This window comes from Allolucifera butyrica (genome assembly GCF_900476375.1).
GTDB classification, from domain to species: domain Bacteria; phylum Bacillota; class Negativicutes; order Sporomusales; family UPPP01; genus Lucifera; species Lucifera butyrica.
Genome location: NZ_UPPP01000086.1, coordinates 1 through 42523 on the forward strand (window position 1 = coordinate 1; position 42523 = coordinate 42523).

Here is a 42523-nt window from a genome sequence, read left to right on the forward strand (position 1 = left end):
CCGCCATAATAATTTGGGTAACAACAGAACCCAGCGCGGTATCAAGGCGGCTATACTTTATCGTGGAAGAACTTAATCCTTTATCGACAACCGCTCCCTGCTGGTAAAATATCATCCAGGGCATAATGACTGCCCCGATGTTGGCGGCGATAAGCAGCCAATAACCGGAATTTCCTAACGGCTGAGAACCTGTCAGTGCCTGTATTATTGCCGAAGGCTCCGGATGGGCATAGACCGCCGCAGGAATAAAGATAAGTTCAAATAGTCCAATCGCGATGGCTATTCTCTCGACCCGTAAATACCGCCCCGTAGTAGAAATGAAAATAAGCAACACTGCAGCAAGCCCAACACTTGCCCATTCCGGAATTCCAAAAAGTAACCCGGCGCCCGCTATACCGGAAAACTCGGTAACCAGCGCTCCTATGGCCGATACAAACAGAGTGATTACCGAAATCCAGGCCCATTTTGCGCCGAAATAGTCCTTGATTAATTGTCCATGTCCCCGTCCGGTAGTAATGCCAATCCGGGTCGTCAATTCTTGAATGAAGTACAAAATAGGAATCAGCAATAATTGCAGTACTAACAGCTTATAGCCCCATTGCGCTCCCGACTGGGCAGCGGTAATGATGGAGCCGGCATCCGTATCGGCCAGCATAACGGTAAGACCCGGTCCCATTGCGGCTAGAAAAGCCAGCCAGGCTTTTTTCTTCAAGGTAGTTTCTTTTTTCTCTTTCGGTAATGCCAATCTATTTTTGCTCACGGTTTTCTCCCCCGTTAATAAAATTGTTCTTAATTTTGTTCCTGCTGAGTTTATTACATGTCAACTGTCTTAATAAAATCACTGCCGTTACCGTATGATAATGAAAACCGTTATCAAATTATTGACAAAAAAATAAAGCTAAATACCTTTCTTGCACCCTCCTTTTAATTACTATTCTCCCGTAACAACCAGCGTTTGAAAAACAGAACTTTTTCCGTCTTAATGACAATACGCCGGTAAAGTGCGAACAGATTTCATGATAGTATATGGTACTCCCGCCACTGAAGTCTGGTAGCTATGCTCCGATTAAGAGTTCGATACTACTATAACAAAAGAATATGAATTTTTTATGAAGGCAAGCACTTTTATAAACCTTTCCTTTAGTCTGTAAGGGCCTACCAGACTTATTGAGCTATTTTCCCGGCCCCACAATGCTTCTTCACTCTTTTATTTTCTTTCACCATGCTTGGCTAATTCGTCAATTCGGTGTATGAGGTGATATAGCAAATAGCCGACAATCAAGGTTTGGACTATAATCAGTGGCAACATTTATCTTCCCTCCTTTCCAATGAACTTCCGCTAGCCTCATCATACCGTACTCATATGAATAACCGATTATGGCCTTGCTTCAATCAGCTTGACGATTTTTCCATCTACGTCCTGCACCTGCTGAATCTCAATTCCGGCAGCCCGTACATTCTCTACGGTCCGGCGGTTAATATTCGAACCAATCAACCGTAAGAATACCGGATTCAGAACATCCATCAGCCAGCCGAGCAGCGGCTGGTCACTTCGCACATGTTCCAGCAGGACAATCTTCCCGTTCGCCTTACAAACCCGCCGGACTTCTCTCAACCCTTGCACCGGATCCGGCACCGAACAAAATACACAGGTCGCTACCACGGTATCAAATGTCCCGTCCGGAAAGGACATATGCTGAGCATCCATCTCCATTAACGTAACAGGTACTTTCGCCAGATGAACTTTTTGCCGGGCTTTGGCAAGCATGGCCGGACTAAAGTCAATACCGGTTACTTCACAGTTTGGCCGGTATAGGGAAAGGTTCTTGCCTGTACCCACTCCTACTTCCAAAACTGAACCAACAGCTTGCGTTATGGCATTTTGTCGTACACTCTCCGGGATCATCCGGTCCATCCAGTCATAAAACCGTGCCCGCCGGTTATACCGGTTACGAATGATTTCCGTTTGCAACAGTATCTCTTCCTTATCCATTATGAAATCCCCCTGTTTAGACTATAAAGGTGTCTCACCGTCTAAATTTTACCAACCTAAATTATTACGGCTAACTTTAAATTATGACCGGCAGCCGTGTCTTACACAGAATGCCGATTTTCTCTGTCTACGGGCAGCATGACCTGAAATACACTTCCCTTACCCGGTTCACTGGTAACAGCTACTCGACCGCCATGAATTTCCACCAGTTGTTTGACAATAGCCAGACCTAGGCCGGAACCGCCGCTTTTTGGATCGCGGGATTTGTCGCCCCGGTAAAAATGATCGAAAATATGGGAACGTCCTCCGGTGCAATCCCAGTGCCGTTGTCCTGGATGGATGCGCAAAGCCAGCGCTGATTTACTGTTTGCGTCAGCGCTGTCGTTACCTGTACATGCCCCTGGACCGGCGAATACCGGATGGCATTGACTAAAATATTGTAGAATACCTGGTACCTGGCTTATCCGATCTCTGTCTACACTGACCTCCGGCAATTCAGCGGCCAGCAGGCAATCAATCTGAATCGCCTTTTCCTCAGTCAACGGTTTGAGCATAGTGACGACCCGGCTAATGATTTGATTGATATCCGCAGGATATTTTTCCAGTACCAGTTGCCGGACTTCAGCCAGCGATAAATCGCGTAAATCTCTAATCAAACGGTTTAAACGAATGGCTTCCTCATATAAGGAAGTGAGCTGTTCTTTGCTGGGCTCAATCACTCCGTCCACCATCCCTTCAAGATTCCCTTGAATTACCGCCAGCGGCGTCCGGAGTTCATGGGCGATATTGGCCAATAACTGGCGGCGCAGATTGGTGTTTGTCATCAAGCCTTCGGCCATCCGGTTGAAAATAGACGCTAAATGGCCGACTTCATCCCGGGTCTCTACCGGTACTTTTTGATTAAAGTTTCCCTTTTCGATTTGTTCCGCTGCCCGGCTTAAATTCCGCAGCGGTACGGTAATGCTGCGCGCCAGGGCATAGCTGGCCCCTAATCCCAGCAGCAGAATCGCTAATCCCACCCAAATGAGCGATTGATGGAATGACGACAGAAAGGTTTCTTCCATCGGCCCTATTACCAGAGTCTTAGTGGTATTACCGGCATTTATGTGTCCCAACATACCACTGTGATACATTTCCATTTGCTGCACTACCAGATATTCATTAAATTGCTCCGTCATTTGGAGATTAGCCAAATAAATCAGGAGAAAACTGGTCAAAACCACGGTCAAAAACGTCAGTCCCGTAATACGGTAAATAATACTATTCATTCGGCAGTCAAACCACCCTTTGCAGTACACGTAATGAAGCCTTCCTTTCCCATGATGAATCATCTATTCGATTCGCGATTGATTTTCTTTTCTCGTTTGATAAAACCTGGCTCAATCTAAAATTTCACTTGCGGCACTGATTTGATCCCCTCATCGGCTTTGAAATATTCCTTTTGACCAAACCCTAAAGGATCGGCGAATACACTGGTTGGCAGCGAACGAATCGCCGTGTTGGAGGCCTAGACACTTTCATTATAATCTTGCCGGGCTACGGCCAGCCGGTTCTCCGTTCCGGCCAGTTCCTCCATCAATGCCCGGAAATTTTTATCGGCCTTTAAATCGGGATAATTTTCGGCAATCACCAGCAGCCGGCTAAGCGCGGTGTTGAGTTCACCGTTAGCCTCCGCTTTTGCTGCCGGCCCTTGCGCGCCTGCCAGTTTGGCCCGGGCATCGGCTACCGCCTGAATTGTTTTCTGCTCGTGGACTGCATATCCTTTTACGGTATTCACTAAGTTAGGAATCAGGTCGGCCCGCCGTTGAAGCTGATTTTCCACCTGGCTCCATTTGCCGTTCACAGTTTCATTCATATTGACGAGATTGTTATAACTGACAATCCCGCCAAAAACTAAAACTACGATGATTGCTGCGCCAATCCATATGACTTTTGGCATCAGCCGTTCCTCCTTACGTATTCTTTCCTCTAGTATACAAAGCCGTTATACAAAAAACCAGGAATGACCTGGTTTTTTTCTAGAATCCACTTATTTTAAGTCCTATTTATTCCAGTTCACTTTTTATCCGTTGATATTCTTCACTGGTAATTTCTCCCTTGGCATATCTCATTCTCAATATTTCCAAGGCACCGCCCTCTATCATTCGTACAATGCCCACTACGAAAAACCGCCTTATACATCCAAATCACCGCCAGGTAACCAGCGCAGCAAAAGCAAGCTGGATAATCATTCCGAATCCCATTCCAACCCAGCTCAGCGAACCGTTGTAGCCATATCCCATCATTATCTGCCAGACCTCCCTTTACTTTATTTTTCTTGCCGATTATTTATTGTCTTAGCGTGATGCGCACTATGCCCCATTTGGTTGTTTCCGGGCATTGAACCAGACGACATCATTTTCATGGATTCAATACATTGCTGCGCCATATCGTTTTTGCCGTTCGCAGCTTGGCTATTGACAGCATCGGCAGACTGCATCATATGGGGAGTTGACGGTGTAACGTTTTTTTCCGCCGCCATAGCAGTACTAAAACTAGCAAAGAAAACCGACGCCGTAACCATACTGCCAATAAGCCAACCGGTCATTTTTCGATTCATCATTCAACCTCCATTGGATGTTTTATGGTCTTATTATAGTCATACATTGTGAAGATCCGATGAAAACATTGTGAAAAACTAATGGTTTTTTGACTCTGCGTAAAGGGCCGTTTTTTATTTAATGTTAAGTTGACAATGATACTGCTATGTGCTATAAATGTAAGTAATTGTTCCGCCGATTGGAAAAACCAAAGGCTGAGGCATTTTTGCCTATGCTTTTGGTTTTATTTTTTTGCTCAGGAGGGATAACAGGTGTAAAAAATTCAATTTGAGACTTAACCATTTGATAAATAAGGAGAGATGCTTTGTGTTAAAAAAATTTGCCCTTTTTATACTGATTATTGGCGTAGGTATCGTCGCCGGCTGCAGCACTGCCCCGTCCATCCGGGAACGTGCCACCGGGACATTATTAGACAAAATAAAAGCTCAGGGTTTTATCCGGATCGGGACGGAAGGCACTTATCCTCCCTTTACTTTCAAAAATGATCAGGGATATTTGACCGGCTTCGATATTGAAGTCATAAGTGAAGTGGCTAAACGCCTGGGAGTCAAACCCGTGTTTGTACCAACGGAATGGAAGGCCATGTTTGCCGGTCTTGATGCAAACCGTTTTGACCTGATTGCCAATCAGGTTGGCATTAATGACCAACGCCGGGAAAAATACGATTTTTCTGACCCGTATACCGTTTCGGGCGTAAGAATTATCGTACATAAGGATACGACAACAATCCATTCCATTGCTGACCTGAAAGGCAAGACCGTCGGCGTCAGTCAAGGCAGTAATTATGAAGCAATTGCCAAAAAAGCGGGCGCTACTGTCCGCTATTATACCGGCGCTAGTGAAATACTGGCTGACCTGGCAGCAAAGAGAATTGATGCTGCTTTAAATGACCGCCTGTTCGTTGCCGAATACTTAATGAAAAATCCCGACCGGAATTTAAAAGCAGTAGGCTCTACTTTTGACAGCTCCCGCACAGGCTTTGTATTCCGCAAGGGTTCCCCTGGACTGGTCGCAGCCGTTAATAAGGCGCTGCGAGACATGCAGACGGACGGAACCTTTAAAAAAATCTCGGAAAAGTGGTTTGGCGAAGATGTCATTAGATAAAGAATGGCTCATTATATTGCACTCTCTGCCGGTTTTGGCAGAGGGTGCCCTTGTTACACTTGTTTTGAGCTTCGCCGCCATGGCGGGCGCCTTATTCCTTGGTCTGGCAATCACAATAGTGCGCGTATTTAAGATCCGGTCTCTGGACCGGACCGTACGGCTGTATGTCTCCTTTTTCCGGGGGACGCCCTTATTGGTACAGTTGCTGATTCTTTACTTTGGCCTAACCACTTTTCATATTATCCTTACGCCATCCACCGCCGCCCTATTGGGTCTCTCACTGCATTTCAGCGCCTATATTTCGGAGATATTCCGCGCCACGGTCTTGTCGATCAATCGCGGGCAATGGGAAGCGGCTTTTTCTTTAGGTATGACCAAGGTTCAGACATTACGCCATATCATCCTTCCTCAGGCAATGCGAATATCTATTCCGCCTCTTTGGAACAGTTTTATTGATGTTTTGAAATCTTCCTCTCTGGCCTCGGTGATTACGGTCCCGGAATTGACCCGTCAAATTGAAGAACAAAGCGCAGCTCATTTTATCTTTATGCCTTATTTTATTACTCTGGCCCTATTTTACTGGGTCATGGTCGTCGGGATGAGCCAGATACAAAGCTGGCTGGAAGAAAAAATGCACATCCCCGGTATGTAGGGAAATATAAACAAAAAAGAGAAAAGTGCGTCCCTGATTCTAAGAACGGGGCGCACTTTTTTATAGAAAAAAGGATTACCGGGTCTTTCCGGATAAGCCAGCTATCTATCATCCAACTAGGCGTTTGTTTCTTGTTAACGGTGCCGGGTCCGTTTCAGGTGTCTTCCCGGTAGGAACTGCCGCCGGCCGGTTGCTATAATACCATAATATTGCGCCGGCAATCGCGGCGGTAAGCAGGGTCGTTAGTTGAGCCGCTTTAATTGGGCCGATCATTAAACTGTCCGTACGTAAAAACTCCAACCCAAAACGGGCCAGCGAATAAAGAACAAAGTACCATAATGCCACCTGTCCGTCATATTTTTTACGCTTTAACACATAGAGCAGAATAAACAGAATCACAATATCCAATGTGCCCTCAAACAGCTCCGCCGGTACCAGCGGCGTCGCCCCCCAAACCCGGTACGCCGGCGTACCGGGCTGATAAACAACCCCATACCAGGCACCGGTCGGTTTGCCGTAGGCATCGCCGTTTAGAAAGCAGCCGACCCGGCCAATGGCTTGTCCGAGAATCAAGCCGGGCGCTGCGAAATCAACAAACCGGCGGAGGGATAGCTTCTTTTTGCCCCAATACCACCAGGCTAAAAGGAGATTGGCTACGACCGCCCCTTGAATTGACAGGCCGCCTTGCCAAAACATCAAGGCATGCAGCGGATTGCCGGCAAAATTCTGCCAGGAAAAAATCACTTCCCAGATGCGTGCTCCCAGCAAGCCGGCAATCAAAGCATATAAAGCATAATCGGAAAGGAACTCTGCCGTAAATTCTGACCCTTTCGCCAAACGGACCGTAAGCAATAATCCGACGGTCAGTCCCAAGGCTACCATGACCCCCCAGGCATGGATTTTTAGACTGCCGATAGTAAATAATATGGGATGCATAACTTGCCTCCTTTTTAGCGCGGATTATATCCGGCATTCCGTATTGCTGCTTTTAATTCATTGACAGTTGTCATCTCCGGATCATAGGTCGCCTTCACGCTGTTTGTTTCTAATGAAACGTCGACGGAGACCACTCCTTTGATAGCGAAAAGCGCTTTTTCTACGCTTTGAACACAATGTCCGCACGTCATTCCCGCTACCGCCAGGGTAGCTTGCTGCGTATTGATGGTTTGTCCATTATGATTTTTCGGCTGTTCGCTCCTTTCACCGCCGCAACCACCGCCATTCATGCCGTGACCGGAATGTCCGCCATGGTCATGTCCATGACTGCCGCCACCGCAGCAGCCGCCGCCATTCCGGTGCATAAAAAACATAAATGCTCCAAATACAAGAAATATTCCAATATTGCCCCAGTCCATTCGAACATCTCCTTCATTACTTTTTGTCAGCTCACATGTTATCATAGCAAAGGGTTATGCATTTCCTATGAAGATACTGTGAAAAACTTATGAATTCTTGATTTTGTTATAAAATAGGCCCCAAATTCCTATTTAGAAACCCAAAGGCGCTCCTTTCGGGCTAAAAGGAGCGCCTTTGGGTTTTGGATTATTCTTAGTAGTCTAATAAACATACGCTTGAAGATGCATCGTCGGTATATCTAATTGCACGTAAATAAGTGCAAATCCGGGGTAAACCGGCTCAAATCATGAATTCCTAATGCCTCTTCTATTTGAGCTATGCAATTTACAATATTCTCAAAGCCATTTTCCCCGAACCTTTGTTCCTCTATTTCTTCGAATTTCTGTCCTAACTGATAAAACCGGTCTGGGTTGACTAATTTCCGAAAGGCTGGAAATAGAACCGTATCTTCTCGTGCGGAATGAGGTTCATACATACGGATATAGGCGGCCATTAGTTGACATAATTTGAAAGGACTTCGTATTCTGGCACAATGCATTATCATCTTAGTCAACGCGCGTGCTGTCATATGTTGTTCCAGTAATGTTGCCACTAATTTAGTATATTGCTGCTCTTGCAAAAACTTAGGGAAAAGATACGTCTCTTCGAGTTTTTGGTGATAGTTGTTGATAAATTCTTGAGCTATCACTGCTGTTTCCATAGTAAGGTCAAAAATATTACCCCAGCCATAGGAACACTCAGCTAGGAGGCGGTCTTTAATCTCACCGTAGATCAAAATAATGCGTATTAGCACACCGTGCTCTCGCATTAAATCTTCTGTGGGTGAAATTGTCTCTTGCTTCTGATAAAGCCCACAAGGCTCTTGCATCATTCTTTCCCACACCTTTGCAGATACATTGTAAGCCGAATAAATAGCTAATCGTTTACGTCATATTCTATGTCGTAAATTACATGAAAGTGCCAGAGGAGCCCAAATGTTACCACAACATTGGTCTCCAATCAAATTGGGCAAGTTATTTTATTGTCTTGTAGACATGCTCCCCTGAATTCCTTTTATAACGTCTGCTATCCTATAAAAATACCGGGAAAGCGGCCGGCTTTCAAAGTACAAAAAGGCAATGGGAACGATAAGCAATGTAAACACAGTGGAAGAAAGAAGTCCGCCGATAATAACCCAGGCCATACTAACCCTGGTTTCTGAGCCGGCTGTCATAGCTAAAGCTGTCGGCAGCATCCCTACAATCATGGTCAAGGTTGTCATAAAAATCGGTTTTAACCGTTTTTTCCCAGCTTCAATGACCGCCTCTTTAGCACTGAGCCCTTGTTTTTGAAGCGTCAGTGTATAATCAAGCAATAACGTACCGTTTTTGGCCACCACGCCATCCATAACCAATATTCCAATTAGCGAATACAAATTAATCGTATTATGGGTAATTGCCAGAAAAACCAAAGAACCAATCAAGCCCAAAGGCAGGGAAAACATCCGGATAACAGGAGTGGAAAAGGATTCATACAGTATCGCCAGCAGCATATAGACAAGCAACAAGGACAACCCTAAGGCTTGTGCCATTTCGGCAAAAGTGTCATGCATTCTATTCGCTTGTCCGGTGAATTCATAAGTTACATTTTTACCCAGGTCTGCCGCTTTTAGTTGCTTATCAATTTCATTGAGCACTTCTTGCAGCGGCCGGTTTGTTACATTGGCTTGAATCTCTGCGGATTCTTGTTTATCATACCGCCGCAGTCTGACCGGACCAACGGCGTCTTTGACCTCCGCCACACTGCCTAACCTGACTAAACCATTTGCCGTTTGTACGGGAATTGAACTAATATCCGAAGCCTTAAAACCGTCACTGCCTTTAAGACGCACATAAATTTTGGTATCTTGGCCATTGTTCATTGGATCATTAGTAAAATATCCTGCTTGGGCGCCGGCAATCGCCCCGGTAAATACATTATTTACATCATTGACTGAAGTCTTGTAGAATTTTAATTTCTCCCGATTAACAACTAGCCGCATTTCCGGCATACCTTCCGTATAGGAACTAACAATGTCCTTTACTCCATTAACTTTGGTCAATACCTGTTGTACTTGATAAGACGCTTTTACAAGGCTATTCAGATCCGATGAATAGAGTCCAATTTGTATTGGGTGGCCCCCACCTGAAATTCCGGGAATCGAATTGCTGGTTTCACTAACTTGGGCGTTAGCTTCCGGGATTTGCTGTTTGATAAATTGGCGGACTTGGTCGGTAATTTGCCATATGCTCCGCTTCCGGTTTCTTTGATTGGTCAATTGCACACTAAGACTCCCATTGTTTCCACCGCCGGAACCCACACTTGACAAATAGTGGATCACCTCGGGAATGGTGCTGATATAATCTTCTATTTGCTTGACTTTCTTATTCGTCAGGTCGATATCCGTACCTACGGGCATTTGAATGTTGATACGAAAACTTCCTTCATCGGTTTTGGGCATATACTCCAATCCAATGATGCCGGTAGGAATCAGCGAAATAGCCGCCAAAAAGAACAACAGCCCCATAGCTACTAATTTTTTCCCATTAGCCAAACTCCAGCGCAGCAGTTTTTCATATCGACCAATCGTCCCGGTTTCCAGCTTATTCATAAAATCCCAAATAGGGCCTTGCGGTTCATGAAGACCATTTTTAAACAAACGCGACGCCAGCATAGGCGTTAGGGTAAAAGAAACAAACATCGAAAATAACGTAGCAAACACAATAGTCAATCCAAATTGCCGGAAGAATTGCCCGGTCATACCGTTCATAAACGCAATCGGCATAAATACCACAACATCACAGAGCGTAATTGCAATAGCCGCCATACCAATTTCGGTCCGTCCCTCTTCTGCTGCCACGCTGGCCTCTTTGCCCATTTGCAAATGACGATGAATGTTTTCCAATACAACAATCGAATCATCCACCAGAATTCCAATGCACAGGGACATCCCCATTAACGACATCATGTTAAAAGTGAATCCGGCAAAATACATGGCAAAAAAAGTACTAATAAGCGATGTCGGTATCGCCACTAATACCGTTAGCATCGAACGCCAGCCCCGCAAAAAAAGATATAATACTAAACTGGTGGTGCACAAGCCTTCAATGAGCGCTTCTAACGTGTTGTTCAATGAATTTTTTACATACTGGGAGGCGTCAGTGATGACTAGGAATTGATAACCCGGATACTGAGCGCGCAGGTTATCCAACTGTCCCTTCACAGCCTGCGCGGTATCTACCAGATTGGCGTCACTGTTTTTGTAAATGCTCATGGAAATTACGTCTTGCCCGTTACTCCGTGCATACCGGCTTACCCGGGCATCTTGCTCCCTGATGGCAGCTAAGTTTTGCAACGGTATAGCATTCCCATTCATGCTGGTAACATAAATATTTCCCATATCAGCAGGTGAAGTATATTGTGCAGTTAACCGCACATTGGTTTCTTTATTATTGTGAAATACCGACCCCGCCGGAGTTAACATATTTTCTTGTTCAATACGATTTACAATCTGATTTAACGAAATATTATAATAAGACAGCTTGTTTTTATCAACTTCGACGGCTACTTCCCTATCCCGTCCCCCATCAAGTTGTACATCGGATACCCCGCTGGCACGCTGTAATTTTTCGATAAATACACTATTCGCCATAGTGTATACTTCCCCCAGCGGTTTATCTGCCAGAACGGAAACTTCCATAATCGGAGTCGCATTGATGTCACGTTTGATAACAACCGGTTCTTGCACCCCTGACGGCAGTTTGCTGCGTACGGCATTTACATATTTCGTCGCATCAATGGCGCACGTATCGGCATTAGCCCAGAACTCAAATTCCAGACTAATTTTGCCAACCTCCGGCATCGCATTAGAAGTCATATGTTTCAGATTGGATAAAGAAGATAAGGAATTTTCCAAAGGTTTAATAACATCTTGTTCGACCTGTTCACTGCTGGCTCCCGGATAATTTACCGTCACTGTTACATAGGGCGTATTTACTGCCGGCAGCAATTCGACGCCAATGCGGTAAAAGCTATACAGCCCCAGTACAACGAACAGCATGACAATCATAGTAATGCCAATTGGTTTCTGAATGGAAAAGCGCGTAATGTTCATTGATTGCCACCCCGGTTGATTACCATGCCTGAGGCTAACCGAGACAAATTACTGACTGCAATTTGTTCTCCTTCAGTGAGACCGCTGAGAATTTCTACATTTTGATCCCCGCTGACTCCTACCTGAACAACCCGCTTTTCCACCTTATTCTGAGAATCTATTACATACACATAAGTCTCGCCGCTTTTTTCTAATACAGCCTCTTTAGGAACTGCCAATGTGTTTTTACGTAAGACACTAGCAATATTTGCCTGCGCAAATATACCGCCTTTTACTTCCGGACCCGGATTATCCAAGGCAATGCGTAACGAAAATGTCTGTGTCTGGGAATCACTGGCCGGACTGATATAAATAACCTTGCCCGGCAGTGTTTTTCCTAATGCATCCAGTTGTACTTCTACATTCATGCCTGCTTTCAAAGCGGGTAAGTCTTCCGGAGCTACCTGACAGTCTACATAAATTTCACTATTGTCCACAATACTCAACAATTTTTGTCCTGCAGTCACCATCGAACCGACTTCTACCTGCCGATACCCAATCACTCCGGAACACGGTGCGCGTAAAATTAAATCGTCCCGTTGGGTTTGCATGGCGTTCACACTGTATTGTGCTTTCGCGGCCGCCGCTTGCGCGGAAGTAACAGAAGCTGCTGTGCCGGAATTCATCTGATTGGCTAAAATATCCAAGGCCGTTTTGGCAGCCGTCAACTGTTGTGAATTGGTATCTAACTGTTCTTTAGAAATTCCCCCTGCCGCATATAGCATCTTATAGCGTTGATAACTGTCCAGAGCACGTTGATAATCGGCTTGTGCTTTACTATAATTTGCATTTACCGATACCTCTGTTGTTACTGCATCGGCTGCAGCCTGTTGATACGCCGCCTGATTTTGCTGAATGGAATTATCAATATCCTTGGTATCCTGTACAATGAGAATTTGCCCTTCTGATACCGATTGCCCCAAATCAACCTTTACCGCAACTACTTTGCCTAAATATTTTGCAGCAATATCCACCTGTGATTTAGGCACTGTTTGGCCTGTAAGCGAGATATTTTTGATCAAGTTCCCCCGTTTTACCGTAAGTACATCAACTGTTGTTTGCTTATTCTTAGCGTTGCCAGCTCCAACTGCACTTTTTTGTTTTACCTGATTAAAAATTACAATTCCTAGGCAAAAAAATAAAACGAACCCGGAAATCAGCAGCAACTTATATTTATTGATGCTTTTTAAAGATCGATAATTCATTAATAATTCTCCTCACCTGTATGATTCAAAAACTACTACTTAACAGCTATCGCCAAGCCAATGATACGGCCACACGGCCCAACGATTTTTTACCGTTAACCATTCGTTAAGATCCTCTCTTCATTTAATAGTTTTAGTATAGATACTAAATTTAAACTTTTTCTAAACAGAATTAAAAAATTTTCGAGAATCACTTTGCCAAAGACTACATTCTGCTGTACAAAAAAAAGAAACTATCTGCCAACCAAAAGCTTTGGCAAAATAGCTCTTTCATTAATACCACTACGAAGCGCAAAACTTACGAAAGCGATAGCCTGTTCCCCAAACCGTCTCAATGTAAACCGGATGAACTGAATCCGGCTCAACTTTCTCGCGAATACGGTTAATATGAACCATTACCGTAGCGGTATCTCCTATGGCATCTATCCCCCAAACCCGATCAAAGAGCCTTTCTTTACTGAATACGATCCCCGGATTTTCCGCTAAAAATGCCAGCAGTTCAAATTCCCGATTCTTCAGCGTTGCTTCTTCGCCATTTACAAAAACACGGCGTGCATCCAATTGTATCTCCAAACCGGCGCAGCGCAATATCTTGCCGTCGGAATTTTCCCCGCAAGTCAACCGTTCATAGCGCGCAATATGCGCTTTTACCCTCGCCACCAATTCATTCGGACTGAACGGCTTCACAATATAATCATCCGCACCGAAGCCAAAGCCACAAATCTTGTCACAATCCTCCCGCCGCGCTGATATCATGAGAATCGGCGTGTTTTTGTGCTCACGCACCTGACGGCATACCTGAAAACCATCCTGTCCAGGCAGCATGATATCCAGCAGAATCAGCGCGTAATCTTCCGCCAACGCCTTTTGCAATCCCCGGCTCCCGTCAGCGGCAATTTCCACGGTGAAGCCATTTGCTTCCAGATAATCCCGTTCCAATTCTAAAATTCCGGTGTCATCTTCTACAATCAAAATCTTTTTCATGCTCGTTCCTCCCCGGCAATTGGCAACAAAATGCAGATGGTCAGGCCTCCGTTTTCGCCGTTTTCCGCCCAGATTTCCCCTTGCATGGTTGTAATAATTTGCTTTACGATTGCCAACCCCAAACCACTCCCCTTGCCGACATTTGTCCGCGCCTGGTCCGTACGGTAAAAACTGTCAAAAAGTTTTGATAGCTCCGGCGCCGCAACTCCTTTGCCGTCATCAGCAAACTCCAGACGTAGTTGACCCTCGGCCTCGTTTTTAAGCGAAATCGTCAAGTTGCCGACCTCGCCTCGCTTATATTTCAAGCTGTTTTCCACTAAATTTTCTACCACCCGCTGAAATTGGATACGATCAATTCGCACCTGAGAATTTACACTCTGACAGTTAAGCGTCAGCCGCAATCCTCTTGTCAGCAATCTGTCGGCATTCTCAGCCACATAATCCGTAAGATAATCTTGCAACCGCACTGCTTCCAGGCAAAATTCCACTCGTCCAAGATCAAGCTTAGAAAATAAAAACAGACTTTCCACAAGTTTTTCCATATTGCAAGTTGTCTGATAAATCATATTGAGATAATGCTCTTTTTTCTCAGCGGTTTTTGCAATACCATCTAAAAGACCGCTTGTGTACCCTTTGATGGAAGTCAGCGGCGTAGAAAGGTCATGCGAAATGCCGACTATAAGCTCCTTCCGGTTTTTCTCATATCTTTCCTGTACTTCCCTTGCTGCTTTAAGCTGCATACGCATTTGATCGAACTCACGGCAGGCAGCTCCCAGCTCATCTTTCCCCTCTGTGGGAATCGCATAATCCAAATTGCCGCGACTGATTTCACCGGCAGCATGGCTCAATTCTTCTATAGGCTTTATAAGCTGTTTGGATAACCGGCGGGAAAGAAATACGCCCGTAACCACGATGATAAATACAGTAATGCCAACGACAACAAATGCTATGATCGTTAAAAAATTTTTAAAAATTGACTCCAAGATTCCTCCCCGCGCAAGAAACGGCACATTCCCTACGGCAACTGCTATCATAGCACGTTTCGTTGATTCATATCGAAAAGCAAAACCACTTTCGTTCCAAAGAAAAACAGCCCCGGTTCCGGTGTACCGTTTATCCAGCTTCGTCATTACTGTTGACGCATCACACCCCTGCGTTACATAAAGAATCTCGCCGCCCTTCACGACCGCCACCTGAATTCCCTGCTCTTCTAAAGCCTGACAAGCTTCCCGCAACTCTCTCATCTTGGGACCCTCCGAACGATTGACTTGCTCACGCAAAGAACTAACCGCCAGTTGAATCGATAACGTCGGTCCGATTTCCGGCCATAACAGGGCAATCTCACTTCGCCGCATGTTACCAGTCAGCCGTAATCCCAGCAGCACACTCGTACCAATGATCAAGATCAGTAGCACGGGGATAAAAATCATCATAAAATTGGAAAACATCAATCTTCTTCTAACAGATAAATCCCGGATTCCCATAAATATGCCGCCTTTTTTAGCAATTTAACCTTACCATTTTACAAAATTCAGCATTTATTATGCTGCTCTCATACCGACTAGCAAAATGCAACCGAAAATGTCTCTTTTCTTCTTTTGCTAAGTCCTAGTATAGATATAAAATTTAAACAATTTCTAAACAGGATTGAACGATTTCCAAAATTTATTTTTTTTAAAAAACCTGCCGTGTGCGCATGTCGGGAAACCCAACCAGAGGCGTGGCAGGTGAATGTATTCATTCATTTTAACCTTTCTTATTTTTGGCAACGATAAACAAATGCCGGTGGCAGGTTTAATGGAACAAACTCAATTTCTATTTCACTAAAATGTTGTTTCAGCACTTTTCTCATTTGCAGAGAGTATTGAAAAGCAACAAAGATACCTCCCGGCTTAAGAGAACGGTTAATTGCCTCCATAATTTCATTACGTAATGTTACGGAAAAAGTGGCAAATGGTAATCCTGATACAATACAATTAACTTGCGGCAGATCATATCTCTGCAATAGCACGTCCAGTTTTTCTGCATTGGTTCCGTAATAAAATGAAGAAAACTTAGTCTGCAAAGCCTCCCGCATTTCTAAATCTTGTTCTATAATAAGTACCCGGCACGCTTCTCTTTTATTTTGGGCAATGAAGTTCGTAAATACTCCGGTCCCGGCACCTAATTCGGCGATTGTTTCAATCTTATCCCAAGGTAAGGTCGCCAACATTTTTTTTGTCAAAAATGACGAACTGGGAGTAATACTACCAATCTTTTTTGGTTCTAAAATAAACTTTTCCAGAAAAACAGTCCGATTTGTCATCGTTTTAATTATCTCCCTTATGATTGAAAAGAAACTTTGCGAAAACAAAGTTTTGATATATTATCAGTTAATTACATCTCTGTTTATAATAGACAATAATAAAAATAAAAAGTTCATTAGTAAATAATTAATTTCTCCCAGTTACTGCGAAAAGCGGAATACTCTTGGCAAATGTGAAAAAATAAGCCACAGCTACGCTTTGGCTTATTTTTCCGGACTATTATTGTACTTATGTTTCTACTGAAGTCAATCTAAGATCATAATGCCTTTTAATCGGCTTCAATTACGCTAAACCTTTACATCAACGCCATTAGTAAAGTCTTGGGAAGATTGACTGCCGGCTTTCTCGGCAGCAAGCTCTTGTTGTTTCTGAATTTGGTCTTTAGCAGTTTGCATTGCTTGTTGAAGTTTTTGGATCTGCTGTGAACTTCCACCTTGACTTTGCAATTGGGTTATTGCACTTGAGAATTTGCTTATCTGATTTTGCAAAGTAGTGGGGTCGGTTGAAGTAACCATTGTTGATATGTTTGAATTGCTTAGTGATTTAGTTAAACTTGCGATCTGACTTGCTTGGTTATTTATTGCTGATATGGCCATCTTAAACACCTCCTTTCCCATAGATTAATGGGCACTATTAATATTATCGGCATAATCTTATATATTCTTAACAGCGAAAGCATTCAAACGGTTCACAAATTGATTGTTGATGGCATTCACCGCATCTAGCGCCGCTTGGGCGCGGCCAATTTGGGCTGCGGCGTGTCGCATTTTTGCCAGTTCACTGGGATTCTTCAATAGTTTAGTTAATTGTCTGCCTATCTTGTCACCATTTAGGTCTTTTAGCCAACAGGCAGCCCCTTTATTAATAATAAACCTGGCATTATCCATTTCCTGTCCAGGAATGGCTTCGTAGAAAAGCATTGGCAGTCCAACGGCCAGCGCCTCACTAACAGTAAGCGCGCCCGGCTTGGTAATAAGGATATCGGATACTCTCATCAATTCCATAATCTGCTCCGTATAGCCAAGCACATAGACATTATGTGGCGACTGCGCCGCCAACGTCTGTAAATTTTCGTATAAAACGGGGTTTTTTCCGGCCACCACAATAATCTCAAGGGGTAATGTTACCTGATTCAAGAACAATAGGAATTCAACTAATGGTCCTAATCCTAAACCGCCCCCCATAATGAGCAGGACAGGCTTTGTTTTATCCACCTTCACCGGACTTTCCGCTACTTCCTGCGCCGATGCAAAGCGAGGGTGGATGGGGATTCCTGTAGCAACAACCCGTGAAGCGGAAACACCTTGCTCAATCAGTGGGACTTTTAACTCAGGATCTGCTATGATGTACTGATCAACCTCCGCGTTTATCCCAATAGGATGAACCGAAAAATCAGTGATTACGTCTACAACGGGAATCTCCAGTCTTTTTTTGCGTTTCAGGTAAGCCATTGCGCCGCAAGGAAACGGATGAGTGCAAATAATCAAACTTGGACAATGCTGCTTAACCAAACGAGCCACACTTAACCGCATCGCCCAAAAGAAAATATCCTGGACTTTGGCTGTTGACCGGGTGTGTTGCGTCCAGCGGTACAGAATATCATATATCTCCGGCGAAACAGTAATTGTTTTCAAATATAATTCCTTGATTAGGTGATTAAACCGCGAATTTGCTTCCGACATGAAGTCAGCAATATAGATACTATCGTGGGGAAATTGGATTTCCCAAGCTGTTTTCAATGCTTTGGCCGCCTGATTGTGCCCTGCCCCGATGGATGCCGAAATGATTAGTACTCTTTCGTTTATGTCAGGCATGTCGATCTCCTCACTACTCTCTAGTTTTCCTCGCTACCATACTAAGACATTATCTCATTTTCATCTATTAGTTCCACCAGCTTGCCAAATGCCGTTTTATCACCGTCACATGCCTCGGATATTAAATAATTCAGATTCTCACTTAAAATTTTGTGTCTCAATATGAAAGACAAATCAAACAGGTAAAAAGTTTACGAGAAAAGAATATTTTTTTATGGAAAATATTATACATAAAAAAATAAGTCTACCTATTTGTGGTATACCTATCAATCCATAACAAATATTTGAGAATTTCCGAATCTAGTTTTGTATCTCGACTGCGGCAATCAAGTCTCTCACAGATCATGAAGTTTTTGTTTTGTTCAGAGCGAAACTAAGGCTCCAAAAAATTATCATGATAAGACTACCTAAGATTAGCCATTGCCATGCTTTCCTGGTAGCAAACAAATATATAAATCCGGTGCTGACATAGTAAGGCACCATAGATATTATGGCAGTCCAAAGGTAAGGCCATAATTTCATCGACGGCATTACACCGGCGATATAATTAACAGCAAAGGCCGGAACGGGAAGTAATCGTGCTATCAACAAGCCCATAGTACCTTTTCTTTTAACCCATGAGTCCACTGTATTGATTTGATCTGCCGCAATTAGTTTTCGCACAAGCGCTTGTCCATAACCGCGGGCAATTATAAAGATAATGAGCGAACCGATAATAAAACCAATCCATGAGTATAAAATTCCCAGATAGAGTCCATAAATTTTCAAATATAATACCATCAGGCTTTCCGTGGGGATAGGGGTTGTGCTTATAAGCCCGATTAAAACAATGGCGATAATAATTCCCCTAAATCCCCATGCCCGAATGACGTAGGAAATTTCGTCACGCCTATCAAAATAAAAAAAAGTTGCCACACAAATAATGAGTACTAGAAATAATAAAATAGTCCCACTATATTTATACACGTTCAATTTTTCTCCCCTGTTTAGCAGTCGATTCATGAAATTAGACCCTTAGGCCTGCCTTGCAAAGGCGATTAAGCGCCTCGAAATAAAGCGGTATTTAAAAATATACCGTTATTATTCTCCGGGGAGCTGGCGATAAGCCGTTCAATGATAGAGGTAATACGTAGCGAACCATCGTTCGGCGGTCTCCGTACATTCGAATCATCGAAGCCTCTCTCGGCCAGATTATTGATGATATGAGTGCCCTCGGACGGGTCGGAACAAAAGTATCCTAATTGATTGTTGACCACATAATGAATGTTACCACTTTCCTGTATTCCAACCGCTTCGGTAATAATCAGCGGCCGGGACATAGCCGCCGCCTCCATTATCGTGCCGGGTCCGGCTTTGCTAATAATAATGTCGCTGGCGGCCATCAGGACCTCCATGTTATCGACAAAGCCGTATACCTGCAGGCTGTCAAACCTGGATTTCACACTCTGCAGTTGATCAAATAGCTCTTTATTATGTCCCGCGACTACCATGATCTGCTTATCGTGGCAATTCTTTTCAATTTCTTTGATCCATTTGGCCATATTCCCCGCTCCCACCCCGCCACCGGTTAAGAGTACGGAAAACCGGTTTGGATCAACGCCCAGAGCCCTGCGGGCCTCGGCGCGAGTAAGCTGGTTACAACTAAATTTGGGGTGAACAGGAAATCCGGTAATAACGATCTGGCTGCCTGCAATCCCATACCGGATAAGGGATTGATAAGCCTCTTCCGTAGGCACCAGATACAGATCCGCACCGGGTGTAGCCCAGGAAGCGTGAATCGTGACCAGATCGGTCACCACCGTGACAATTGGCCAGACAGCGCGACGATCCTTTCGACCGGCAACTAAAAGCCCGGTTACCAGGGGATGAGTCGATACCACCAAAGCCGGATTGATCCGGTCGAGTTCCCTTTCTATCCGCAGAAAGGCCTTACTAAATACGAACCTGGTCATCAGACCAATCCGTTTTACACTGTTGGTTTTAGTAAAAAACAAGTTATTGAGCCATAGCTGCTTGCGGGAACAATAGTCGTATATTTCCGGTGCCGATCTGAGGACGGGAACCCCGGTAGCTTTGAGAAAATCCTCCAGCGTACACTTCATATGGTTTTGGCTGCTCAAAGCGGCCATTAATGCGGTAGCGGCACTCCGATGACCGCCTCCGGTGTCGGAGATGGCGAATAAGACATTTTTTGTGTTGGAAACCATCGTCATCCTCCTGTCATTTTTGTAATTATATATATATATATTGTAATTCCCAATATTATATTAAGACAATCCCATCTGACGAAAAGTTCAAACACCGCTTATTATCTTTTCTTTCCATATCGACATCTGTTATTTTTCCATCTTTTCCTCCCGTTCATGCTCCCACCACATTAGAAGGGAAATGACAAACAATAGCCACATGGTGCCGGCAGAGTACCCGGCGACGACGTCGCTGGGATAATGAACTCCCAGATAAATACGGCTGATCCCGATTGCCACAACTAAGAGCATCGTTATTACTCCTACAAAATAGCGCCATGGCCAGGTTTGTGCATTTCTTGCCAATAAGAAAGCCAGCATGCCATAAAAACATAGCGAGACCATGGCATGTCCGCTGGGAAAACTATATCCCGCTGCCGTTACCAGATGAAATGCGTCCGGCCGGGTACGCTCAAACAGATTTTTCAATACAAAGTTCAGCACCGCCCCGCCAGCGAAACTGAGTGCCAACCCCCCCAATTCCAACCACCGTCGATAAACTGCCAAAGCTACAAATGACGTTGTAACAATCACTGCATAAGAAAAGCCATACCCCAGGGTACTAATGGCAATCATGATATGGTCTAACGTCGGATTGGCAAAATAGCGTACAAGCCAAATGAAGGTATTGTCAAAAACCCCCATTGCATGACGAAACATCGTTTCCCAGGCCAGTATTGAAAATAATAGCAACATACTGCAACTAAGACCCAGGGTCAGCGCGATATATAATATCGGCCATCGATCCTGGACAGTAAACAACCACTTCTTTGCCTTTTCATAAACAGAAAACCGTTTGCTTAAAGAAAAAAGCAGCCACAAAACGAGGGGCAGAAGGATTAAGCTCAACCCGGCAATCAGAAATAGCCATCCAATCACTATTTTTAGTAGGGGAAAGCCTTGCGGGGGAACATGGATCACATATCCATCCACCTGCGAACCAGTTTGTCGCATAACATGACCACCCAGCACGACAATGCTTCCTTGAATCCGGGCTTCCCTCATAAGACGCAGATTGCCGTCGATGAGTACAATACCGTCTTTTACGGTTCCGGACACCGTAGCATTGGCGCCGGCAACCAACAGCCTTTCGATCACCTGATTTGGCTCAATGCTAATATCCTTATGGGAAAAAACGTCGGGGTATTCGGCGACGCCGGAACTATGCACTATGGCCAGCGAGCCTGCTAAAACGAGACAACCCAGAACGACAGATTTCCATATTCGTCCCAACCTCAATTCGATCCCCCCAAGCCAAATCGGAGTAATTACAAAACTGACTGTTTTAGTATAAGTAAAACCCTTGTCAGTATTCCCTGTTTAGATAAACTGACTTATCAATATGCCTGCGCCAAGGATCCAGCAGTACCAGGCGAAAGGACGCATGGCGGTAACCTCATTAACCCGGAACCACTTCATTAAAATCCAGACACTGAGAAAAGCCGCAATTCCAGATGCTACTCCGCCCAAGAGCGAAATCTGAAACAAATTGCCCAGTCCCGCATGCAGCAGTTTAGGAACTTCGAGAACACCGGCTCCGGCAATTATAGGGGTGGCGAGAAGCATAGAGAATCGCGCCGATTCTTCATGTTTTAATCCTGCCCAAAAGCCCGCCGTCATGGTTGCTCCGGACCGGGAAAATCCGGGAATAAGCGCCAGCGATTGAAACAGCCCGATAACAGCTGCCTGCTTGTAATTTAAATCACGAATGTTTCTTTGGCCCTTATTGCGCATTTTTTCGCCCCAATAAAGTAGAAACCCGTTGATTATCAAGAAAATCGCTGCATTGGTGACATTGCTGAACAGATGGCGAATCGGGTGTTCCAGGATTAACCCGATCAATGCGGCCGGAAACGTCCCGACGATTATGAGGAATAATAATTTTCTTGCTTCGTTATTCTGTTTTGAGAACAATGAGGCAATGATTGAGATCCATTCCGTACCAAAATACAACAGCAGCGCAGTAGCTGTTCCCAGATGCAGCATAACTACGAATGGCAAAAAATGTTCTTTAAGAAATTCCGGACTTAAATTCCAATGCAGAAAATAGGGAGTTAAAACCCCATGGGCGACACTGCTGATTGGAAAAAGTTCCGTAAGACCCTGAACAACGGCAAATATAAGAGTTTGGATTACAGACATAGTAATTCCTCCTAATTTTTTGTTCCTTCTCTACCACCACAAACTAAGGCTTGATTAGCAACAGCTTATTTCCCGCCTGCGCCAAAATGGTAAGTGCCCCCTTTTCCCCTTTATTCAAGTCTTGATATTGCGACTCTTTGATAACCAAATATGCCCTCTCCTGCTTATGAATGACCCGTTTTATCTCCTCTAATGAATTGATTTCCTGCCCGCATACACCTGTGTAAAAAGTAAAGCCGGGGTGCAGGAACTTCAGCACATAAACGGGAGATGTGCCGTCATAACTGGCGGTAAAACGTTGGGAAGTCGCCCGCATACTTAAAGAATCCGCAACCGGCGGCATCAGGAGCGTCACTATGATTACGGAAACCAATGCCATGCCGGCGGCTTGCCCCCAAACAGCACTCAGCACCTTTCTCCGCCGCAGGAAATACCAGGTCGCGATCGTCATCAGAATTAAAACAAGCCCTATCCCAATGGCGCCGGCCTTTATCGCCGGCAGGACTTTGATTCCCACTGCAATACCGCCAAGCAGCACCATACAAAGCAGCGTCAAAACGACCGGCCAGACAAGCCCTTCCCCCTTCAACCGGTAATTTCGCTCACAACGGTCAAGATACCAGCCCACAAGCATCGCCAACGGCGGAAATACGGGCAGAATATAGGTTACCAGCTTTGTCTGGGAGATGGAAAAGAAAAAGAAAATAAAAGCCGCCCAGATATTTAAGAACAACAAAGAAGAGTATTCGCCCGTCCCCTTTGTGGTTAAGGACGACCTTACAGCCTGTACCAGCACGGATGTCCACGGAAAGAAGCCGAGAATCAGAACCGGGATAAAGAAATACCACCCGGAGGTCCTGGCATGTTCAGCCGTTGTAAAGCGGACAATGTTGTTAATGCCGATAAAACCATTAATAAACGCTGCTCCGTGAATTTGATACATAAGCCAATACCAGGGCCCGGCCACAATAGCGAAGATAGCAATTCCGGCCGGAATCTTCATCTGTTTCAGTTCCCCAAACCGCCTGGTAAGAGCCAGCCAGATGAGAATAATCGCCCCTTGAAACAAAAAACCGATCGGGCCCTTGGTCAAGGTGGCCAAGGCGGCGAAGAAATAAAAGAGATAGTATCGTCGCAATAAGAAACAAAGCAAGGAAGCCGAAAGAAACAGCGTCAGGGTGATGTCGGTGACGGCGGCCTTTCCCAGATAAAAATATTCCAGGGAAGTTGCCAGTACCAGTCCGCCGGCAATCCCGGCGCGTTGATTAAAAAGCTTCGTTCCCGCCAGATATACCAGGACAACACCGGCTACCGCCAGCAAGGCGGAGGGAAACCGCGCCGCAAATTCATTAATGCCGAAAGTTTTGTAAGACGCCGCCACAAGCCAGTAATACATTGGCGGCTTATCATACCAAACCTGGCCGTATATCCTGGGCGAAAGATAATCGTGGTACAGGATCATTTCTTTAGGCGTCTCTCCATAGACCGGCTCGTCCGGATCCAGGAGCGGCGGCCGGCCAAGACATACAAAAACCGTTATCGCCGTTAAAATAACCAGTAGCCAAAAACTTTTTCCTAATCGCACTTAGAACCCTCCAACAGTTAGTTATATTTCCCTTTAAATAAAATGAATTCGGCGTGGGTGAAGACAGGGACAAATTCTTTTACAAGAATGGTTTTTTGGAATTCTTTAAGTTGGGCGTGTTTAACAATAATGTAGGTATCCTTATTATGGTGTGTTTTCCGCGCGAAATCGCCCACTGTTTCTCTCGGCATTGTATATTTGCCGGCCCAGGCGCCCTTCGGAACAAGTCCGCCGCTGTTATTAACCAATTCCGGCAGCCTGTACCCGCTGTAAAACACGGCCGACGTTGGATAATCGCCATAAGCGGCAACCGTTGCCTTCGTTTCCGGCAATTGTTCCGCTATGCGTTTCGCCGACCTTGTATCCGCATAGTAAGGAAACACCTGACTATTCAACAGTAAGATTACAATTACCGTGGAAGCGGTCACTGATCTGAGTATCTGGCTGCCCGAACTTTTATATTGCACCACAAGAATTGCAATGAAGCTAATAGCCAGTATCGCATAAACAAGTTTCCAGTCCTGCGTTGGCGATAAGATTCTGACGCCGGTTCCCATAATCGTAAACAGCATAAGGGCCGGGATGGTCAGCCACAGCCACTGTTTCCGTCCGCCGGAACACAGCATGGACTCCAGATGCCGTCCCATAAGAATGGCTACCGGAAAAACTGCCGGAAAAACATAGGTTGGATATTTGGTAGCCATTGCCGTATAAAAAACAATAATCACCGCCGCCCAAATAAGCAAATACAGTATATGTTCCGAACGGATCTCTTTGATAAGTTTCACCGCCATCCGCAGGAAAATGCCTGTCCATGGCAGCAGCATGACCGGAAACAACACCAGGTAATAATAAAATACATTATATTGAGGATGCTCGGATACCGTCGCCCGTATATAGTTATGAAGGCCAAAAAAAGTGTCGATAAAGACGCTTCCATGCATTTTGTACATATAAAGATACCAGGGGGCAGCTACTAAAAAGAACACTACCAATCTTGATATCTTAAACAAATCCCGTAACAGCTCCCAGCGTCGAGTGACCGCGCTATAAACAAAGATGGTTAACCCCGGCAGCACGATACCAACCGGCCCCTTAGTTAACACGGCCAGCGCTACCGCGCTATAAGCCACAAAATACCATTTGCGCCCCTGCCCCAGTAATCCTAAATAGTACGCCGCCATCGAAACACTGGTGAAAAAAAATAGTACTGCATCCGTAATTACCAGTTTGGCTAAAATCCAGTATTCAAGCGATGTAGCCAAAACAACAGCGCTCCAAAGAGCAACGCGCCGGTTATAGATTCTGTCGGCGAACCAATAGAGAAAAGCAACACTGAAGGCGCTAAAGATGGCCGGCGGAAACCTTGCGGCAAATTCATTCACGCCAAAAAGCTTGTAGCTGATAAGGATAAGCCAGTAGATCATAGCCGGCTTGTCATACCAAAATTGTCCGTATATCCGGGGTGAAAGCCAGTCACCGCTTGTCAGCATTTCCTTGGCGGTTAACGCATAGTTTCCTTCCACCGGATCGGTTATTGGAATATGCGAGTTAAAGAGAAGATAAAAGAGAGCCGCCGCCAGAAAAATTAAGAATACCCGAATGTTCTTCAAATGCTTCGCTCCAATCTATATCAACTATATTGTAAATTCGAGACGTTACTCACGATATATATATATATATAAACTAACCCGGAAGAGTTAGAAATTATTCTTATTTTCTTAGCAAATTTTAACGCAGGTTAAGTGGCATATGCCATATCCTGGAGGCCATTTCCGGACTAAGGTCACCGGCCTCGATCATCGACCGCAGCACTTCGGTCTGGCGGATCCGCGCCGCCCGGTAATTGGTAAACGGGTCAAGATAACTGGGAGCTTGCGGTAATCCGGCCAATAAAGTACACTGGGCAAAATTCAGTTGAGCCGCCGGTTTATTAAAGAAAACTCCGGCAGCGGCATGGATGCCCCAGGCGCCGTGACCGAAATAAACACTATTTAAATACATCGTCAGGATTTCCCGTTTGGAAAAATTATTGGTAATCATCACTGCCAGAATCGCTTCTTTTACCTTGCGGGAGATAGTTTTCCGGTCAGTCAGAAAATACTGTCTGGCCAGTTGTTGGGTTAGGGTGCTGCCTCCCTCCGAATAACTGCCGCTCATCAAATCAATGACCAGGGAACGTGCCGTTCCTGCAAAGCTTATGCCTGGATTGGTATAAAAACTGCGGTCTTCGGTGTCGATAATGGCTTCCTGTAGAGCCTGAGGTATCTGAGATAACGGAACCCAAACCGACCCATGCTCCTGTACGTTGGATTTAACCAGTTCAGGCAGGGCTTTTACCAATGGCTGCCGGTCAATGACGACGATGGCAATAACAATTGCTGCCGCAGCGGCTAACAATAAAAATATCTTGAATAATATTTTACCCATTTTACCGGTCCATTCCTTAGAAAGAATACGCTGGCTTGCACACCTGCTCATAAAACGCCAGAAACAAGCCGGATGTTGTCTGTTGCGCCAACGGCAAAAGGATCTCCGTAGCTTTATGGAAATAATCCTCCCGCTGGTCAAGGCTGACCCAGCCCAGCAAATCGGCGCTGACAGCGGCATTGCTTAGAAGAAAATTTCCCGGCTCCCGCCCGTCGCAATACATTCCCCCGGAATTTAGTCCATATTGGTCATACCGCTGTTTTACCCAATTTTCATAATGCCGGTGGCCGGCTAATATTTTTCCGCGCGCGTGATGAGGAACGCACATATCCTGTACAATATGGGTGGCCGCGCCAAGATGAAACATGGCTGACGCCACATTGCCGGCATGGATATTTTTAGCCGCCTGTCGCCAATATTGATCAAACACTTCCAGGGCGCAGGGAAAACGCCACAGGCCTTTTTCTTCCTGCCGCATATAATGGCCGACATTTTTCCAGCCTTGATCCGCCCAGTTGGAACCATGATTCAGTTCCCTTCGGAACCTGGCAAAAAAATCCGCCACCGTAGTCAACCCATCGCGCTGTAGAATCGTTACGGCCTGATTATTGCAAAACTCGTGGGTTATCCCCGGTTGATTAATCATTTTTTGCAAGGGCCCGGCCACCGTCAACATTAGCTGAATTCCGTTAACAAGGCCAAGCTTCGCTTTATCCACAAGCAGCTCAAGTTCCATATTTTCCTCCCGTCAAATGTCTCCCGTAGAAGGCTGCGGCTGTTTATTCCGTACTGTATTCCTCGCGCTTTTTCCGCCAAAAATAAATGCCTAGCACGAGTAAGCCGGCCAAGACCACCAGACTGGCCCGGTGACCGATCACATCGATTTGCTCCCAGTTTTCTCCTAATAACATTCCGGCATAAATTAAGGCCGCCGTCCAGGGAATGGACCCCAGGATCGTGAGCACGACAAACCTCACGAAATCCACCCCGGCAAAGCCGGCCGGCAGTGAAATAAAGGTGCGCACTACCGGCAGCATCCGACTGAAAAATACCGCTTGCAGTCCATAGCGGTCAAACCAGCGCTGGGCTATGGCCACATGCTTTTTCGACAGCAGAATATAACGGCCGTATCTGGCGACAAACGGCTGTCCGCCGTAGTAGCCGACAAGATAGGCAACGATCGACCCTGCCAGACCGCCGGCTACTCCGGCTAACAGTACCGCAGCAAAGTTTAAATGTCCCAGGAAAACCAAATAGCCGGCGAACCCGAAAACCAACTCGCTCGGTACCGGCAGACAGGCGCTTTCCATCGCCATGGCAATGACAATTGCCGTATAGCCCCATATATCAATGTAGTTCATGATCAGCTGATAGAATGAATCCATCGTGTATTTCCCTCCAAATAGTCGCCTAATTTTTTCTATCAATAAGTATAGACAAAATTGGCTACTCAAAAGTTCACAAATTTCATTTTTAAAAATAAAAATACAAGCGAGCGGGTTTTTCCCATAGCCCGTCTTACCGCTGCCCTGTCAGCGCCCCCTCGCTTAAAACATGGCTAGCCGCACCGGAAAAAAATGCCCGCCCGTATGGATGTTGACCTCGCTATTTAATTGGGATTTTTACATTTCGCGCAAAAGGTCGACTACATTCCGTCCTGCAATCATTTTGGCGGTGGTAACCGCAGCAAAAGTAGCAGACACAGCTGCGAATGCGGCGAAAAACAAATAACCGTAAGGAATGCTCAGCGCGTCTGGAGGAGGATCAAATACTCCTGTCATCAATTTAACCAGCATCCCCGCTATGATTATTCCCAGCAGGCAGCCTGCGGCGCCACCGCCGATTAGAATTGTTAACCCTTCACTCCACAAAAAGCCGCCGGTTTGCGCCGGGTTTGCGCCCAGAGCCGAAAGGATGGCAAACGACCGCCGCCGCTCCGCCATCTGCAACACAAAAACCAATCCCGTCGCACCGGCAATAAGCAGAATGGCCAAACTCAATTCCAAATTGGTCAATCCCTGCAAATTAATGGCAGTAAGACTGGAACCTGCGGTCTTTTTCGCCTGGGTGATATCCTTGACGACGGCGCCGGGTAAATCAGCCGTAATCCTACGCGCTTGCACCGCGACCTTCACCGGATCGGCACTTGTCTTTAACAATACAAATTCTTTTCCGCCCAGGCCTGTTTTAGACTCAATATACGAAGCATTTGCCACTAAAAAGCTATCCTTGGGCGCTGTCGGGAATTCCTTGACAATGCCGATAAAATGAAACAGTATGGCATGATATTGCCGGTCGGCGCCATTTTGCAGCCGAACTCTGATGATATCTCCGGGATGAAGTTGATAGTCCCGGGCCGTTTCGGCAGAGACCAAAATTCCGTCGGGTTCCGCCGCCAAAGTCCGCATCATTTTCACGGCCCCGGCTCCATAGAAATAGGCATTTGATAAATGGGTCGCGTCGCCTAGATGCAATGGATCGATACCGTATAAATCCTGCAGATCGTGTCCCACATAGGCATAGCGGTGCTGCATGGCTTGCGCCGCCATTACACCGGATATCCCGCGAAGCGCAGTCAGGCGTTGGCCGGCCGGCGCGGCTGGCGTGCCAAACACGGTAACATCAGCGCCATTTGTCAACTCGGCATCTACCAGGGTCTGTCCCTGATAAGTGGTATTGAAAATTGCCGTTGATACCGCGAAGGCTACGGTCAGACTTACCAGTGCGATCGTCCTTACAATCAGCCGGCGCTGCCTTATTAGCGAGGCAGCCGCTAAATACGCCAACCGTCCGGCTAGCGGCCGGAACAATTTAGCTAAAATGCCCTTACCCCGGGAAAAAAGGATATCAAAACAGCGGGCCAAAAATAGTATTCCCCCAATCCACAGAAGAAATGGCGCCAAAAAGGCAAAATAATTGACAGCTGTTTGTGGAACTCCCTCGGGCGCCAGCACTAGTTGGTATCCACCGGCAGCGGATTGCCAAAATATAAGAACCGCTCCCAATATACAAAAGAGATCGAGATACAGTTTTTGCCAAACCGGCACACATTCCGGACCAATGTCTGCCCTGGCCGCCGTACTGTTCATCTTCCGGCTGTTTTGCCAGGCCGGCAATAATACCGCGGCAACGGCCAGCAAAAGCCCGCCGGCCCCCGCCACCAGCCAAGGCCAAATAACCGCTGCCATTCCGCCGGCATTGGGATCAAGCAGTTTCTGAATTCCCCATGTCGCCCAGAGGCCAACGGTCACTCCGGCGACAGCTGTCAATAACGCCTCTATTGTTGCCAAACTAAAAATCCTGCTCTGAGTTGCTCCCCGTATTTTTAGCAATGCCTGCTCTTTACGCCGCCGCAAAGCTCCGGAATGGATCACCGACAATGTCAGTATAACCGCTGCCGCCGTTCCTGGCAAACCTAAAAACAAAAATAACACTTTGGCGTATTCTGCATCTGCCCTTACTCCATTTAAACGGGCCGCCAAATTGTTGCCGACAATTCCGGCGCCGGCCAGAGCTGCTTCAACATGATTCGCCGTATAGATAGCTTGCCGTCCGGCAAGTGATGGATCCGACGCAAACGGACCGGCCAGCTTGATGTGCAGTTGTTGATAAACATTCTTCTCATAAGCCAGGGACGAGCCGGCAAAAAAACCGCGCCATACCCGCCGGGGAACTAAAACAACATTATCCGGCGGAGCTTGCGGAGCCGCCCCGGGCGCCAGACCGACCCGCTGAAAAAAAGAATCCGCATAAGGCATATCCACTATGCCGGCTACTTTTAAGGTCACCGGGGAAATACCGTAACGATTGACAATTACGGGATCACCAATTTTTACATGCAGGTTAGCCGCTGTTTGTTGGGCCAGCAGTACCCCGTCCTTTTGTCCGACAAGCAGGCGGACTTCTTGCGGAAAAGCCTTTTGATAATCAGACGGCAGCCCAACGACTATCCCCGCTCCGGTTGTCTGCACCGTTTGCCCGGTACAGGACCGAAAACCGGCTACTTTGGCATAATCTACTACAACCGCTGCTTTCGTGGGTACTGTTTTTTGCACAACTTTCATGACGGCTAACGCATCTGCGCCGCGCGCCAGCTGGATCTGCCAATCCACCGGCATTTCCGCAATGGCGCGGGCTGTCATTGTACTTACGCCCGCTTCAATGAATAATCCCATAGTTCCCAAAAGCATCACCGTGATTGCTACGCCGCCGGCCCCGCCGGCCAGCCGCTTCCAATAACTATAAACCAAACCTTTAAGCCAGGCTATATACATCCTAATGATCCACCTCCAATTTGCCTCGACTCATTCGCCAGATCCTTTGCATTCGGGCCGCCACATCCTCGTCATGGGTAGCAATAATTACTGCCGCCCCTGTATAATCGGCAGCCCGCAGAATTCTGTCAATCAATTCCAGGCCTGTTTGCCGGTCCAATTGCCCGGTCGGCTCATCCGCCAATAATAGCGCCGGCCGAATCGATAGAGCCCGGGCAGCGGCGACTCTCTGCGCCTGTCCGCCGGAAAGTTCCTCCGGTAATTTATTGGCCAGAGCTATCATTCCCACTTGTTCTAATTCATTTTGTGCTCTTAGGCGGGCTAGGGCTTCCCCCTCCCCGGTCAAGAGCATGGGTAATTCCGTATTTTCCAATATGGTTAAGGGCGGCAGCAAACTGGGATTTTGAAAGATAAAGGACCTGCTCCGCAGTAAATTCGCTTGCTTCGTCTCCATGGCCGGCCACCTGACCGTACCGGCGGTTGGCGAAATAAGCCCGCCCAGAAGATGCAGCAGACTAGTCTTTCCGCTGCCTGACGCCCCGACTAAAGCAATACGCTGTCCGGCAGCGATCGCGCAGGATACATCGGCAACCGCCGCCACACAACTGTCGCCCGCGTGGTAAGTACACGAAACGGCAAAGGCCTCAACCAAATTTTTCTTATCAATTCCGTTTATTTCAGCCTGCATCGTTTATCCTCCCATCCTGCAATGCTACGATCCGGTCTGCCCGCGCGGCGATTATCAAGCTGTGCGTAGAAGTAATGGCCGTCAAACCCTGTTTACACTTAGCGGCAAGCAAATCCAATATTAATTCCTCCGTTTTCCGGTCTACCTCTCCGGTCGGTTCATCGGCCAGCAATAAAGCAGGGTCTGACGCTAACGCAACCGCCAAGCCGGCGCGGGCATTTTCCCCGCCGGACAACTGGCGGGGATAAGCATATTGACGCTCAATCATGCCTAACTCGCCCAGCAACTCTTCGATTCTCTTATAATCAATTTGACCCGCCAACGCCATTTGCAAACAGATATTTTCTTTCACCGTCAAATGTGGAATTAAATTTTCTTTTTGCAATAAAATGCCAATATGTTTGGCCCGTATCGCCGCTCTTTCCCGTTCGGCTTTGCGGGTAATACGTTGTCCCATGATTTCAACATAACCGCCGTCGGGTTCATCGATTCCTGACAGACAGTTCAGCAAAGTCGATTTGCCGCTGCCCGACGGGCCCATGACCGCCACCATTTCTCCGGCGGTAACTTTTAAACTTACGCCGCGTACCGCCAGGACTTCCGACTCCGCCGTATGATAAAACCGGTACAAATCCCAGGCATTCAAAACAAAGCTCATAGATTCCACCCAAAGCTTTCCGCTATGGTCTTCCATTGATCAACATTATCGGCGCCCTGAGGAGCCCATAGCGTTAATGCAACCTCTTTCCCATTGCGGAAAAAGTAATACCGCTTGTTTTCCAGCCGTACTTGCCGGCCGGTCACAGGGTCCGACGCAGAATTGGAACTGAAATCCACCTCAACGGACGAACCGCCGGGAAGCTTTACAGCAAGCACCTTGTCTATGGTTACCGCCCGGCCGTGCCGCTCAAGATCCGCCGCCGCCCCGGACTGAACGCTTTTTACCGTCGGCGGAACAGCAGCCGCGGTAATGTCAATATTAACGCCGTCAAATTTATCGACAAAGACGGCACTGCCGCCTTTCACAGTACGCGACCATCCTTCGGGCACTTTTATAGAATATCGCCCATCGGCAGAGTTATATTTCACAAATGTCTGAGAATCCGGTATATCGCCAAAGGGATGCGTCTCCGGCGGCAAGGGTTTCTCCGCGTTTTGAGCCTTAACTGGAGCCGCTGGAGCGGATTTCTGCAACGACACGTTAGGCAAAGTCTGTGTTTTGGATGATTGGCATCCGCTCATTATTGTCAAAATAGCAATCAGAACTGCCGCCCAAAACAACTTATGGTTACACGAAATAAACGATTTATCCATTTTATCCTTCCTTTCGTTTTTTACAGTGGTATTAGCCAAAGGTATATTTTTTATCATCCTTTCTTGTCACAATGATAAACGGGGGAATTCATCTTCTCTGAATTAAATTTAGCAACCAACCATTAAAACAATATTAAAGCCGATAAAATTCAGCATTAAACGATTGTCCAAAGCTTAATCGTTCTAATCGCGCAAAAAAATATCAGGAGTTTTATCTCCTGATATTTCTTCTCTGTTAAGCATAAAGGTTGATTTTGCTTCCTAAATGCGGTTGAGCAGCGGACTGCAGATTTCTTGTTTTGACAACATCGTCCTGACCTGTGCCATGATCATAGTCGCCGTCGTTGTCGCGTAACTTCTCCGCCGCGTTATGAGCTGCATATTGGGATTGCTGGATAGGCCCGGACCGCGTCAGTAAAGAAGGATTAGAAACGTTGATGATAACCTCCTCCTTTCCCTTGAAATATATATGTTAACGGCCGGCTTAACTAGATAATCCGGCCGGTATGATAGCTATAACATCTTTTCCGGTGAGGATTTTTTATGGGATCGGAAAGTATAACTTTTCGGGTTGTTTCTGAATAAAAGCGTTTTTCTTTTAAAACACCGAAAAGTAAAATACTTTCCTTCCACTTAAAGACCCATTGGGTCTTTCTTGTCTAATACTTGATCCGCCGCCAATGGTAAAACAGCAACAAACGAACTGCCTTTGCCCGGCCCACTTTCAACATAAATCCGTCCGTTAAAGGCCGTCAGAACAGCGCGGACCAGGGCTAGTCCCAATCCGTGCCCTTGTTTGGCCGCTTGCTTTTTGCTGCGGTAAAAAGGCTGAAAAATCCGTTCCCGTTCTTTCTCACTAATTCCGGGCCCTGAATCCGTTACCGTAATACGGCAGGTATTCAATTCCCGGTCAATCCGCGCGTTTACTGCGACCTGTCCCTCCGGACCGCTGTATTTAATAGCGTTATCCAGCAAAGCCCATAACGCCCGTCTGATATAATCAGAATTTGCGGCCACTGTTGCCGGTTCGGTATGGCAGGTTATGATCGAAGCACCAGCCAATAATCTTGCCTCCTCTACAATTTCTTCCAGCATTGTATCAATAGGAAACCTCTCCTGTTCTATAAAATGGCTGCCTTGAACCTCCAGCAGCAGCAGCAGATCGTTCACCCAGCGTTCTGTTGTTGCTATCGTCTTTTGGATGGATTCAAGAGCTTCCCGGCATACCGCCGGATCAGACAGGCCCCAATTGCTCAAAATGTGGGTGTAATTTTTAATGATCGTTAACGGAGTACGCAAATCATGTGAGGCAAAAGCGACGAATTCCTGCTGGTTGCGAAAACTAATTTCCAACCGTTCCAGCATTTCATTAAAGGTAGCTGTCAAAGCAGCCATTTCCTTATAAGAGGAGCGAAGTTCCAGGCGTTGATTTAAATCCGATGCGGTGATTCTCTGGGTCGTTTCGGTTAAAACGGCCAACGGCCGCATCATTTTCCGCGTGCCAAACCAGCATAACCCCAGTGTTAAAATTAAACCTCCGCCGCTAATTATGGCAAAAAGCAGCACCAAAGTACGCAGAACGAGAAAAGTACCGGCCAATGGATATATGGTCTGCACCCTACCGTTGTCAGGAAGACGAAAACCGGCTGTCAACACCGGTTCGTGCCCCCAATAAGTTTGGATAGGACTCCCCGTGTACGCGGGCAAAAAGGAATTTCCCAAAGCCGGCGAACGACTGACAATCCGTCCGTTAGCGGCAGTAATCTGCAACATGACTCCTCCCGCCAGCGCTTGGACTAAGTCGGGGTCTCCGGCGTCAATATGAATCGTATGTTCATTATTTTCCGAGACAACAAGATTGCGTACAATCGACAACCCTGCCATTGTTTTGGTTGCCGCGTCCCGCATCAGTAAATATTGCATGCTCATTACAATCACCACGGTGCAAACCACGAAAACCACCAGCCACAATCCGCTGTACCATATTGTCAGCGTAGTGGCAATGGACCGCCGGTCATTTTTCCCGCAACGAATAACCAACCCCCCTAACCGTTTGAATTAAGGCTTTTCCAAAAGGTTTATCAATTTTATCGCGCAGCCAGCTTATATATACATCCACAACATTGGCGCCGCCTTCATAGTCATAGCCCCATACCTTGTCCAGAATAACCTCCCGCTTCAGTACCATGCCGTTATTGCTCATCAGAAAAAACAAAAGATCAAACTCCCTGCGGCTTAACGACACTTCCACGGCAGCGCGTTTTACCTTGCGGGTTGACCGATTGATGAACAAATCATCGATTTGCAGGCTTTGACTTTTACGGGTTCCGTCGGCATGATTCCGTAATTGTACCCGTATCCGGGCCAAAAGTTCCTCAAAGTCAAAGGGTTTCGTTATATAATCATCTGCACCGCCATCCAGGGAAGTTGTTATATCCGTTGTCGCGCCCAATGCCGTCAGCATGATAATCGGAATATCACTGCTGCGCCGAATGAACCGGCACAGTTCACTGCCTTCCATTCCGGGCAGCATCCGGTCCAGTAACAATAGATCCCAATGCTTCTCCTGAAAACGCCGGAAAGCCAGCAGACCATCATTGACGATTTCAGTTTGATAGTCTGCATGCGCCAGTTCCAGCTGCAGCGACCTGGCAAGGGAGTATTCATCTTCAACAATAAGAATTTTCTTCTTTTCGGCCATGATTCGTCCCACCTTACTTAGCTGGCCATGATCTATTTTCTTTGTTTTCAGCTTAGCATTCATTTATTAAAAGAACATTAAACCCAATAACTTATATTTCTCTATACCCAAGCAATATCTCCCCGTTTTCTTTAAATTCAAGAAGGTCTTCAACAGGAACAGGATCCAATCCCCGGGTTTGAATACTCTCCAGGATTTCCGGCAAAGCCTGAATTGTTTTGGCCGGCCCGTCTTCAACTGCCCACGGCTTAGTACAGCGGTCATGAAAAACAACCACTGAACCAGGTTTAATCCGGCAGATAACATGATTGAAAATAGAATCTGAAGTTGCCCCTGTTTCCCAGTCCCGGGCAAAAAAAGACCACAGGATTGCCTTTTCTTGGCTTAACCAAAGATAAATTAAAGAACAGAGGTTAAAAACGCCCCAGGCCGGTCGAAAAAGAAATGGCCCATTGCCAATAATTTTACGGATTACCTCATTTCCCTTTTTAATTTCCTGAATTGAGGAAACGGGGTCCAGCAGCCAGGCAAACCGGTGGCGGTACCCATGAATTCCAAGAGTATGTCCTTCGGATATGATACGGCGAACCAAGTCGGGGTATTTTTCTGCGTGTTTACCTACTACAAAAAAGGTGGCCCGGGCATTGTACTTATTTAAAATATCGAGTATTTGCGGTGTGTAAACGGGATCCGGGCCATCATCAAAAGTTAAGGCAACTTTTTCTGACTTCCGGTCACCCTGCCAATATACGCCAATATGCAGACAATGTGCGGCCACCGTTGGTAAGATAGCATAACTCAAAAAGATTATGCCAAAAAATTCATTGGTATGGTTCAACAATAGAATTCCTCCTGTTTTGTTTGTGGATGATGGGCAGTAGCTCTACATATAGGACAACGTAAAGCCCCTAAAAAGTTCACAAAAAATACACTATTTTCTTATGGAAAATAGCGTAAAATTATAAGTTGTGTTCCATAGCGAAAATGAAGAATGTGAAAAGGAGTTGAGTATATTTGGGCTCTGATATGCACATATTAAAATCACAATCATTTGCAAATACAAAAATGCTTTTGGAGGTGGTATAGTGGCTTCTATTAACAGCGTAACTCAAAAGGAAAAAGCGTACCTGGAAGACGCACTACAAATGGAAAATCTCTGTATAACCAAATATAGTGTGTATATGGACCAGTGTCAGGACCGGGAAATTAAAAATTTGCTGTCGGATATTGCCAGAAACAAGCGGCAACACGTTGACACCCTCAAACAAGTGCTTTCCGGGCAGGTCAGTTCGTATCAATATCAATAAACAATATGAGGTGATGGTATAAAATGGCTTACATAAACCGCAATCGTCAGACCTCGCAGAACCGTCTTTCCGACCGGGATATGTTATTAGACTTGCTGGCAACGGAAAAGGCTATTTCCGGCATGTATGAGCATGGCATTATGGAATCGGCAACGGAACCGGTCCGCAATGCCTTTGAACAACTACAGCATGATGAACATGAAAATGGCGAATTATTATTTAACGCCATGCAGGAGAAAGGCTGGTATTCCGCTTCCCGCACCCCCCTGCAATCGAACCGGGGCTATTCTGCGCAATATGACCCAGGCTACAGTTACCGGGCCGAAAGCTCTTATGCCGTTTCCAGCGGCGCCCGGAATTTCGGTTCCAGACTGGACCAGGACGACGAAATGCTGCAAAGCGGCCGGACCTTTACCAAAGATTCGCCCCGTTACCGCCATCAATCCGGAGTGTATCAATCCCGTAAAACCACCTTTTAGTTAAAAAAAGACCGCAATCGCGGTCTTTTTTTAAAACATTATATTTAATGCAGTCAGTACATTGTCAATCCGGTTAAACATGGTTGCCTGTTCAGAGCCGGCAAATAACAGGCCAACAGCAAAGTTGTCTTCCGATAAAATTAAAGAGCCGCTATCTCCCGGGGCACTCATCGCACCGGCCAGAATCTGATCGGTAAAAATTCCGTATTCATTATGTCTGACATTCACTTTTAATGTTACATCCGTAGCCAGTACATTGCCGGAAGTGATTCCGCTGCTGCGGCCGCTTTTTTTGATTGGCATACCGACATAGGGTTCCTTGATACCGCAAACCGGCCCAATTTCGAGGATATCTTCCAGAATGTCCGCTGCGTCAATTGGCGATGCCACTGCACAATCAACCATGTTAATTTGCGGATTTTTCCGTAATACTTGTACACGGTAATGAGGTTTAAAAAGTCGGATGCATCGATTCAGTACCTGCTCGAATGAACGGGCAATTCTGCAATGTGGGGCAATCATCTCCCTGGCAACGGGAATAAACCGTTTTAAGTGTCCTAGCGTACAATCTTCCTTGTTACCGCCGTCATACATTCCCGGTTGCAGTATCGGATCACCGACTTTCGAACGTTCATCCAAACCATTCGTAAGATTCGCTAAGACATGATTGTTAGAAAGAATTAATTTTTCACCGGTTGCCTGGTCGCGGACTACGGCACCGAATGTGCCGGCCGATACCTTGTAATGTCCAATGCTGATTCCCGGCTGCGCCGGACGCAACCTTTTCGTATGTTCCTCATTAAACAAACGGATGTTACCGACCTCCAGCACATCGGTTACCATTCCGTCGATCCTTTTTGGCACGGGATTACGCAGGTCGCCCGTTTTTCGCTTTTTTTCCACTAACACAACAATTGCTTTCTGTCCTGTATCTTCTCCCCGGGTCCATTTGTTGCCATAACCTACACCAATAATATCTTCCTGCTCTTCCATGTTCCGAAACAAGTCAGTTGTGCTGCGTATATGCATACACAATCCCTCCTGTGCAACAGAAGTTTAGTGTATGATATGCCGGATTATAGTAATAGGCAACACAAAAACTAACTAATTTTGGTTAATACCTTTTTTATATTTCCCATCTGCTCCCGGGTGGATTCTTCCCCCCGCTGAATGCACAAAGCAATTTGTTTGGTATCCTTAAAGCTTATATCATAAACCGGTGGGCGAATAATAATGTCAGCGTAAGGTTCGGCTTTGAACAGCGTCACTTCTCTTCCTATAATTTCGGTGCATTGAATCAGAATTTCAGCGACGGATTTGATTTCATAATTCGTTTGACCGGAGTAGCCCAAATCCACGGCAATAATAACATCAGCCCCCATATGATGCAGAATATCGACCGGTAAGTTATCTTTTACGGCTCCATCAACTAAATTCATGCCGCGATATTTTTTGGGGGAAAAAATACCGGGAATCGAAATACTTGCCCTGACCGCTTCGGTAAGGGTCGTATTGTAATAATAGCGGGCATTAGGAATTCCCCGGCTGCCTGGAACGGGTGTAACAAAAAAAACAGTATCAGCAGAATTAATATCGACAGCAGTAATTGCCAGGGGAATGATAACGTCCCGCACGGTACGGTCCTGCCAAAGGCCGGAAAAGTATTGTTCCAGTTTATCTCCCTTAATCAACCCGTTTGGTAAAACAGACCAGAAACGGAACTTTCCCGAGAATAACCAGTGCATTCCGTGTTTCATCAGGTCTGTAACGGTAACTTTTAAGTCAATTAGATCTTTTATATTAATATTATCGGCCATCTTTTGCATTTGCCGCGGACTAAAACCGCAGGCAAACAGGGCAGCAACAATACTGCCGGCACTCGTCCCGGCAATCATATCAATGGGTATATGAAAATCAGTCAAGGCTTTTAACACGCCAATATGAGTTGCCCCCCGAATTCCTCCACCGCTTAAGGCCAAGCCCACTTTTTTTTTTCGCGCCAGTTGAAAGTTATGATTTGTATCAGCGATAGGCACAGCATATCACCTCTCAGTCTTCTGCATTATCTTATGACGGCTTACTGAAGACTGTGAAAAAAGAGCTTCCTGATAAGATCTGACAAGATCATCAGCAAGCTCTTTTTGGCGCTATATTACCGTTCTTTTTGGGCCAATATAATCATACGCGGCGAATCCGCGCCATAGTCCCGTCCGTCAAACCCGCCAAACGTAGTCAGCAAAGTTAGGCCGGACTGAACAAGAATGGAAGTAATTTCCGGCAGAGAGTATGCTCTTAGTACAAACTCATACTGCGTCTTTTTCCCGGTGACCTGATTAATTAACTGCCGTTTCATAAGAGCGATTCCATTCTGTAATTCAACTTTATAGGATAAAACATACTCCCCGCTCGGATGGCGCCAATACCGGTTTAGATTATTACGAACCATCCATTCCCGGTTTAACAGATCAATCAAAAATAATCCCTTCGGTTTTAAGGCCCGGCTGATTAAATTCAAAACATGGGCGTTTTCTTCATCCGTAAAATAGCCGAAAGCAGCAAACATATTAATTACGGCTTCAAAGTTTCGATTATAATCCAGTTCCCGCATATCACATTGCCGGAAAGAAAGGCTAACCCCCTCTTCCTGTGCCTTTTGTCCGGCAATATCGAGAAAATCCTGTGTAACGTCAAGCCCCGTAACTTGATAGCCCCGTTTGGCCAACTCTATGGCATGACGGCCGTATCCGCAATATAAATCAAGAATCGCTGCATTTAAGGGAAGGTTTAAAACGTTAGCAATAAAATTTACTTCCTGTTCGGTTCCCGCCAGCGAATAGGCTTTAAAATCACCAAGTATCTCACGCGTCATTTTTGGCACCACCCAATATAAAGCATAATTTCTGTACAGCTATTTCAGGACTATGCATAAGGATGGCATTTGGTTCTCGTCATAAAGTACCAGTTTCTCAATTTTAAACCCTGCCTTATCATAGTGTTAAAACATAATGTTCGATATTTTATTGATAAATACAAACACAATTTCGGGTAGACCGTTTTGCACAATATAATGCTGCATCCGCATGATCCGTTAATTCGATATCGGAAGGAGCATCATCGGGATATCCCGCTATGCCAATGCTGACCGTAAGGGCATCATCCGGTTGTGTATTTTTGCGGGGAAAGGAATAGGTGAAGATGGATAAACGGATTTTTTCGGCAATTGTGTAAGCCTCCGTTAAATCTGTTTCCGGCAATAAAACAGCAAATTCTTCGCCGCCATAGCGGATAACAAAATCAGTATCGCGGCAACTGCGTTTTAGGATTCCGGCAACCATGCGCAACACTTCATCCCCCATTAAATGTCCATGGGCATCATTATAATTTTTAAAATAGTCAATATCAATCATTAATTGGGATAAAGGGCGCTTATACCGCACAGCCCGCTTAAACTCCTGTTCCCGTAAAGTTCGAAAATAACGGTAATTGTATAACCCGGTCAATCCATCCGTAATGGCCAGCTTCTCTACCTTGGCTACATGCTTGGCATGAGCTATGGTAATCGCAATTTGGCCGGCCAAAGAGCGCAAAAAGTCAAGGTCATAACTCTGCAGCACCCGTTCGCGGGTTGTTTCTACATCAAGAACCCCAATGATTTTATCATCAACGATTAAAGGAATGGCTACTTCACTTACATTGTCCTCGTGTAATTTGATATAACGCGGTTCCAGTCTGGCATCCGGCACATAAACCAGTTCCCGCAGTGAGACAGCATAGCCGATAACACCCTGACCCAAAGGAATTCGCAAATTGTCCCGATACCCGCGATGTCCTTTAATGACCAGTTCCTGACTGTCTTCCTCAAAAAGAAAAATCGCCATGTTACAAAAACCCAACTCGCGATTGATTCCATTCAGTATTTCTTCTAAAACTTCTTTTTCATTAACAGTCTTTTGAACAATAGAAGTAATGCGATATAATGCACCTAATCGCTTGTGTGTCTGTTCAAGGTCCATCAGATGAAAATCCAGCTTGGTCATAGCGACACATAAGTCACGGTTCACCGTTTCATACTGTTCGGTAATACAGGTAAATTCCTCTTCAATCAGAACATTCTCCGTAATATTCTGTATAAAAATAGAAATATAGCCACCGGAATCAGGCAGGGAAGAAAAGCGCCAATACAAATATTCCGGTAATCCTTGCCGTGAATTATGGGCAAATCGCATAATTTCCACGTCTTGCCGTGATGATGAGCAGATTTTATATGAATTAAAGATAGTATTGGCATTTTGCTCACCAAATATGGTCTTCAAGACACGAAAGAAGTTTTTCCCTATCAAGTATTTCAGACGGGATTGATTTCGGCGGCTTATAAGAACCGATACGATATTATGCTCCTCATTTATAATTATAATGGCGGACAGGACCGAATCAATGACTGAATTAAGCGCCGCAGAATATATGAATGCGTTTAGCACTTATGAATCAACCACCTTAAAATCATTACATTGAACTATTCGTGGGCTATAGGAAAATTCCTGCAATATGAGAAAAACCGCTAGCGCGTTTTTTCGGCTCAGGGCTCATGGCGCAGGGCGCGAAAAACCCCACTGAAATCCTTTATGCAGTTTTAAAACTTACACTTCCTATCCTTTTTAAGAAAACCGCTAACTCGTTTTTTCAGTCCATGGCTCAGGGCTCGTAGCGCAGGAAAACCATATGAAAATCATTTTGGGTGAACAATCCAGGCAGAAGGATCGAAAAAAAGATACTCCGCAATTGACGAGGCCACTGAAGAACTTGTAGTTTTTCGGAGCAAAGCTCAAGAGTAAGAAATAAAAGACGACCCTTATTCCCAATTTTGGGATAATGGTCGTCTTTTACTATCTGGAAAAACCTTTATAACTTGTCTCTTATTTTATCAGTTTCAATATTCTCTTTATATTAACAGTAAATATCGCCATCGCCCCTTGTAACTCCATGCCAACAAGACCCGAAGATGACGCTACGTCATACCCGTGCCTGTGTTTGAGTTCACTGTTTTTAGCCTCAATCTTGTAGCGCTCTTTCGCCTTTTCCTTGAAGTACTCGCTTTCCTGGAACGCCATTTGTTCGGTGTGCTCACCAGATTTAATTTTCATCGAATAAGTTTTGTTTTTTGCTCCCTCTTTG

At 45.7% G+C, this 42523-nt stretch carries 40 protein-coding genes and 1 pseudogene; 4 read left to right on the top strand and 37 right to left on the bottom strand.

The features are described from left to right. From LUCIF_RS17425 to LUCIF_RS17450, 6 genes and pseudogenes are all read right to left on the bottom strand, one after another. The coding region (locus LUCIF_RS17425; RefSeq protein WP_243638752.1) for an NRAMP family divalent metal transporter at positions 1-760 on the bottom strand (760 nt) is incomplete at its 3' end. Positions 761-1375: 615 nt separating this feature from the next. Further along, positions 1376-1993, bottom strand: coding sequence for a class I SAM-dependent methyltransferase (locus LUCIF_RS17430; RefSeq protein ID WP_122629169.1), 618 nt, complete (start codon positions 1991-1993; stop codon positions 1376-1378). Between the two features lie 101 nt (positions 1994-2094). Then, positions 2095-3261 carry a sensor histidine kinase gene (locus LUCIF_RS27515; RefSeq protein WP_207857969.1) on the bottom strand — a complete coding sequence of 389 codons (1167 nt, stop codon included), beginning with the start codon at positions 3259-3261 and terminating at the stop codon, positions 2095-2097. 116 nt (positions 3262-3377) lie between these two features. After that, positions 3378-3932, bottom strand: a pseudogene (locus LUCIF_RS17440) (LemA family protein). A gap of 106 nt (positions 3933-4038) precedes the next feature. Next, positions 4039-4152 (bottom strand): SHOCT domain-containing protein, encoded by a 114-nt coding sequence (locus LUCIF_RS26550; protein WP_207857971.1) that lies wholly within the window; start codon positions 4150-4152, stop codon positions 4039-4041. A gap of 149 nt (positions 4153-4301) precedes the next feature. Continuing rightward, positions 4302-4595 (bottom strand): hypothetical protein, encoded by a 294-nt coding sequence (locus LUCIF_RS17450; RefSeq protein WP_126720609.1) that lies wholly within the window; start codon positions 4593-4595, stop codon positions 4302-4304. Between the two features lie 304 nt (positions 4596-4899). Here LUCIF_RS17450 and LUCIF_RS17455 point away from each other — a divergent pair, with 304 nt between their 5' ends. Continuing rightward, the gene (locus LUCIF_RS17455; RefSeq protein WP_122629171.1) at positions 4900-5697 is read left to right on the top strand and encodes a transporter substrate-binding domain-containing protein; all 798 of its coding nucleotides are present in this window, start codon (positions 4900-4902) and stop codon (positions 5695-5697) included. After that, on the top strand, positions 5684-6349 hold the full coding sequence (locus tag LUCIF_RS17460; RefSeq protein WP_122629172.1) for an amino acid ABC transporter permease: 666 nt from the start codon (positions 5684-5686) through the stop codon (positions 6347-6349). Before LUCIF_RS17455 ends, LUCIF_RS17460 begins: the two co-directional genes overlap by 14 nt. A 108-nt stretch (positions 6350-6457) precedes the next feature. Here LUCIF_RS17460 and lgt read toward each other — a convergent pair whose 3' ends face one another. The 26 genes from lgt to LUCIF_RS17590 form a co-directional block, all read right to left on the bottom strand. Next, complete coding sequence (lgt, locus tag LUCIF_RS17465) at positions 6458-7285, bottom strand: prolipoprotein diacylglyceryl transferase (RefSeq protein ID WP_122629173.1); 828 nt, start codon at positions 7283-7285, stop codon at positions 6458-6460. 14 nt (positions 7286-7299) lie between these two features. Beyond that, on the bottom strand, positions 7300-7704 hold the full coding sequence (locus tag LUCIF_RS17470) for a heavy-metal-associated domain-containing protein (RefSeq protein ID WP_243638753.1): 405 nt from the start codon (positions 7702-7704) through the stop codon (positions 7300-7302). Positions 7705-7943: 239 nt separating this feature from the next. Continuing rightward, positions 7944-8576, bottom strand: a complete 633-nt coding sequence (locus LUCIF_RS17475) for a hemerythrin domain-containing protein (RefSeq protein WP_122629174.1) — start codon at positions 8574-8576, stop codon at positions 7944-7946. A 147-nt stretch (positions 8577-8723) separates the two neighbouring features. Next, on the bottom strand, positions 8724-11837 hold the full coding sequence (locus LUCIF_RS17480; protein WP_122629175.1) for an efflux RND transporter permease subunit: 3114 nt from the start codon (positions 11835-11837) through the stop codon (positions 8724-8726). Beyond that, entirely contained in the window at positions 11834-13081 is a 1248-nt protein-coding gene (locus LUCIF_RS17485; protein WP_122629176.1) for an efflux RND transporter periplasmic adaptor subunit, read from the bottom strand. Before LUCIF_RS17485 ends, LUCIF_RS17480 begins: the two co-directional genes overlap by 4 nt. A 282-nt stretch (positions 13082-13363) precedes the next feature. Then, positions 13364-14065: a response regulator transcription factor gene (locus LUCIF_RS17490; RefSeq protein WP_122629177.1), complete on the bottom strand. Its 702-nt coding sequence runs from the start codon at positions 14063-14065 to the stop codon at positions 13364-13366. Then, complete coding sequence (locus LUCIF_RS17495) at positions 14062-15549, bottom strand: sensor histidine kinase (protein ID WP_122629178.1); 1488 nt, start codon at positions 15547-15549, stop codon at positions 14062-14064. The genes LUCIF_RS17490 and LUCIF_RS17495 overlap by 4 nt, the downstream gene beginning before the upstream one ends. A gap of 272 nt (positions 15550-15821) precedes the next feature. Then, entirely contained in the window at positions 15822-16289 is a 468-nt protein-coding gene (locus LUCIF_RS17500) for a class I SAM-dependent methyltransferase (RefSeq protein ID WP_165866045.1), read from the bottom strand. Positions 16290-16658: 369 nt separating this feature from the next. Continuing rightward, the gene (locus tag LUCIF_RS17505; RefSeq protein ID WP_122629180.1) at positions 16659-16967 is read right to left on the bottom strand and encodes a hypothetical protein; all 309 of its coding nucleotides are present in this window, start codon (positions 16965-16967) and stop codon (positions 16659-16661) included. 57 nt (positions 16968-17024) lie between these two features. Further along, positions 17025-18185 carry an MGDG synthase family glycosyltransferase gene (locus LUCIF_RS17510; protein ID WP_122629181.1) on the bottom strand — a complete coding sequence of 387 codons (1161 nt, stop codon included), beginning with the start codon at positions 18183-18185 and terminating at the stop codon, positions 17025-17027. Between the two features lie 342 nt (positions 18186-18527). Beyond that, on the bottom strand, positions 18528-19151 hold the full coding sequence (locus tag LUCIF_RS17515) for a TVP38/TMEM64 family protein (RefSeq protein ID WP_243638754.1): 624 nt from the start codon (positions 19149-19151) through the stop codon (positions 18528-18530). A gap of 71 nt (positions 19152-19222) precedes the next feature. Beyond that, the gene (locus LUCIF_RS17520) at positions 19223-20392 is read right to left on the bottom strand and encodes an MGDG synthase family glycosyltransferase (protein ID WP_165866046.1); all 1170 of its coding nucleotides are present in this window, start codon (positions 20390-20392) and stop codon (positions 19223-19225) included. Positions 20393-20521: 129 nt separating this feature from the next. Further along, entirely contained in the window at positions 20522-21664 is a 1143-nt protein-coding gene (locus tag LUCIF_RS26555) for a phosphatase PAP2 family protein (RefSeq protein WP_207857978.1), read from the bottom strand. An 87-nt stretch (positions 21665-21751) separates the two neighbouring features. Beyond that, positions 21752-22573, bottom strand: a complete 822-nt coding sequence (locus LUCIF_RS17530; RefSeq protein WP_122629184.1) for an undecaprenyl-diphosphate phosphatase — start codon at positions 22571-22573, stop codon at positions 21752-21754. Between the two features lie 43 nt (positions 22574-22616). Beyond that, positions 22617-24158, bottom strand: coding sequence for an ArnT family glycosyltransferase (locus LUCIF_RS17535; RefSeq protein ID WP_122629185.1), 1542 nt, complete (start codon positions 24156-24158; stop codon positions 22617-22619). Between the two features lie 17 nt (positions 24159-24175). Then, positions 24176-25771 carry an ArnT family glycosyltransferase gene (locus tag LUCIF_RS17540; RefSeq protein WP_122629186.1) on the bottom strand — a complete coding sequence of 532 codons (1596 nt, stop codon included), beginning with the start codon at positions 25769-25771 and terminating at the stop codon, positions 24176-24178. A 118-nt stretch (positions 25772-25889) separates the two neighbouring features. Continuing rightward, entirely contained in the window at positions 25890-26588 is a 699-nt protein-coding gene (locus LUCIF_RS17545) for a transglycosylase domain-containing protein (protein ID WP_165866047.1), read from the bottom strand. Between the two features lie 16 nt (positions 26589-26604). Next, on the bottom strand, positions 26605-27324 hold the full coding sequence (locus tag LUCIF_RS17550) for a zinc dependent phospholipase C family protein (RefSeq protein WP_122629188.1): 720 nt from the start codon (positions 27322-27324) through the stop codon (positions 26605-26607). 43 nt (positions 27325-27367) lie between these two features. Further along, positions 27368-27973 carry a DedA family protein gene (locus LUCIF_RS17555; RefSeq protein ID WP_122629189.1) on the bottom strand — a complete coding sequence of 202 codons (606 nt, stop codon included), beginning with the start codon at positions 27971-27973 and terminating at the stop codon, positions 27368-27370. A gap of 237 nt (positions 27974-28210) precedes the next feature. Further along, the gene (locus LUCIF_RS17560) at positions 28211-30862 is read right to left on the bottom strand and encodes an ABC transporter permease (protein WP_122629190.1); all 2652 of its coding nucleotides are present in this window, start codon (positions 30860-30862) and stop codon (positions 28211-28213) included. Between the two features lies 1 nt (position 30863). Beyond that, positions 30864-31550: an ABC transporter ATP-binding protein gene (locus LUCIF_RS17565; RefSeq protein WP_122629191.1), complete on the bottom strand. Its 687-nt coding sequence runs from the start codon at positions 31548-31550 to the stop codon at positions 30864-30866. Continuing rightward, positions 31540-32208, bottom strand: a complete 669-nt coding sequence (locus LUCIF_RS17570) for an ABC transporter ATP-binding protein (protein WP_122629192.1) — start codon at positions 32206-32208, stop codon at positions 31540-31542. The genes LUCIF_RS17565 and LUCIF_RS17570 overlap by 11 nt, the downstream gene beginning before the upstream one ends. Next, positions 32205-32864, bottom strand: a complete 660-nt coding sequence (locus LUCIF_RS17575) for a hypothetical protein (protein ID WP_207857980.1) — start codon at positions 32862-32864, stop codon at positions 32205-32207. The genes LUCIF_RS17570 and LUCIF_RS17575 overlap by 4 nt, the downstream gene beginning before the upstream one ends. Before the next feature lie 633 nt (positions 32865-33497). Further along, positions 33498-34904, bottom strand: a complete 1407-nt coding sequence (locus tag LUCIF_RS17580; protein ID WP_122629193.1) for a HAMP domain-containing sensor histidine kinase — start codon at positions 34902-34904, stop codon at positions 33498-33500. Next, positions 34879-35628 (bottom strand): response regulator, encoded by a 750-nt coding sequence (locus LUCIF_RS17585; protein WP_207857981.1) that lies wholly within the window; start codon positions 35626-35628, stop codon positions 34879-34881. The genes LUCIF_RS17580 and LUCIF_RS17585 overlap by 26 nt, the downstream gene beginning before the upstream one ends. A gap of 28 nt (positions 35629-35656) precedes the next feature. Continuing rightward, positions 35657-36406 (bottom strand): polysaccharide deacetylase family protein, encoded by a 750-nt coding sequence (locus LUCIF_RS17590; RefSeq protein ID WP_165866048.1) that lies wholly within the window; start codon positions 36404-36406, stop codon positions 35657-35659. A 244-nt stretch (positions 36407-36650) separates the two neighbouring features. Between LUCIF_RS17590 and LUCIF_RS17595 the strand changes: the two genes are divergently transcribed. After that, a complete protein-coding gene (locus tag LUCIF_RS17595; RefSeq protein WP_122629196.1) occupies positions 36651-36872 on the top strand; it encodes a ferritin-like domain-containing protein in 222 nt (73 codons plus the stop codon). A 23-nt stretch (positions 36873-36895) separates the two neighbouring features. Continuing rightward, positions 36896-37351 (top strand): spore coat protein, encoded by a 456-nt coding sequence (locus LUCIF_RS17600; protein ID WP_122629197.1) that lies wholly within the window; start codon positions 36896-36898, stop codon positions 37349-37351. A 30-nt stretch (positions 37352-37381) separates the two neighbouring features. Here the strand turns inward: LUCIF_RS17600 and LUCIF_RS17605 are convergent, their stop codons facing one another. The 5 genes from LUCIF_RS17605 to LUCIF_RS17625 all read right to left on the bottom strand — a co-directional run. After that, positions 37382-38380 (bottom strand): chymotrypsin family serine protease, encoded by a 999-nt coding sequence (locus LUCIF_RS17605; protein ID WP_122629198.1) that lies wholly within the window; start codon positions 38378-38380, stop codon positions 37382-37384. Positions 38381-38451: 71 nt separating this feature from the next. Then, positions 38452-39387: a patatin-like phospholipase family protein gene (locus LUCIF_RS17610; RefSeq protein WP_207857983.1), complete on the bottom strand. Its 936-nt coding sequence runs from the start codon at positions 39385-39387 to the stop codon at positions 38452-38454. 116 nt (positions 39388-39503) lie between these two features. Next, positions 39504-40220: a class I SAM-dependent methyltransferase gene (locus LUCIF_RS17615; RefSeq protein WP_122629199.1), complete on the bottom strand. Its 717-nt coding sequence runs from the start codon at positions 40218-40220 to the stop codon at positions 39504-39506. A 148-nt stretch (positions 40221-40368) separates the two neighbouring features. Next, positions 40369-41664, bottom strand: a complete 1296-nt coding sequence (locus LUCIF_RS17620) for a GGDEF domain-containing protein (RefSeq protein WP_165866049.1) — start codon at positions 41662-41664, stop codon at positions 40369-40371. A gap of 600 nt (positions 41665-42264) precedes the next feature. After that, positions 42265-42523, bottom strand: a 259-nt coding sequence (locus LUCIF_RS17625; protein ID WP_207857313.1) for a transposase, incomplete at its 5' end; no start/stop codon positions are given.

What these genes read in the sequence shown, in the direction of transcription:
- LUCIF_RS17530 (WP_122629184.1), bottom strand. Translation starts at nt 22,573, where the DNA reads ATGTCTGTAATCCAAACTCTTATATTTGCCGTTGTTCAGGGTCTTACG.
- LUCIF_RS17565 (WP_122629191.1), bottom strand. Translation starts at nt 31,550, where the DNA reads ATGCAGGCTGAAATAAACGGAATTGATAAGAAAAATTTGGTTGAGGCC.
- LUCIF_RS17560 (WP_122629190.1), bottom strand. Translation starts at nt 30,862, where the DNA reads ATGTATATAGCCTGGCTTAAAGGTTTGGTTTATAGTTATTGGAAGCGG.
- LUCIF_RS17470 (WP_243638753.1), bottom strand. Translation starts at nt 7,704, where the DNA reads ATGGACTGGGGCAATATTGGAATATTTCTTGTATTTGGAGCATTTATG.
- LUCIF_RS17545 (WP_165866047.1), bottom strand. Translation starts at nt 26,588, where the DNA reads ATGGGTAAAATATTATTCAAGATATTTTTATTGTTAGCCGCTGCGGCA.
- LUCIF_RS17570 (WP_122629192.1), bottom strand. Translation starts at nt 32,208, where the DNA reads ATGAGCTTTGTTTTGAATGCCTGGGATTTGTACCGGTTTTATCATACG.
- LUCIF_RS17575 (WP_207857980.1), bottom strand. Translation starts at nt 32,864, where the DNA reads ATGGATAAATCGTTTATTTCGTGTAACCATAAGTTGTTTTGGGCGGCA.
- LUCIF_RS17480 (WP_122629175.1), bottom strand. Translation starts at nt 11,837, where the DNA reads ATGAACATTACGCGCTTTTCCATTCAGAAACCAATTGGCATTACTATG.
- lgt (WP_122629173.1), bottom strand. Translation starts at nt 7,285, where the DNA reads ATGCATCCCATATTATTTACTATCGGCAGTCTAAAAATCCATGCCTGG.
- LUCIF_RS17615 (WP_122629199.1), bottom strand. Translation starts at nt 40,220, where the DNA reads ATGACGCGTGAGATACTTGGTGATTTTAAAGCCTATTCGCTGGCGGGA.
- LUCIF_RS17430 (WP_122629169.1), bottom strand. Translation starts at nt 1,993, where the DNA reads ATGGATAAGGAAGAGATACTGTTGCAAACGGAAATCATTCGTAACCGG.
- LUCIF_RS17510 (WP_122629181.1), bottom strand. Translation starts at nt 18,185, where the DNA reads ATGCCTGACATAAACGAAAGAGTACTAATCATTTCGGCATCCATCGGG.
- LUCIF_RS17585 (WP_207857981.1), bottom strand. Translation starts at nt 35,628, where the DNA reads ATGAATGCTAAGCTGAAAACAAAGAAAATAGATCATGGCCAGCTAAGT.
- LUCIF_RS17475 (WP_122629174.1), bottom strand. Translation starts at nt 8,576, where the DNA reads ATGATGCAAGAGCCTTGTGGGCTTTATCAGAAGCAAGAGACAATTTCA.
- LUCIF_RS17605 (WP_122629198.1), bottom strand. Translation starts at nt 38,380, where the DNA reads ATGCATATACGCAGCACAACTGACTTGTTTCGGAACATGGAAGAGCAG.
- LUCIF_RS17485 (WP_122629176.1), bottom strand. Translation starts at nt 13,081, where the DNA reads ATGAATTATCGATCTTTAAAAAGCATCAATAAATATAAGTTGCTGCTG.
- LUCIF_RS17460 (WP_122629172.1), top strand. Translation starts at nt 5,684, where the DNA reads ATGTCATTAGATAAAGAATGGCTCATTATATTGCACTCTCTGCCGGTT.
- LUCIF_RS27515 (WP_207857969.1), bottom strand. Translation starts at nt 3,261, where the DNA reads ATGAATAGTATTATTTACCGTATTACGGGACTGACGTTTTTGACCGTG.
- LUCIF_RS17450 (WP_126720609.1), bottom strand. Translation starts at nt 4,595, where the DNA reads ATGATGAATCGAAAAATGACCGGTTGGCTTATTGGCAGTATGGTTACG.
- LUCIF_RS17550 (WP_122629188.1), bottom strand. Translation starts at nt 27,324, where the DNA reads ATGGAACTTGAGCTGCTTGTGGATAAAGCGAAGCTTGGCCTTGTTAAC.
- LUCIF_RS17495 (WP_122629178.1), bottom strand. Translation starts at nt 15,549, where the DNA reads ATGGGAATCCGGGATTTATCTGTTAGAAGAAGATTGATGTTTTCCAAT.
- LUCIF_RS17555 (WP_122629189.1), bottom strand. Translation starts at nt 27,973, where the DNA reads ATGGATTCATTCTATCAGCTGATCATGAACTACATTGATATATGGGGC.
- LUCIF_RS17520 (WP_165866046.1), bottom strand. Translation starts at nt 20,392, where the DNA reads ATGGTTTCCAACACAAAAAATGTCTTATTCGCCATCTCCGACACCGGA.
- LUCIF_RS17600 (WP_122629197.1), top strand. Translation starts at nt 36,896, where the DNA reads ATGGCTTACATAAACCGCAATCGTCAGACCTCGCAGAACCGTCTTTCC.
- LUCIF_RS17505 (WP_122629180.1), bottom strand. Translation starts at nt 16,967, where the DNA reads ATGGCCATATCAGCAATAAATAACCAAGCAAGTCAGATCGCAAGTTTA.
- LUCIF_RS17490 (WP_122629177.1), bottom strand. Translation starts at nt 14,065, where the DNA reads ATGAAAAAGATTTTGATTGTAGAAGATGACACCGGAATTTTAGAATTG.